Raw genomic sequence first — 56,878 nt, forward strand, 5'->3', positions numbered from 1 at the left:
GACCGAGCGGACGACGGATTTCATGGCTGCTTCCGCCACCGTCTGGCGGCTGGAGCGGCGACCGGTGCCGAGCACCGTACCGGCGAGCTCACCAAAGATGCCGCCGCCGCCTTCTTCCTCTTCCTTGGTCTTTTGCTGGGCCGCCGCTGCATTCTGCGCCTTGCGGGCCAGCATTTCGAAAGCGGAATCGCGGTCCACGGCCTGATCGTACTGTCCGGCGACCGGGCTTGCCGCGATGATCTTCGCGCGTTCTTCCGGCGTCAGCGGCCCGATGCGTGAAGAGGGCGGGCGGATGAGCGTGCGCTGCACGATGGAAGGCACGCCTTTTTCCTGCAAGGTGGAAACCAGCGCTTCACCCGTGGCAAGATTGGTGATCGCCTGAAACGTGTTGAAATCCGGGTTCGGGCGGAACGTGTCGGCTGCGGTCTTTACGGCATTGGTCTCGCGCGGCGTATAGGCGCGAAGCGCGTGCTGCACGCGATTGCCAAGCTGCGCCAGGACCGTTTCCGGCACGTCGAGCGGGTTCTGCGTCACGAAATAGACGCCGACGCCCTTGGAACGGATCAGGCGCACAACCTGCTCCACGCGATCGATCAGCGCCTTGGGCGCTTCGTCGAACAGAAGGTGGGCTTCATCGAAGAAGAAGACCAGCCTCGGCTTGTCGGGATCGCCGATTTCGGGCAACTCCTCGAACAGTTCCGACATCAGCCAGAGCAGGAAGGTGGAATAAAGCCGCGGGCTCATCATCAGCTTGTCGGCGGCGAGCACGCTCACCACGCCACGCCCGTCGGTGGTGGTGCGCATCAGGTCCGAAATCTTGAGCGCCGGTTCCCCGAAGAATTTCGAACCGCCCTGCTGGTCGAGAACCAGAAGCGAACGCTGGATCGCGCCGACCGAGGTCTTGTTCACATTGCCGTACTTTCCGGAAAGCTCTGCCGAGCGCTCCGCCATCTCTGCAAGGATCGCCTGCAGGTCCTTGAGGTCCAGAAGCAACAGGCCTTCTTCGTCCGCCAGACGGAAAGCGATGTTCAGCACGCCTTCCTGCGCGTCGGTCAGGTTCATCAGGCGAGACAGCAGCAGCGGTCCCATTTCGGAAATGGTTGCGCGGACAGGATGACCCTGTTCGCCGAAAATATCCCAGAAGATTACAGGGGCTGCGCGCATTTCATACGGGTCGAGCTTGATCTCCGCCGCACGCTTGAGGAGCCCGTCATTTTGAACGCCGACCGCGCCGATGCCGGAAAGGTCGCCCTTGATGTCAGCGCAGAAAACGGGAACGCCTGCCGCCGAAAAGCTTTCTGCCAGAACCTGCAGCGTGACCGTTTTGCCGGTGCCGGTAGCGCCGGTGACGAGACCGTGACGGTTGCCGTATTTCAGCGCTAGATATTCCGGCTGCTGGTAAGAGTCGTCTGGCTTGCGGCTCGCGCCAAGAAAAATAGCGTCTTCGGCAGTCATCAGGCGGCTTGCTCCCTCTGTTCAACTCACTTTAGAGCATAATCCGATCGGAGTGAAACGAGGATCGATAAGATTATGCTTTCAATAAAAGAGTTTAGAGTTCGTTTCGATCTGATTCAATCAGATCGAAACGAGCTCAAGCATATAAACACCGCTTGTCGTCACGACAAGGAAAAGCCCTGAACGAACTGACGGGCGCAGCTTGCAATTGGACCTCAGCGGGCCGGATAGCCGTTCGGATGCGCCGGAATGGCTTTCAGATAGGCGGCAATGGCATTGCGATCCGCCTCGGCGAGATGGGCCATGTTCGCAACCACATCGGTCATCGATCCGCCGAGCGAATCGAAATCCGGGGTGAAGCCGCTCTGCAGCGCATAGGCGATGTCTTTCTCGCTCCAGCCGCCAATGCCTGCTTCGCCCGGCGTGATGTTCGGCACAACGCCTCTTTTCCCGTCGCTGCCGGTCTCGGGCGATAATGCCCCTGCGAGCCACTGGCCCTTGTCCAGCCCTCCGATGACATTGCGCGGCGTGTGGCATTCACCACAATGGCCAAGGGCCTCGGTCAGATACTGGCCGCGCTTCACCTGATCGGAGGCATTTGCGATTTCCACCACGGGCTGGTCTGACAGGTAAAGCTGTTTCCAGAGGCCCAGCCCGCGCCGGATATTGAACGGGAAAGAAAGCCTGTGCGGCGCCGTTGCATTGTCGGACGGCGGCAGCGTTTTCATGAAGGCGAAGAGATCGGCCACGTCCTGCGGCTGCATTCTGGTATAGGATGTGTAGGGGAAGGACGGATAAAGATGTTCGTTCTGCTTGCCGACGCCTTTCAGCATCGCATTGGCGAAATCATGGATCGTCCAGGTGCCGATCCCCTGCTCGGACGGGGAGATATTGGGCGCGATGAACGTCCCGAAATCCGAAACCAGTTCGTGCCCGCCCGCCAGAACCTTGCGCGCATCGCCGGTTGCACCGGGGGCCGCGTGGCAGGAGGCGCAGCCGCCCGCCCAGAAAACCTGTTCGCCCTTGACCGGATCGCCCGGTTCCATCGCATCCAGAACGGTTTGGCTCACCTTCTGCGGCGTGGTCAGAATCCAGAAAGCTGCGGCTCCAAGGACGACCACGGCGCCTGCGACATATGCCAGTTTTCGGACCATTTCATCCGTTCCCGTCTGGCGGTTCCGACGATTGCGGACCGCTCTTATGGCTGTCATTCAGCACGCCAGCCTCAATGCGCGAAGGCGCCGGAGCAGCACCGCGCTCTGCTGGAAATGCTTTTGCGCACCGAATGTTTCCGTCCGGTGCGCGCGGTGTCAACCGTGAAGATCAGTTCTTCTTGACGCGATAGACCTGATGGCAGGAACCGCAATTGGCTGCAACCTGCTGGAAGGCGGACTTCAGCGCATCCAGATCCTGCGGCTTGGCAGCCAATGCAGCCGCGGCGTCGGTGCGGAATTTTTCAACGTGCTTGACGAAATCGTCCTTGTTTTCCCAGATTTTTGGTGAGGCTTCCGTGTCGCCCTGATCCGAACCCGCAGGGAAAAGCGTGTCCACGTCCATTTTCTTGGCGTCGGCGTCGATCTTTTCCAGCGCGGCAAGTGCGGCGGCGGCGTCGAAAGGCTTCTCGCCCTTGACCATGGGAGCAATCGAGCCGACAGAACGGCCAAGGTCCTTCATGATTGCCTGACGATCGGCTGTGACGTCAGCCTGAGCTACACCGGCGACCAATACAGCAGCAGAACTGACAGTCAGGAAAAACAAACGCATGCGATCCTCCGCGTTTAAAAATTGAACAGATTTCGTCCCTTGGTTCAAATATCCGATACAATCCGGGACATTGCAATCATCGCACCGGTTAAATCGCCAATGCGGCAAGTATCATCCAGAATTTAGTGGGATTATTACATGGGCTTCACGTTATCGTGAAAAACATGACTTAATTACTATTGTTTTGTATTGGCGTGTGGAGATTGTGGGACCTGCGGCGAAGGATGGTTCTGCCGGGAGTAATGATGCAAAAAGGCCCCGGAAACCGGGGCCTTTATCGAAAAATGCAAGGTTGGTCAGACGAACTGGCCGAGGCCCGGGATCGCGCCGATAACGGCATCGACGGGTTCGTCGCCGGCCTTTTCCTTGGCAAAGCGGATGGTCTCCTTGGCGACGCCGGAAATCTCGCCCATGCCGAGGCCAGCGCCCATGAGCTGCGAGCCCAGACCCATCACGCCGCCCATCAGACCGGACAGGAAGCCGCCGCCCTTGACCTGCGAAATCGCTTCTTCAGCGCCCGGAAATGCTGCGAGAAGCTTCTGGACTTCTGCCTCCGGACCTTCCTTCTGCAGGAAGGCGAGGATCATGCCGACTGCCTTTTCTGCCGTTGCCGCATCGATGCCAACTTTGGAGGTGATGCGTGCGATCAGTTCTTCCATGGAAACTCTCCCAAAAATCTTACGTTTACGTAATATGCATTCTCGGTTTCGCTTTGCAAGCCGGCGGGAGCGAAAATATTAGAACATGGTTCCGAAAAAGTGGGAGCGGCTTCGGACATGATCATATTCAGACAAAACCTGGGAGCGGGACGGCGGGACAACTTACAAACATCCCGCTCCTGGAGAATATGACTCCGGACACGACGGCATAATTACGCCGTTCTAATTTCCTGCAGTTCCAGTTCTTCTATCATGGCCTGTCGCATGACGAATTTCTGGATTTTGCCGGTCACGGTCATCGGAAACTGATCCACGAAGCGGATATGCGCCGGAACCTTGTAATGCGCGATCCGCTGCCGGCAATATTCGCTGAGGTCCTCTTCGGACAGTTGTGCGTCCTTGTGCAGCTTGACCCAGGCGCAGATGATTTCGCCGAACTTCCGGTCCGGAATGCCGAATATCTGGACGTCGCTGATCGCCGGATGGGCAAACAGGAACTCTTCGATCTCACGCGGGTAGATATTCTCGCCGCCGCGAATGATGAGGTCCTTTATGCGCCCAACGATGTTGCAATAACCTTCCTCGTCTATGGTCGCGAGGTCTCCCGTGTGCATCCAGCCCGCATCGTCAATGGCGCCGGCTGAACTTTCCGCGTCGTTCCAGTAGCCGCGCATGACACTGTAGCCGCGCGTCAGCAATTCGCCCTTTTCGCCGCGCGGCACGACCTTGCCATCCGCATCCACGATCTTCACCTCCAGATGCGGGTGAATGCGCCCGACCGTGGAAACGCGCCGCTCCAGCGGATCGGACGTCGAACTCTGGAAACTGACCGGGCTCGTCTCGGTCATGCCGTAGGCGATGGTGATTTCGCCTTGATGCATCTCGCTCACGACACGCCGCATGACTTCGATGGGGCAGGGCGACCCGGCCATGATGCCGGTGCGCAGGCTCGAAAGGTCGAAGCGGCTGAAGTCCGGATGATCCAGCATCGCGATGAACATGGTCGGCACGCCATGCAGGCCGGTGCATTGCTCCTCCTCGACGGTCTGCAGCGTCAGGAAAGGGTCGAAACTGTCATTCGGGATTACCATGCAGGAGCCGTGAGTGACGCAGGCAAGATTGCCGAGCACCATGCCGAAGCAATGGTAGAACGGCACCGGGATGCAGAGCCGGTCCTGTTCGGAAAGTTGCATCGCCTCCCCAACGAAAAAGCCGTTGTTGAGGATATTGTGATGCGAGAGCGTCGCGCCCTTCGGGCTGCCGGTCGTGCCGCTGGTGAACTGGATATTGATGGGATCGTCGAATTGCAGTTCGTCCGCAAGCTGCGCCAGTTCCTGCCTGGTGACTTCATCGCCGGATTGGGCCACATCGTCGAAATTCAACATGCCCGGCGTCTGTTCCGTACCAAGCCGGATCACGCAGCGCAGCGAGGGAAGCCGCCCGGACATCAGATGCCCCGGCCGGGCCTCATCGAGTTGGGGCACGATGCTGCGCAGGATATCGATATAGTTGCTGCTCTTTAGCGACGGCGCGAGGATGAGCGCCGCGCATTCGACTTTCCCCAGCACATATTCCAGTTCATGCGCCCGGTAGGCGGGGTTGATGTTGACGAGGATCAGGCCCGCCTTGGCGCTCGCGAACTGGGTGAGAATCCATTCGAGATTGTTCGGCGACCAGATGCCGAGACGCTCGCCGGGGCGCAGCCCTATGGCGAGGAAGCCTTCGGCAAGCTCATCGGTCCGCTGCCTGAGTTCGGAATAGGTCAGCCGGATATTCTGGTGGCGGATGACGACTGCGGGACGTTCAGGATATTTTTCCGCGATTTGGTCCAGATGCCGGCCGATCGTATTGCCGATGAGAAGCTTGTCGCTCGCGCCATGCACATAACTGGGAACAGAGCTGGCCTGCTGCATTTCCGATCCTCCCAAACCGAAGATGACGCCCGAAGGCGATGCATCAAGTGGTGAGAGGATGCCATCCGCAGCGCTTCATGAAAACCGCAGATTTTTAAGGCCGGGTTCAGCGTTTCATGCAGCGCACCAGCGTGGCGGCTCCGGCATTGGTGTATTTGCTCTGCATCGTATAGAGCCAGCCCTTGCATTCGGACATGCTGCTGAAGCAGCGGATACGGTCGATCGGAACCAGCCCGTCGCCGCCGGTGATGAAGGGTGAATCGTCCACGCCGCTGAACTGGCCGACGATGATGCCGCTGCCTCTTCTCGGCACGCTGCAGCGCTGGCCGGCAAATTCACCGACATCCTTGCGCACCTGAGCCTCAGCCGACATGGGCAGCGCAACAAGGCCGGAAACCGCAAGCGATGCGGAAGTGAGGCAGACAGCAATGACCTGACGCAGCATCGAACTCTCCTTCAAAAGAATAGTTACAGAACAATAGTATAAGGGAAATGGCGCGTTCTTCCAGAGCATGCCTCCCGAAAGCGGGACCGGTCGGGAAAAGGCATGCGTAAGAGGAAGGCATCGCGCCCTTGAAAACTGGACGCGATGCTATCTGGCGGGAGCCGGAACAGGGCGGCTCTGGATGAGGCTCCTAGAGCGTGCCGCCCGCCTTGCCTGTCACCTTGAGCGCGAAAGCGTAAGTGTAGGCGACTTCTTCCAGCCGCGAGAACCGACCCGAGGCCCCGGCATGGCCTGCATCCATGTTGATGCGGAACAGGACAGGGTGGTCATCGGTCTTCAGTTCACGCAGCCGGGCGACCCATTTGGCGGGTTCCCAATAAGTCACGCGCGGATCGGTAAGCCCCGCCACCGCCAGAATGGCGGGATAGCCCTGACGGCTGACATTATCGTAGGGCGAATAGCCGGCAATGATCCGGTAATCCGTTTCCGATGTGATCGGGTTGCCCCATTCCGGCCATTCCGGCGGGGTGAGTGGCAATGTGTCGTCCAGCATCGTGTTGAGCACGTCGACGAAGGGCACTTCGGCGATGATGCCGCCGAAGGCGTCGGGCGCCATATTGACAATCGCGCCCATCAGCATGCCGCCCGCCGAACCGCCATGGGCGACGATGCGGTCATGGCTGGTAAAACCTTCGGCAACAAGGTGCCGTGAGGCGGCGATGAAATCGGTGAAGGTGTTCACCTTTTTGTCGCGCTTGCCGTTTTCATACCAGGCAAAACCCTTGTCCTTGCCGCCGCGGATATGGGCGATGGCATAGACGAAGCCGCGATCCACGAGCGACAGCCGCGAGGTGCTGAAGCTGGCCGGAATGGTGATGCCATAGGAACCATAGCCATAGAGCAGGCAGGGCGCGGAGCCGTCGAGCCGGGTGTCCTTGTGATAGAGCAGGGAGACCGGCACCAGTTCGCCATCCGATGCCCTGGCGAACACGCGGCGCGTGACGTAGTCCTGCGCATTGTGGCCGGACGGAACTTCCTGCGTCTTCAACAGCTTGCGCTCGCGCGTCCGCATATTGTAGTCGAAAAGCTGTTCCGGCGTCGTCATGGACGAATAGGAGAAGCGGATTAAATCCGTATCATATTCGGCGCTGCCATGAAGGCCGAGCGAATAGGCTTCCTCGTCAAAGGCAATGGCATGTTCCTCGCCGGTTTCGCGGTCGCGGATCACGATGCGCGGCAGGCCGTTATCGCGTTCCATCCAGACAAGGTGATGCTTGTAGGCCGAATGCGACAGGATCAGCCGTCCCGGCTTTTCCGCCACCACCTCGACCCAGTTTTCCGGCTGCGGGGCGCTGGCGGGCGCCTGGCAGATCTTGAAATCCTTGGCGCCGTCGGCATTGGTCAGGATGTAGAACACATCGCCGCCCGGCGCGATGTCGTATTCCGTGCCGGTCTTGCGCTTCATGACGAGCTGCGGCTTGGCCGCCGGGTCGCTGGCGGGAAGGAGCCAGCATTCCGATGTTTCATGGTCATGAATATCGATGAAGATATAGTCGTCCAGCGCCGAACCGCCGACCCCGAGGAAAAAGCCGGGGTCTTTCTCCTCATAGATCAGCCGGTCATCCGACTGCGCCGTGCCGATCCTATGATAGAAGACCTTGGATGGCCGATGGTTTTCATCAAGGCGCGTATAGAAGAAGCCCTCGCTTTGTGCATCCCACGCGCCGCCGCCATTCGTGTCGGTGACGATGTCCTCAAGGTCCTTCATCGAAGACAGGTCGCGGACCTTGAGCTTGTAGAATTCCGATCCCTTGTCGTCATAGCCCCAGATCAAAAGCTTGTGATCCGGCGCGTGATCGGCGGAAGCGAGGCGGAAATATGCCTTGTCCTTGCCCTCCACGTCACCGTCGAGAAGGATGGTCTCAGCGCCGCCATCGCGCGGCGTGCGGATGAAATAGGGCTGTTCACCGCCGGTGCGATAGGACACGCCATAGGCATAGGGACCATCCTTGGAAGGAACGGACGAGTCGTCTTCCTTGATGCGCGCGCGCATTTCGGCAAACAGGCTTTTCTGCAGCGCTTCCGTGTCCTTCATCAGCGCTGCCTGATAAGCGTTTTCCGCCTCCAGATGCGCGCGGATTTCGGAGGAGAGAACCGAGGGGTCCTTGAATACATCCTGCCAGTTATCTGCGCGCAGCCAGGCATAATCGTCGGTGCGGGTGATCCCGTGACGGGTGTCATTAACCGGATGTTTGGTTGCGTGCGGCGGTTGAATTTGCAAGAAGCTCTGAGACATCCACAATTCCAATGAATACTGTTTCGATTTGCTGCAAGGCAGGTAAGTAGTGCCTTCTAGTGGATTGATTTTGAGGATGAATCCCGGCTGACATAGATGCTGTTTCGAACGTCAAATTCGAAAAATCCACCAGATACATATACTTCCTGACGGTCTTTTGAATACCAACATTTGCTCAGCGCTTGAACCAGGGGAGGCAAATGTTGGAATCAGACCAAGAGCGGGTGACGGTGATATTTATATAGTCGGCTGAAAAGGCGAAAGCGAGTTCAATCCGTGGAAATATATTTGAACAATGCCATTTTGAGGCCCGATTCTGCGCCCAAAAGCTACGTTACGGAAGGCAGTTAGTCTTGAGTCGCGTACAAGAAAACTTGAGGGAGAAAACTATTGCTAACGATAGCTCGGCAAATTAAAGGAAGCAACGCAGTGAACTGCGGCTCCACCCATATCCTGTAATAAATGACAGGGGCGGCAACGCCAACACATTGTGATTCAAAGTTTCCATATGTTGGCGCGGTTGCGATCCGAATTTTTGTATTTGACGATTCAAGAAGAAAGACTTGGTATTAATGTAATGTGGTTTGACAATTCTATTGCAAATGACATTATCAACTGATATTCGCAGTCGGGAATGGATGGGGCAGAGTTGGAATACGTAACGGCGATGGCAGGCGGGGATCTCCAGTCGTCGATTGCGCAACAATAAGAAGTAAAAAAGGAAATCTGATGGAAAATCTGGACACGCACGACGAGAGCGCAGAACTGCTTCTGAGCCTTACTGCAGATGTTGTAGCTGCATATGTCGGCAATAATTCGATTCGCGCTGGCGAGTTGCCGCTGCTGATCGCCGAAGTACATGCCGCGTTCAAGCGTCACGTCGAACGCGAAGAAGCGCCTGTCGTCGTTGAGAAGCCGAAGCCTGCCGTCAACCCGAAGAAGTCGGTTCATGACGACTACATCATCTGCCTCGAAGACGGCAAGAAGTTCAAGTCGCTGAAGCGTCACCTCATGACCCATTACAACATGACGCCGGAACAGTACCGCGAAAAGTGGGATCTCGACCCGAACTATCCGATGGTCGCCCCCAACTACGCTGCTGCCCGTTCGCGTCTTGCGAAGAAGATGGGCCTCGGCCGCAAGCCGAAGGAAGCTTGAGCGCTCTGACTTTCGAGCGCACTGCGCTTTGCCACATCTATTCTTGAGCGTTTGTTGAAATGGCCGTTATCGTAAAGCGCAAGCTCGACGATAGCGGCCATTTTGCTTGGGGTGCCATTTCCGAAATGCTGGCCCCGTCAGCCGATCCGGTCGAAAGCCTGTTTCAATGCGATGTGTCGGTTCAGGTCATAACTCCAGTGACCGCACATTCCTTTCAGGCGCTCCCTTTCCATAAGGCGCGTCAGGCGCCGCTTGGTCCGTTCCTTTTCTTCCTGCGGCGCCTTGAGAACTTCATCCAGATCGATCCCGGCGATGATCTGCAAGGCGATGCGTTGCATCGCCGTCAGTTGATTCTCTTTTTTTCGGGCAAGGAATAATTTGCGGGCGTGTCTGATATCCGCATCCATCGTCACAATCCTCATTTCTCGGTGTGAACGAGCATGAACCTCGTGAGATGCCGTTGGATAATATTCCTAGATTTTGGCGCAGTTTTCTGTAAAATAGCGAGTAGCCGCACCCCTTTGGGTCCCGTTAATTCCACGCTTACAAGGCCTTAGCCTATCTTAGAAGTGTCGAAATTAACCGCGAAACACAATCCATTCTACAAAACTTATCCACTCTTGCATTTTTCTCCGTATAAGAAGATATTCCTATTCTGGCGAGGGAAGATGAATGTCTTTGGAACTATCGGATGTCATTCACACGCGGGCGGAAGCTTTCGAAGCATTGAAGCTGCTGGCAGCAAGGCATGGTCGGAACCTGAGCCTCACAATGGAGGAGGGCTGCGCCGACCGGTTGCGGCAACGGCGGAATGTGGCGCTGTGCGACGCACTGATCGATTTGCTTGTGGCCATGTTCGGGGTTTCCGGCACCGAATTGCGGTCCCCATTGCGTTGCAGGCGGGAGGTCGCGCGGGTCCGGCAGATCGGCATGTATGTCGCGCACACGGCTTTCGGGCTGGCCATGCGGGATGTGGCCGCGGGCTTTGCACGGGACCGCACCACGGTAATGCATGCCTGCCATCTGGTGGAAGACATGCGCGACGATACCGAATTCGATGCAATCGTCTCGACCTTCGAGCGCATTGCGCACAGTGCTTTTGTGGAGTGGAGGATGGCGGCATGACCACCCAACTGTCAGTGTCCGAAGCGAGGATCATGCGCTTTCTGAAAGGCGGAGCCTGCGAGGTTCAGGATTCGGTCCGCGCGACGCATGTATTGCTGGCGGCGGATCGCGGAACCATCGCCGCTTCCCGCGCCGAACTGGAATCCATGCATCGGAAGGGGTTGCTGCGCTGGGAGGATGAACGGCTTGTTCTGGCGCCGCACGGTAACAGATGCCTGAAGCAGAGGGGCAAGCCGCTGCCTAGCCCGGCAAGAGCCACGCTGACCGTCGAGTATGAGCAGGGCGAGAAGGTTGAAATCAACCCTGAAGAGTCGCCGCTTGCCATGCTTTACCGGCGCAAAACCGCAAGCGGTTCTTCGTTTATTTCGCAGAACGAGTTTCTTGCAGGTGAAAGATTGCGCGCCGACTTCACGCGCGGCTCGCTGATGCCTTCCATCACGATGCGTTGGGACAAAAGCGTCAGAAGCAGGGCGAGTGGGTCGGGCGGGCCGGGCGGCATGGCCGAACTGACGGATATTGCGCTTGCCAGCCGCATCCGGGTCGAGCGGGCGCTGGAAGCGGTAGGGCCGGAATTGAACGGCGTTCTGGTCGACGTCTGCTGCTTCCTGAAAGGTCTTGAAACCGTGGAGCGCGAGCGGCAATGGCCCGCGCGTTCGGCCAAGATGCTGCTCAAGGTCGGCCTGGCCGCGCTCCACCGGCACTATAATCCGCAACTCGAAAAAGAACGCGGCGGCGGCGCTGTCCTGCATTGGGGAGCCGACGACTATCGTCCCCGGATGCAGCCGCTGAACAAGTGAAGCAATCTCCCGGATTGACACTCCACTGGGGCGGGTCTATCGCCTGTGTCCCAAACAAGCCTGACAGGCCTGATGGGGAAGTGGGAGAAATCACATGAATTCGGTACGGGATCGGCTGGAAAGCATCCTGTCGCGGCTGGAAGCGCGGGCAGGCAACGAGCGCGTTTTCAGCAAGATTTATGCACGGCAGGCGCGTGCCGAGGCGGATGCCGCCGATGCGCGTCTGCGCGACGGAGGCGCTGTCGGCCCCCTCGACGGGCGCATCGTTTCGATCAAGGATCTCTTCGACATTGCCGGAGAACCGACGCTGGCCGGTTCGGTCATTCGCCGTGACGCGGCGCCCGCGACCAGAGATGCCGCGATTGTTCGCCGTCTGCGCGAGGCGGGTGCGGTCATCGTCGGCAAGACCCATATGACGGAATTCGCCTTCACGCCGGTCGGTCTCAATCCGCATTATGGCGAGCCGGGCAACGCCATTGATCCCACGCGCATTCCGGGCGGTTCGTCATCGGGCGCTGCCGTTTCGGCGGCGGAAGGCACCAGCGAAATCGCCATCGGCTCGGACACGGGCGGGTCGGTGCGCATACCGGCGGCCCTGAACGGCCTTGTCGGCTTCAAGCCGACGGCGCGGCGCATTCCGCTCGACGGTGCTTTTCCGCTGGCGCCATCGCTCGATTCCGTTGGTCCGCTGACCAGAACCGTCGCCGACGCCATTCTGACCGACGCGATCATGGCGGGCGAAACGCCGGTCCTGCCTGAAGCCCTGTCGCTGAAGGGCCTGCGCATCGCGCTGCCCAAGGGCTATCTTCTGGCCGATATGGAGCCGGACGTGGTGAAGCACTTCGAGGCAACGGTCGCGCTTCTTGAAAAGGCGGGTGCTGTCATTGCCGATCTGGGGGTCGATGACCTGATCCAGCGTCTGCGTGAGGCAACCCGCGTCGGCTCCATTGCCGGGATCGAGGCAAGCCATGTCCACGCATCGACCTGGCTTGGCGATCCCGATGCCAATGTCGATCTTCGCGTGAAGCGTCCGCTCGCCGTGCGCGTCAAGGTGCCGATGGAAACCTATCGCGGCATTATGGAAACGCGCGCGGCGCTGGTGCGGGAAATGGACGAACGCCTGAGCGAGTTCGACATGTTCGTGACACCCGCCACGCCGATCGTTGCCCCGACGATTGCTTCGGTCAGCAATGATGAGGCCGAATATGACCGTGTGGAAGGGCTTCTGCTGCGTGATACGCAGGTTGGAAACCAGTTCGACCTGTGCAGCATCACCGTGCCGATGCCGGGCATGACCCTGCCGACCGGCTTCATGCTCACCGCACGCGGCGGCAACGACAAAAGACTGCTGGCGGCTGCCTTGTCGGTTGAGAAACTTTTACGCTGATTCTTTCGCCAGCTCTGCCTCACGCCGTATGCGCGCCACCATGGCGCGCAGGCCGTTGGAGCGTTGCGGCGTCAGATGTTCATCGAGGCCGAGCTTTTTCAGAATGGCTTCCGGCTCAATCGTCAGGATTTCCGACGCCTTGCGGCCCGAATAAAGCGCCAGCACGATGGCCACCAGACCGCGCACGATATGCGCATCGGAATCGCCCAGAAACTCCATGACCGGATCGTTGCCGCCTTGCGGCAGCGTCTTCAGCCAGACCTGGCTGACACAGCCCTGCACCTTGTGCACGGCATCGCGCGCATCGTCGGGATAGGGCGGCAGTTCCTTGCCGAGATCGATGACATAGCGATAGCGGTCTTCCCAATCGTCGAGAAATTCGAAATCGGACATGATGCTATCGATGGTCGTGGTCATGGTACTCGCCTGAAAAAATTTCTTGCCGCTTATATAGTGATGAAACGCCGCGAGGTCACGGAAAACCAGAGCATGAATCCGAAAAGTGGCAACCGGTTTTCGGATTCATGCTCCAATAAAAGCTTGAACCATGATGACGTTTCAACTTGAAAAAATCCCGCTCTAACGCCTAATCGCGCCGGTCGAGCGGCGATCCAGTGCGCGAAGGGCTTCTTCCCGCGGTGTCGGGATGGGAATGCCGGTTGCCCCCTGCACGGCTGGGGATGCCGCCGGTTCCGCTTTCGCCGGCGGTTGCGGCTTGGTGCCGAAGCGGTCGCTCAGGTATTCGAGCGCAACCCGGCTTCCTTCCAGAAGGCCGCTTCCGGCGCTGGACACAAGCGACGTTCCGTTCTGGCAGAAGGAAGGATTGTCGATGCAAAGCTTGCCCAGTTCCACGGCGGTTTTGCCGTTGGCGAGAAGCTGGTCGATGGAATCCGGCTCCCGCCTGGTGCCCGTCATGGCGGGCTTTTCCTGCGGGGTGTTCTGCTTATCCGCGGGGAAGATGCGTGGCATCACGAGGAATGCCAGCGTCAGCCAGAATGCGGATTTGATGAGAAAACGGATCATTGCCTTGCTTCGGTTGCGATGTGTCGCCGTCAATGTCCGATGAATTCGAAAAGATTCCGTAACCGTTCGGTCTGAACGTTAAAATTGCATCGGCCAGCAATGGCGTCTCGCCGATTGCTACTCTCTGTTTACCATAGACAGAAAAGCAGACCCGGCATGTCACTTATCCGCTTTGGGCGCTCCCGCTTTATCGTTTCTTTAAAGCCTCCGCTGCAATCTGTTGCTGGCTGGGAATGCGTCGCCACGGCGAAGGGTTTCCAGTTCGGATCATGCAAGAGTATTGAGTGAGTAGGGCACGTTGAACGCCATTCTTTTGAAAACAGCCGATACCGTCCGCACGAGCGTGCAGGCGATCAGCCGTTTTTACGAACGTTTCTGCTGCCGCTGGGTGTCCACACCCGACGCGGCCTCCATACGTGTCATCGGCTCGGTTCTCACCGTGCCGGTCCTGCTTTGTGCTGCGGTGCTCGGCTCCGGTGTAACGCCGGGCTTCACGGAATTTGCCATTCTCGCCGCCAGCTTTGCAGGCGTGGCCATGATCCTGTGCGCGCTGTCGCTGATGGGCGTTGCCGCGCCCGTTCTGGCGGGCCTGAATTTCGCCGCCTATGGCGCGGGTCTCGCTGCCATTGGCGCCTTCTCGCATGGCAATGCGGTTCTGTGGCTGATGGCGGCAGGCCTGCCGCTTGAAGTCTGGTTTGCGACCCGCCGACCGGGCGCTGCCGCAGCAGGCGCTGCGTTCGCCGCCATGATTCTGGCTTTCCTCGCGACCGCAAGCGGCGGCGCTGTTTCCGGCGGCAGCTATGCGTCTGTCGCGGTTCTTGTCCTTTATGCCGCAAGCCTTGTGGCGCGTGGCTTTGTGAACGCTGCCAAACCTGCCGAGATCAAGGTCGGCGCACCGCAGATCGCGGTTGCTGCCGGTGACGTGCAGTTCAGCCTCGACATGGAAGGCGTGGTGTCTTCGGTCGATGCAAATTCTGCCAAGCTTCTGGGCGTGCAGCCGAAAATGCTGGAAGGCACGGCCCTGATCGACCGCGTGCATGTGGCCGACCGCGTGGAATATCTTTCGCTTCTGGCCGATCTACGCGCCGGTGCCACGGTACGCAAGATCGACGTGCGCCTGCGCTCCATCGAAAATGGCGAGACCATCTTCCGTACCTATCGTCTCGAAGGAGCTGCAAGCGCCCACGCTATCACGCTGATCGGCCGTTCGCTGGAAGGCGAGCAGAAGCTTCTGGAAGAGATTGCCACGCTGAAAGCGGAGCTGGAATCGGAGCGCATCGGCAAGGGCCGTCTGCTTGCCGCCGTCAGCCACGAACTGCGCACGCCGCTCAATTCCATCATAGGCTTTTCCGACATGCTGTCGCATGAAATGGGCGGCAAGCTCGCCAGTGAAAAGCAGCGCGAATATGCGGGCCTCATTCACCAGTCCGGCCATTATTTGCTGGAGCTTGTTAACGCCGTTCTCGACAATTCGCGTCTGGAGACCGGCAATTACAGCATCGATCCGCAGACGCTCGCTTTCCGCGAAGCAGCCGAAATGTGCACCGCCGTCATGCTGCCGCTGGCTGAAAAGAAAGGCGTCGCCTTCTGCCATCGCGTCGGCAACGGTATTGGCGAACTGGTGGCCGACCGCCGCGCCGTCCAGCAGATCCTGCTCAACCTTGCCGGAAATGCGGTGAAGTTCACGCAAAGCGGCGGCTGCGTCACCATCGATGCAGCGCGCGTTATGGCCGAAGGCCGTGCTATGCTGGAATTCAGCGTGTCGGATACCGGCATCGGCATCGAGCCGGAAGACATGCAGCGCATCGGCACGCCATTCGTGCGCGCCAACAACAATTATGCGCGCGCGCAGGAAGGTAGCGGCCTCGGCCTTTCGGTGGTCAAGGGGCTGGTGGAACTGCATCAGGGAACGATGCAGCTGAAAAGCTGCCCCGGCGAAGGCACGGTCGTCACGGTCCGCCTTCCGGTGGCGGGTCCGCAATTTGTGATGGGAGAAGACGAATATCAGGAGCTTGGCCCAGAGCTTGGCATGGTGATCGACATGCACCGTCACCACGGAGAAAGGCGTCATGACTGGCAGAACGACGAAATCCGGGAGCAGAAAAATGCGCAAACCCGCAAAACGGCGTAGTCTCGGATCGCGGCTCCTCCATTTCTTCTTCACCTCGGCCTCCGCGCTGGCAATTGCCGCCGGAGAGTTCATCGCGCGCAACCCCGTCCTCACCGGCGGGGCAACCGCGTTTCTGGTGGTCATGAGTTTCGTTTCGGCCAATGCGCTCTGGTATCAGCCGGAGGCGCATAATGCCGTGTTCTTCCGCACAAGGCCGGATTTCGTGTTCAACCCAACGCCGCGCGCGGTCCTGCCGGGAACGGCGGCGGCGAGCGACAACGCTCCGAAACCGACCGAAAGCGCTTCCGCAGCGGAGGTGAACAACGAGCCAGCCCAACCGCTGGAACCCGCCAACCTGTCGGCTGACCGGCTGAATATGAACGCCTCGGTGGACGATATGCTGCCGGCGCTTGCGCCCAATGCCGATCTGGAAATCGCGCGGCTGCAGTATCGGCTTTCGACGCTTGGAATCTACAAGGGGCCGGTGGACGGTTTCACCGGGCCGCAGACCCGCGAAGCGGTGGAACGCTGGCGCGCCTTGCAGCAGAAGCTCGGCGTGCAGGAGGCCAACATCCCGCCGCAATTGCTGGCCGACACCCAAAACGGTAACCCGAACCGCACTCCGGCTCGGGACGATGTGGCAAAAGCCATCGAGGTCGCGGTTCCATCGCCGCGTCCGCAGCCCGCTGTCCTGAAATCGGAAACAGTTTCCAAACCGAAGCCGGATCTTGCTTCCTATGAAAAACCGGCGCCGAAAAAACAGGTCGCGGCAGCACCCGCCGGTCAGTCGGCGAAGGTGAGTTCGCAGGATATCATCCGCGTGCAGGCCGGGCTGAAGGCATTCGGCAACGACACGGTGCCGGTGAACGGACAGCCGGGCAAGTCGACACAGGAAGCGGTGCGCGAATTCCAGAAACTGTTCAGCCTGCCGGTGACGGGCGAAATCGATGGAACGCTCATCGCCAAGATGCGCGAGATCGGCCTGATCAGTTGATGGATTTGCGATGCGCCTGACATCCGATTTCTGGGTTTCAGCCTTGATCCGCAAGGTGCAGGGCGAGGGCGGCTTTGCCTATCTCGCCCGTCGCGGCTCGCCGGAAGCCGGCGCGATCTTCATCAAGGTAAGCTCGCGCTTCGGCACCTGCGATCTCTATTCGCCAGCGCCGCAAACCTCCTATGAAGAAGATCATGACGGGGAGCGCATGTTCCTGCGCATTCTTCATGACGCCGATGACATGGCGGCAAGTGACCGCATGGCGCGGGAAACCCGCTTCGACCCCGACCTGTGGCTGGTCGAACTGGAAGATATTGCCGATGCTTCGGCGCTGTTCTCGATTTCGCAGGACGGAGAGGCGTTCTGAATTTTTTGATGCGCTTATTTCGCCAGCCGCTGGCGGGAGGGATGATCGGAATTGGCCGCATCCACGAGCGGGGTATCGTCTTCGGCTTCCGCCATTTCGCGCAGTTTGCCGCGCAGCATGGCCGACATGTCTTCAGCCTTCCAGCGCCGCACGAGCGCCATCGCCTTTTCGCGGTCGATGGATCGGTAGATGTGGACGAACTCCCGCAGGCTGTCGCGATTGGTGTCGATCGGTCCCAGAATGGCTGTCATGGTGAGATAGCATTCCGCAGGCGACAATCCCAGCGCCTTGAGCGCAATCGGCAGATGTGAATCCGGCCACTGGCCGATGATCGCATCGGCCCGCTCGAACGAAATGTCGAGCGCATCGGCCAGCGCATTGCGAAAGAACTGGCTGTCGATCAGAAGCGCGGTATCGATGAGATGCTGCGCGCCGGTGGCCGCACCTGTCTCGTAGAAAGGCTGTTGCAGCGCGCGCGCCAGCCGCTCGGAACTGCCTTCCTTCATCAGCGGCGTTCTGGCGGCCGAAAGGTCGGGTACATCCGGCTTTTCCAGCGGTTCGGCTTCCATATTGGCGAGATTTTCCTGAAGCGCCAGCGTGCGGTCGATCACCGGATCGGCAAAACTGCGCAGCACGCCTTGCAGAAGCACATCGCCGGACTGACGCCGTGCAACAGCGCGCGCATGGGCAAGTCCGTTCCTGCCGATGATCTCGATCAGGTCGGACGGGCGCAGAAGGGGAGAGCGCAGGAGAATAGGCGCGGAGATTTCCACGGGCTGGTCGGCCAGCGCCAGAATGAGGCGGCGTGGCGCGTCTTCCAATTGCGCCAGTGCATTGGCTGCGTGGCGCTTGCCGCGGGTGGAAGCGCATTGCAGAAGGGGCATGGCAAGATCTTCGAGCTGCTGCATATCCTGCCGTCCGGGGCGCGTGATACCCGCGAATGCCGAAATGGCGGCCGCCAGAAGGTCGTCCGCCTTGCTGCTCCCCGCTTTTGAATTCGACGGGCTCCGGTGGCCTGAAATATCCTCCAGGGCGCGGAACTGATCATTTGTCACGCAGAATACTCCGGTAGGCACACAACTCACCCGCCCCAAATCGCAGATCACGCCTCCGGCAGCGGCCGGCTTGCGCGCAAATGCACCCCGCATGGGTCGGTGTTCCGGATAGTAGCGTTGAAGCGTTAGCAACTCATTAACCGTGCCAAAAAGAAACAGCATCGCTTCAGGCTTGGAGAGGTTCCAGTCGAACCGGGGTCGTCGGAAACGCATTAAGGCGGGACGCCGGGATGCCAACGCATCACGCGCTGAAAATGCCGGGCACGGGTATTAGAGACCCTCAAACGGCGCACAGCGCGCTTCGGTGAAGAAGCGCTGCACTTGCCTGTTCCACGTTCCATCGGGCACGAAAGCGCGCAGCACGGCGACGCCTTCGCCGATATTCTGCTCGATCAGGATCGAACGCGCATCAGCCTGCGAACCATCCGAGCGCAGACTTGCCATGCCGATGGGATCGGCAAGGATCAGGTCGAGCTTGCGTTCGTTGGAAACGCTGTCGTTGAGGCTGTAGAGATTGTCCCCGTTGGGCGCGTAGATCGAGAGCGACCAGTAAGGCACGTTTGCGCCTGTCGTGATGTGCACGGGGCCGTCGGCAAGATCAAAGCGGCAGGTGGCTTCCTGTATCAGCGGGTCGCTGTCGCTGACCGGACCGGTCTTTTGATCCAACCGCTGGAAGCGGTATGGCTCGCTTCCGGTTTCGATCCGCGACCAGGCATTCTTGTCGGAATAGAAGGGAACGAGGAAGAGAACCGCGATATGGACGATCGCCGCGCCGATGATGCCGAGAAGGACGAGGCGGAAAATTCTAGCCACGGCACGCTCCCGGATTTGCTCCCGCAATACGCACCAGCCCCGGCATGACCAGATCGGAAAGACCCGAGGATGATGCCGCAGGCGTGTCGTAGAGCGTCATGACGAGAACGAAATCGCCGCCGCCTTCGACGGGAAGCCAGTTGCCGGGCGCGGCATCCGGGCCGATGGTGATCGTGACGCTGCCGTCATCGCCATAAAGCACCTCGCGGGAATGCAGCGCTTCCAGCAATCCGTCGCGCGGCGTGATCGGCTCGAGATCGGGCGTGGCCGGATAGACCGTCCAGAAACGGGCGGGCGGGGTTAGGCCGCTGAGGCGATAAGTGCAGCCGCGCTGCAATGTGCGCCCGCCATTGTCGGTACGCGCATAGAAAGGCAGCCCTTCCGCCGTTCCAAGCGCGAGATAGGCTTTGCGGGCCGCACGGGCCTTGGAATAGGGATCGGCATCCGGCGTGCCAGCCGCCGGATAGGCGCTCCAGGCCCCGACGCGGAGTTCACCGAAACCCTCGAACCGGTCGAGCACCTTGTCGACGCTCCAGATGCCGCCGCCGAGCGCCAGCACAAGCACAATCGCCGTGTTGAATATCGTCTTGAACATCGCCCCTCAGAGTACCGATACTTTTGTGCGCCCGGCGATCTTAGGCAGAGGCGGTGCCGCAAGGAAGCGGTCATGCAGTTCCTTGATGACTTTTGTCGACATGGGCGAGAGCACGCGCGGCGGCGCGGCCATGACTTCTTCCGGCTTGGCGTTGGCCACTTGCGGCTCGCTCTTCTTGGGCGGCGCGGGGAAGGGCGGCGTCACGCCCGGTATGGGCTTCAGTTCGATGTTCTGATGCGCATAAGCCATCATCCGCTGCCAAGCCATGGCAGGCAGGACACCGCCGGTCATTTCCTTCATCGGGGTGAAATTGTCGTTGCCGAACCACACCGCCGCCGTGAAATTGCCGGTGAAACCGACAAACCATGCGTCGCGATAATTCTGCGTCGTGCCGGTCTTGCCGCCAACGCGCGTCGTCGGCAGTGCGGCGCGGCGTCCGGTGCCGCGTTCCGGCACCTGTACCAGCATGGAGTTCATCTCGAGCGCCGCTTTCTCCGACAACGCCCTGTGCGGCTTCGGTGCATCGCGACCGAAATCCCACAACACCTTGCCATCCGATGAAACGATCTGCGTGAAGGCGTGGCGGTTACCGGCCATGCCCGCATTTGGAAACACGTTGAAGCCGGTAGCCTGATCCATCACCGTCATTTCCGATGTGCCGAGCACCATGGTCTTGTGCGACGAGATCGGCGATTCCACGCCCATCGCCTTGGTCAGCGCAACGATGGGGGCCGTGGTCAGATAATCGCGCGCCAGCCGCACCGGCACGCTGTTCAGCGAACGGACAAGCGCGGTGGTCAGGTCGACGCGGCCCGCAAAGCTGCGGCCATAATTGCGGGGCGACCAGTTGCCCCAGCTGATTGGCGCGTCCGAGACTATGGTGCTGGGCGTCAGCCCCTTTTCCATCGCCGCCGCATAGACATAAGGTTTGAAGGACGAACCGGCCTGCCGCAATGCCTTGGTGGCGCGGTTGAACTGGCTTTCGCCATAGTCCCGCCCGCCGACCAGTGCGCGCACGGAGCCGTCATTGGCGATCACAACGGTCGCCGCTTCCGAGACATTATAATCCTTGCCGAACTGGCGCAGGTGATATTCCAGCGATTCCTCCGCCGCCTTTTGGATGTTGCGGTCCAGCGTCGTGCGCACGATCAGCGTGTGCTGAGGAATATTGGCGGCGACCTTCTTCACCTCCTCGAAAGCCCAGTCGAGAAAATAGTCGGGGCTCTCGTTCTTGGCGCGGTCGATGACGCTTGCCGGATGGCGGCGCGCAACGGCGACTTGCCCTTCGCTCAGGAAACCGCTTTCAACCATATTGGACAGCACGACATTGGCGCGTGCACGCGCCGCCGGCAGGTTGACATGCGGGGCGAATTTGGCAGGCGCCTTGAAAAGACCGGCCAGCATCGCGGCTTCCGCAAGCGAAATATCCTTCACGTTCTTGCCGAAATAGAATTCCGATGCGGCGGCAATACCGAAGGTTCCGCCGCCCATATAGGCGCGGTCGAGATAAAGCTGCAGGATTTCCTTCTTGCTGAGATTGCTTTCCAGCCAGAGCGCGAGAAAGGCTTCCTTGATCTTGCGCTCGATGGTGCGCTCGTTGGAGAGAAACAGGTTCTTGGCAAGCTGCTGGGTGATGGTCGAGCCGCCCTGGACAACGCCATTGGCGCGCATGTTCTGGCTGAAAGCGCGGGTCAGGCCCCAGAAGTCGATGCCGTAATGATCGAAAAAGCGCCTGTCCTCGGTGCCGAGCACGGCCTTGATGACATGGTCCGGCAATTCATCGATGGGCACGGCCTGACGATGCAGGATGCCGCGCTGGCCGATCTCATTGCCGTAGCGATCAAGGAAGGTGACGGCATAATCGTCCTGCGCGCGCCAGTCCTTCTTGGTCTCCTCGAAGGCGGGCAAGGCCAGCACCAGCATCAGCACCGCTCCGGTAACCCCGAGCGTAAATCCCTCGTCGAGAACCTCGACGACGAAACGCCGGAACCCGCGCACGCGAAAACGCCGGGAGAAGATGGTGATGTTTTCCCACCACTCGCCGAGACTGTAGCGCAGGCTGTAGAGGGTGGAATCGATCCACGCGTCGAGCCCGATCAGGCGCGAAACCCTGAACGGTTTACGCTTCTCGCTTCCCGGTTCTTTTTCTGCCGTCTTACGCATTCACTAACTTCGGCACGGTTGGTTGTCGCAGACAGATGGAGTGTCTATCATAGCAGATAAATAAGCCACAGCTCATGTGAAATGGTTAAGGCCCTGGCAACTTTATATGGATAGGAACAAAATCAAATTATAGGAAAATAGTCCTTGACGGCGTAACGGTGCTTTGCTAGGTTTTATCTACGGTCGACAAAGTGTGACTGTCGCCGGTCCCTGCTATATACCCGGCAGATACCGGTGTGCATAACCCTGAGAGGCTATAGCGGCTTTTCAGGGTTATGTCTTTTAGACAATTGTAAAAATTGTGATGGTACACCCTAAAATTGTGGATAAGTTAGCACGTGGCGAAGCACGCCTTCGTCTGACGCACCAATTGCAGGTTGCACACGGCATCGACCCCGCGGATATCGCGCTATTGCTGTCTGTTCCGGTAAGCCAGTATCTCAACCGTCTCAATCGCCTCAATCTGGACTGTTCATCCGCTGCGGCTGATTCGCAGGTGAAGACGCGCGATGCAATCCTGGCGCGTGCAAAAATTCGGGCGTGGGGGATCCTGGACGGCAGGCCTGACGCCGCAGCAAGTGGAAGCAGCGGAGGAGGAATGGCTGTTTCAGGCGCGTGATGCGCAATTGTCCCCTATGGTTACCTGGCGCACCTGAAGGAAACCTGGGGCATGCTGCAATTCGACTTGCGTCTGCGCGCTTCTCCAAGACAGGTCGTGACAATGACACCGCGAGCGGTTCCGCTGCTGAAAGCGTTGGTCCGCGACGCCTCGGTTTCGATGACGCCCATGCGCACGGACGAAAACTCCGCGAATCTGGCGCAAGGCTCATGCAGACGATCAGCGACCGCTATGGCGAGATGCCTCTGGGACGGCGGGAACTCGACGGCGCGCATTTTCGATGCCTCATTTCTCAGCGACGAAGAAGAAACGCGATGCGGTGGGCTACCAACCGCATTCAGCCAGGAGGTCATCATGACGAACTTCACCGATGCAGTATTTACCTCGGAGACGACGTGGATATGGTTCGCCAAGATGGTGGGCGCGATGGCAGGTTCTGCCGTATCGCTCGCCTATATGCTGCCGCATGGAAAGCGTGAAGCGGCCATTCGTTTCGCCGTCGGCATCATTTGCGGCATGGTTTTCGGAGGAGCGGCTGGCGTCAAGATTACCGATACCCTTGCTCTCAGCGGATTGCTTGGCCGGGCCGAGCTGATGCTGATGGGATCGGCTGCAGTAAGCATTACCGCCTGGTCGGCGCTTGGCATCTTCAAGCGCTTTTCTGAACGGCTGAAAAAGGCGCCGATCCCTGGAATCCTGACTGAGGAAAGGGAAAGCAATGGCGATGCTTGATATGCGGCCCGAAACGATGCAGCCCGCTCTCGCCATCGAGGATGTGGAGCTGGCCGGTAGCCTTTCCGGCTATGCCAGTGTCTTCGGCCTGTCCGATCTGCACAACGACGTCGTCGAACGGGGGGCGATCGCCCGCTCGCCCGCCAAGGCCGCGTGTCGGACGTGCGGATGCTCTGGCAAGCATGATGCGGCGGAGCCAATCGGCATGTGGACGGCAATCTGCGAGGATGCGCGCGGCCTTTATGTAGAGGGCAGGCTGGCGCGGGTGCGCGATGCGCTGGAACTGATGCGCGGCGGCGGCTGGAAGGCTTGTCCATCGGCTTTCGCACCGTCAAGGCGCGCACGGATGCCCGCACTGGCCCGCGCCACATCATCAAAGCCGATCTTTGGGAGATCTCGGTCGTCACCTTTCCGATGCGGCCGCAGGCGTGTGAGCAGCGGCAAGGCGGGGACTGCCGACGATCCGTGAATTCGAACGCTGGCTCACGCGGAATACGGGGCTGAGCCGAACTGCCGCGAATACCCAATTTGCCACGGGCTTTGCGGCGTTCGCCGGTGAGGGAGAGGGACAGGGGCGGGACGCTCGCCTGTCGTGGCGGGAAACAAGCCTCGCCGAGAGCTGGTTCGACGTTGGCATGGTCTGGTGGCAATCACGATGCCGAGGTGACCTTCGAGATCGCACTGGAATCGGCAAGCCAGGCGCTCCAACGGGAAGGGTGGTGGAGGGGCAATCGGTTGAGGTCGCACTTCATTCCGACGAGATGCAATCGCGGCCAAGGGCGCAGATATTGAATGGCGCCAATACAGGCCTGCTGCTCGCCCAATGGAGAAGGGAGGGTGCTCCTGTTTTGGATGAGGAGGAAATCGGTCTAAATCGCTGGAAACTCACGCGCGCCTCACGCGGGCATTTTGAAACAGAGCAGGCCGCGTCGGTCGTGAAGAATGCCGAGACACCTTTCATATGGCTGGACGGTGCGGTTGTGGCTGTCTGCAAGCGTCGGAAGTCGGATTTGAACTCAATTGGCGTGTCGGCAACTGACAGGAAAAAATATGAACGCAGATAAATCATGGTATCTTTCGCGCACGGTCTGGGCTGGTCTGGTTGCGCTTTTTCTATCGCTTGCGGGCGTTTTCGGCGTGGCGACGGATCTCTTCGACCAGGGCGCGCTAACGGATGTGTTGCTGCAACTGGCGACCGCAATTGCCGGAATTGTTACGATTATCGGGCGCATCGGGGCAACATCACGCATTTCATAATTACACAAACCGTGATAGTCAGATGCTGATTTTTCCTTTGGGCCCGCAAGAAGTTTGGTTGTTCATGCATCATTCAGCTGTTGGGCGCTATATAAGGCGGCATGATGAAACAGAACCCTGCACTCAAAGTTTTCGCGCTTCTCGCCGTTAGTATTGGCTTGCTGCCGGTCAGTGCCGGTGCCTTGCCGATAACCGCGCCGCAGAAGTCCAATCTCATTGTCGCTGCCGCTGGTGATTGCGCCGCGGTCGGCGAACAGGTGGCCGCCCAGCAGGGTGGCCAACTGGCCAAGGCAACTGCCACGACGCAGAATGGCCGCCCCATGTGTGTGGTCGTCGTGCTGGTGCCGGGCCGTGATGGCGAACGTCCGCGCCGCGTTGAAGTGGCTGTTCCCGCTCAATAGGGCGGTTTCGTCAGACTGAATCGTCGAAACCGCTCTGCCAGTTTGTCTTGACGCGCATCTTCCTCCGAAAACCGCTTCGCTTTTTCGGGATGCGCTCAATGACAACGGCTTTCACCGCCATTCGGTAATGGATTGAGGGAGAATGTCCGCTTGCGTATCCTGATCGTTGAAGACGACAAGGACCTGAATCGGCAGCTTGCGGAAGCAATGGCTGCTGCCGGTTATGTGGTCGACCGCGCCTATGACGGCGAAGAAGGCCATCATTTGGGCGACACCGAGCCTTATGACGCGGTCGTGCTCGATATCGGCCTGCCGCGCATGGACGGCATCAGCGTCGTGGAGCGCTGGCGGCGCAGTGGCCGCGCCATGCCCGTTCTCATGCTCACCGCCCGTGATCGCTGGAGCGACAAGGTTGCCGGCATCGACGCGGGCGCCGATGACTATGTTGCCAAGCCTTTCCATATCGAGGAAGTGCTGGCGCGGCTGCGCGCGTTGATCCGCCGTGCGGCTGGCCATGCGTCGTCTGAGCTTGTCTGCGGGCCGCTTTATCTCGATACGAAAACATCGAAGGCCAGCATCAACGGCGTCGCGCTCAAGCTGACCTCGCATGAATACCGGCTTCTGTCCTATCTTATGCACCATATGGATGAAGTGGTGTCACGCACCGAACTGGTGGAACACCTTTACGATCAGGATTTCGACCGCGATTCCAACACGATCGAAGTCTTTGTCGGTCGCCTGCGCAAGAAGATGGGCGTGGACCTGATCGAGACCGTGCGCGGCATGGGCTACCGCATCCGTTCGGAAGGCGGGGGCGAAACGAAAGGCAACGACAGCTGAAGCTTCTTCGCGTCTTTCCTCCGCTGCGTTCGCTCGCGGTCCGCGTCGTCACCCTCTCAACGATCTGGGTTATCTTGGCCCTTGTGGTGGTCGCGACCTTTATCGGCTCCCTGTACGGCGAAGCTGCGCGCAGCAACTTCGAGCGGCTTTTGACCGCCCATCTGTTCAGCCTTGTCGGCGCCGTCAGTACGTCGGGCGAAGGCTTCTTGCAGGGGCGGCCTGAACTGGGAGAACTGCGCTATTCCAGCCCGCTCTCTGGCTGGTACTGGTCTGTCGACCCCGTCACGCCGAATCTGTCCGGAAAACTGCAGTCACCTTCGCTGCTTGGTCGCATCGTGCCGGAAATGCCGGTCTCGCAGGCCCCGTTCGACAGTTCCTTCATGCGCAGCTACACCTTGCCCGGTCTCCATGGCGAGGAACTTTTCATCGTTGAAACCGAAGTGGTTCTGGACGCCGCCAATCGGGTTGCGCGTTTTCGCGTGATGGGCAATCTCAGCGAAGTCCTCAAGGAAATATCCGATTTCAGAACCAGCCTCGCGACCTATCTGGCGATCTTCGGCATCGGAAGCATTCTCATCAACGCGGCCGTAATCCTGTTCGGACTGCGCCCGCTCGACAAGGTGCGTCAGTCTCTGGCCGACATTCGCGAGGGGCGTTCGTCAAAGCTCGACACGTCGCTGCCTGTCGAGATCGCGCCACTCGCCAGCGAAATGAATGCGCTGATCGAAAACAATCGCCGCATCATGGAACGGTCGCGAACACAGGTCGGCAATCTCGCCCACTCTCTCAAGACACCGCTTTCGGTGCTGGTCAATGAAGCACGAAGCATGGGCGGCGAACATGGGCGCATCGTCCAGGAACAAAGCGAGGCGATGCAGGTGCAGATACAGCATTATCTGCAACGCGCACGAATCGCCGCGCAGCGCGACAGCGTTGTTTTCCGCACGCCTGTGACCCCGGTTCTCGAGCGCATGCAGCGGGTGACGGCCAAGCTCAACCCGGCTTTCAAGGTCATGTTCCGCAACGATTTGCCTGACGCGGTCTTCGCGGGGGAACGGGAGGATTTGGAAGAAATCGTCGGCAACCTGCTGGAGAATGCGGGCAAATGGGGCCGCAAACGCATCAATATCGGGCTTTCCCCCGTTTCCGGCGAGCAACGCCAGTTCGAAATCCTGATCGAAGACGACGGGCCGGGGCTGGCATCGGACAAGATCGAGGCGGCGCTGAAACGTGGCAGCCGCGTCGACGAAACGAAACCGGGAACCGGGCTGGGACTGGCGATCGTGCAGGATACCGTCCGCGAATATGGCGGCGGCTTGCATCTGGGCAAGAGTTCGTTCGGCGGACTGGGAGTCCGTGTCCTGTTGCCCCTGACAGAAGATTGACGGTTGTTTTTGGCTGAAAGCGAACTAGAAGATAAATTGAAAAGCCGCATGCCGTTATAGTATGCGTGCTAATTGTTCATGAAGGCTGGTTGTTATGGTAATGGTATCCAGGTTGTCTTCTCACCCGGTTTCAGTTGCTTCGACGATGTTTGCCGTGGCGCTTGCATTGTCAGCTTGTGGCACGACCACCGGCAAGGGGATCGGGCTTGGCTCGCTAGGCGGCGGCTCTGCGGCGCAGAAGCCGGAAACCAGCCTGTTGACGCCGCTCGGCAATGGTCTTCTCGGCAGTTCGGCAAATCAGCTGAATGCAGCCGACCGAAAGAAGGCGCTTGAGGCCGAATATCGCGCGCTCGAATATTCGCCCGCGGGCAAGGTCGTATCCTGGAGCGGCAGCGGATCGAATTCCGGCGATGTGACTGCGGCGCAGCCTTATCAGGTCGGCTCCCAGAATTGCCGCCAGTATTCGCACAGCTTCACCATCGGCGGATCGCAGCAGACTTCGCGCGGAACGGCCTGTCGCAATCCGGATGGCAGCTGGACGCCATTGACCTGACATCCTTTGCGGCGAATTGCCCTAGGCAGCAACTTACTGCAGGTAGTGGTTGGTTTTTCCCTTGGCTGCGCTTAAGTCGTAGCCATGGGATTCTGGCTTATTGCAGCATTACTGACATTGGCAGCCACTCTGGTTGTTTTGTTGCCTCTCACGCGGCGCAAGCAGGCGTTTTTGCCCGCTGAAAAGAACGACCTTGAGGTCTATCGGGACCAATTGCGCGAGGTCGAAGCCGACGCTGCCCGAGGCATGATCGACCCGCAAAGCGCCGAACAGGCGCGCATCGAAATTTCACGTCGCATTTTGAACGCCGAAAAGTCAGCGAGGGAAGCTGCCGAAGCCGCAGGCAAGACGACACCGGGCCGGTTGCTCGCTTTTCTGGCGGTGCTTGCAGTGCCGCTGGTCGCCTGGGGCGTCTACCCGCTGTTCGGAAAGCCGGACATGCCGTCCATGCCGCTCGCCGAGCGGCTTTCGGCAAGCGCGGATCGTGGCTCTGTCGATGAGCTGGTAGCGCGTGCCGAAGCGCATCTGGCACAAAATCCCGACGATGTGCGTGGATGGGATGTGCTGGCGCCGATTTACTTGCGGCTTGGCCGCGCTGCCGATGCCGTCAATGCATATCGCAGCTCCATTCGTATCGCGGGTGAGAATTTCCCGCGCGTTCTGGGGTTGGGTGAAGCACTGGCAACCGCTTCAGGCGGTACTGTTACCGCCGAGGCCGAAGGTTTCTTCAGGAAGGCTGCCGATCTCGAACCGAATGATGTGCGCCCGCAATTCTATCTCGCGCAGGGTGAGATGCAGGATGGTCGCATGGATCTGGCGGCCAACCGCCTGCAGGCGTTCCTCGACAAAGCCCCCGCCGACGCGCCGTGGCGCGGCCAGATTGAACAGGCCATCGCCCGGCTTCGCGATCCTGCTGCTGTTCAGCAGCAGCCGAAGGGGCCAACGGCTGACGATGTCGATGCCGCTTCGTCGATGAGCCCCGAAGACCGGCAGGCGATGATCGAAGGCATGGTTCAACGTCTCGATGAAAGTCTTCGCCAGAATAGCGGGGATGTCGAAGGCTGGAAGCGCCTTGTGCGCTCCTATATGATCCTCAACCGCCGCGATGCAGCGCTCGACGCTCTCAATCGCGGAATGACAGCCCTTGAAGGCGAAAGCCGGTCGAACCTTGAGAGTTTCGCAGCCGGTCTTGGACTAGATCTAAAGGCAGGGAACGCACAAAAATGAGCGCGACCGCAGACGACAACGCACGCAAAAGCAAACCAGCGGCCAATTTCGCCCGTACCGTAAGCCAGAGAAAGCGCAAGCGCCTGTTCCTGATCGGCGGCGCGCTGGCAGTTCTGGCTGTGGCGGTCGGGCTGATGCTGATGGCTTTCAGTCAGGACATTCGCTTTTTCCGCACGCCAGCCGACCTGACGGAACAGGACATGGCCTCAGGCGCGCGGTTCCGTCTCGGCGGTCTCGTCGAGGAAGGGTCGGTCAGCCGCCAGGGCAGCGAACTGCGTTTCACGGTGACCGATACGATCAAGACCGTGAAGGTCGTGTTCGAGGGCATTCCGCCTGATCTCTTCCGCGAAGGGCAGGGCGTCGTCGCCGAAGGGCGTTTCGGTGATGGCGGGGTTTTCCGCGCCGACAACGTGCTGGCGAAGCACGACGAAAATTACATTCCCAAGGACCTTGCCGACAGCCTAAAGGAAAAGGGCGTCTGGGAAGGCAAGTAACAGTTGGGGCACTCCAACCGGCGATGTCCGGTTGCGTGCCTGATGGAGACTGCAGATGAGCGTCGAGATAGGCCATTTTGCTCTGGTTCTGGCACTGGCACTGTCGATTGTCCAATCGATCGTGCCGGTGGTCGGCGCGCATCGTCGCGACCCACAGCTCATGTCAGTCGCCGCCCCGACTGCAATTGCAGTCTTTGCGCTGATCTGCCTTGCATCCGCCGTGCTTGTCCATGCCTATGTCGTGTCGGATTTCTCGGTCCTGAATGTGGTCGAGAATTCTCACTCGCAAAAGCCGCTTCTCTACAAGATCACCGGCGTCTGGGGTAATCACGAAGGCTCAATGCTGCTGTGGGTGTTTATTCTCACCTTCTTCAGTGCGCTGGTCGCGGCTTTTTCCGGCAACCTGCCTGAAACGCTGCGCGCCAATGTCCTCGCCGTGCAAGGCTGGATCGGGGTGGCTTTTCTGGCGTTCATCGTCTTCACCTCCAATCCTTTTACCCGTATTTTTCCGGCTCCGATGGAGGGCGGCGATCTCAACCCGATCCTTCAGGATATCGGCCTCGCGATCCACCCGCCGCTGCTCTATCTCGGCTATGTCGGGTTTTCGGTTTGTTTCTCCTTTGCCGTGGCGGCCCTGTTGGAGGGGCGCCTTGATGCTGCATGGGCGCGCTGGGTGCGCCCATGGGCGCTTGTCGCATGGATGTTCCTGACCGGCGGCATCGCCATGGGTTCCTACTGGGCCTATTACGAGCTTGGCTGGGGCGGCTGGTGGTTCTGGGACCCGGTTGAAAATGCATCCTTCATGCCTTGGCTGGTCGGCACCGCACTGCTCCATTCAGCACTCGTCATGGAAAAGCGCTCGGCGCTGAAAATCTGGACCGTGCTGCTGGCGATCCTCACCTTTTCGCTGTCGCTGCTCGGCACCTTCCTTGTCCGCTCCGGCGTTCTGACTTCGGTTCACAGCTTCGCCACCGATCCGGGGCGCGGCCTCTTCATTCTGGCCATCCTTGCAATCTTCATTGGCGGTTCGCTCTCGCTTTTCGCGCTCCGGGTGCAGTGCCTGACGGCAGGCGGCATCTTCCATCCGATTTCGCGCGAAGGTGCACTGGTCTTCAACAATCTGTTTTTGACGACCGCCGCTGCGACCGTGCTGATCGGCACGCTTTATCCGCTGCTGCTGGAAGTGATGACCGGCGACAAGATTTCCGTTGGCGCACCGTTCTTCAACATGACGTTCGGCCCCCTGATGATCCCGCTTCTGTTCGCGGTGCCCTTCGGCCCGCTGCTCGCCTGGAAACGCGGCGATCTTTACGGCGTCTCGCAGCGGCTGATGACGGCTTTCGCGCTCTCGCTCGTGGCTGCGGCAATCGTCCTGTGGAGCACATCGGCGAAATCGGTTCTCGCCGCCTGCGGGATCGGGCTTGCGGCATGGCTGATTTTCGGCAGCCTGACGGACCTCGTGCTCAAGGCTGGCATAGGCAAGGTCTCCGCGAGCAAGGCGTTTGCGCGCTTCAAGGGTTTGCCGCGCTCGGTTTTCGGTACCGCACTTGCCCATATCGGGCTCGGCGTGACACTGCTGGGCATCGTGAGCGTCACCACTTTCGGCACGGAAAATGTGCTGATCATGCGTCCGGGCGATACCGCCAGGGTACAGGATTACACGCTGCGCTTTGAAGGCCTGCGCCCGCTCACTGGCTCCAACTTCACCGAAAATCGCGGTACTTTCACGCTGCTCGATTCCAGCTCGCGCAGTCTTGGACAAATCGAACCGTCCAAGCGGTTTTTCCCGGCTCGCCAGATGCCGACAACTGAATCAGGCATCAAGACGCTATGGTTCAGCCAGGTCTATGTTGCGCTTGGCGACGAACCGGGGGACGGATCGGTCGTCGTCCGTATCTGGTGGAAGCCCGATGTGACACTGATATGGTACGGGGCTCTCGTCATGATGGTGGGTGCACTGTTTTCTCTGGCTGACCGGCGCCTGCGGGTGGGTGCGCCTTCGCGCAGCCGCAAATCGGCTCGCCAAGAGGCGGAGGCCGCGGCATGAAAACGCGCTCGGCATTTGCGGCACTTCTGCTTGGCGCAGCCCTGGCCTTTCAGGGAACTGCAGCGCTCGCCGTCAATCCGGACGAGGTTCTCTCCGATCCAGTGCTTGAAAAGCGCGCCCGCACCATTTCCGGCGAACTGCGCTGCATGGTTTGCCAGAATGAATCCATCGACGATTCCAATGCCGAGCTTGCCCGCGATCTCCGCATTCTTGTCCGTGACCGGCTGAAAGAAGGCGACAGTGACGAACAGGTGATGGACTTCATCGTCGACCGTTACGGAGAGTTCGTGCTTTTGAAGCCGCGTCTCAACGCGCGCACCGTACTCCTGTGGGGATTTCCGGTCGTCATATTGCTGATCGGTGCTGTAGCGCTGGTTTTCGCCTTTCGCGGACGCAAGCGGGTGGGGGAGGCGCCCCAGCCGCTTACCGAAAGCGAAAAGGCGGAATTATCACGCCTGCTCGACGGAAAATAGGCGCCGGTCGCCGGTATTTGTTATTCGTAACCTTACGAAACTTTCATGTGGTGGAAACGGAGCGGTAAGGTAGCCCTGACTATCTTACGCTCTATAAAGGTTTCACAGGTCCACGTTTCCTGAATGATCAGGACCGCGGCCGGATTACTGCTCGTAAGGAGAAATACATGTCCAGAGCCAGGATTTCCAACTATCGCAAGAGCGTTGCCGCGATCGCATTGTCGGCCGTTCTCGCCGGTGGTTTTGTCGCGACCGGTCCTATCGGTGCGCTCAATGACGCCCGTGCGGATGCCGTGCAGGTAACGCCGCCGCCGCAGGCTGCGGGTTTTGCCGATCTCGTTGAGAAGGTTCGTCCGGCTGTCGTCAGCGTCCGTGTCAAGAAGGACGTGCAGCAAACCGCTGATCGTGGGGGTGGCCAGTTCTCCGGCCCTCAGGGCTTCTATCAGCTTCCGGACGACCATCCGCTCAAGCGCTTCTTCCGTGATTTTGGCATGGACCCGCGCGGCGATGCACGTCCCGATGCGCGCCCTGATCGCCGCGGCCCCGGCAAGCGCGGTCCTCGTCCCGGCCACGAACGTCCGGTTGCCCAAGGTTCCGGCTTCTTCATCTCTGAAGACGGTTATGTCGTAACCAACAACCACGTTGTTTCCGACGGCGATGCCTATAGTGTGGTCATGGACGATGGCACGGAACTCGACGCCAAGCTGATCGGCACCGACCCGCGCACCGATCTGGCCGTGCTGAAGGTCAACGATCCGAAGCAGAAGTTCACCTATGTCGCATTCGGCGACGATAACAAGATCCGCGTCGGTGACTGGGTCGTGGCTGTCGGTAATCCGTTCGGTCTCGGCGGTACGGTGACCTCCGGTATCGTGTCGGCCCGTGGCCGTGATATCGGCGCTGGTCCTTACGACGACTTCATCCAGATCGACGCGGCCGTGAACAAGGGCAACTCCGGTGGTCCCGCCTTCAACCTGTCGGGTCAGGTCATCGGTATCAACACCGCCATCTTCTCGCCTTCGGGCGGCAGCGTGGGCATTGCCTTTGCAATCCCGGCCTCGACCGCAAAGCAGGTCGTTGACCAGCTCATCAAGAAGGGCTCGGTGGAACGTGGCTGGATTGGCGTACAGATCCAGCCGGTGACGAAGGATATCGCGGCTTCGCTCGGCCTTGCCGAAGAGAAGGGCGCACTCGTCGCTTCGCCGCAGAAGGATGGACCGGCTGCCAAGGCTGGCATCCAGTCCGGCGACGTGATCACGGCAGTCAACGGCGAAACCGTGCAGGACACTCGTGATCTGGCACGCAAGGTGGCGGGCGTTGCTCCCGGTGAAAAGGCGGCTCTGACCGTCTGGCGCAAGAATAAGGCCGAGGAAATCAGCGTCACCATCGAAGCTATGCCTGGCGATTTGGGCAAGTCGGCCAGCCCTTCGACCGACAATGGCGGCGGCCAGAACGAGACCCTCGACTCCTATGGCCTCACCGTGACCCCGTCCGAAGACGGTAACGGCGTGGTGGTGACCGATGTCGATCCCGACAGCGACGCCTCCGACCGCGGTATCCGTTCCGGCGACATCATCGTCAGTGTCAACAACCAGACGGTGAAGAGCGCCAAGGACATCAACAACGCCATCAGCGAAGCCGAAAAGTCGGGTCGCAAGGCGGTGCTGCTGCAATTGCAGAGCAACGACCAGAGCCGCTTCGTGGCCCTGCCGATCGATCAGGGATGATGACCGGCTGCTCAAGGCTCTGAGAAATTCGATGCCAGGCGGTGCACCGCCTGGCATCGCCTTATCCTCAAACACTATTATAGTAGCGCCATGAAGATTCTCGTTATCGAAGATGACCGCGAAGCGGCCCGCTATCTGGAGAAGGCCTTCACCGAGGCCGGACATTCCGCCGATATCGCCGGTGACGGCGAGACCGGCTATGCGCTGGCCGAAAATGGAAGCTACGATGTTCTCGTAGTCGACCGCATGCTGCCAAAGCGCGACGGCCTGTCCGTGGTGGCAGGTTTGCGCGCCAAGGGCATGGAAACGCCAGTCCTGATTCTTTCCGCGCTGGGCGAAGTGGATGACCGCGTTACGGGCCTGCGCGCCGGCGGCGACGACTATCTGACCAAACCTTATGCATTTTCGGAACTGCTGGCCCGCGTCGAGGTTTTGCAGCGCCGTTCCAGCCCGCGTGAGGCGGATACGATCTACCGTGTCGGCGATCTGGAGCTTGACCGGCTTGCGCACACTGCGCGCCGTCAGGATGTGGACATCACCCTCCAGCCCCGCGAATTCCGCCTGCTCGAATATCTGATGCGCCACGCCGGACAGGTCGTGACGCGCACCATGCTGCTCGAAAATGTCTGGGATTACCACTTCGACCCGCAGACCAATGTGATCGATGTGCATATCTCGCGTTTGCGTTCGAAGATCGAGAAGGGCTTTGACGTTCCGTTGCTTCACACGGTGCGCGGCGCCGGTTACATGCTGAAGGCTGGCAAGTCGAAACAGTCCACAGGCACCAAGGTGGATTGAGCATGTCTCCCAAAAGTGGCAACCGGTTTTGGGATAAAGACATGCGTAAAAACAAAAGGATAGAGCGTGTCCTATGATTCAGTTTAAACAAGAAATGCTCTAATGGGCCGCTTTTCCGCGCTCATGCGCACCACCGCCGTTCGATTGTCGACGCTTTATCTGCTGCTCTTCATTGTGGGTGCGGTGGCGCTGGTCTTCTATATGACCAATCTGTCCGCCTCCATGCTGGCTGCACAGACCCAGCAGTCGCTCGGCGAGGAAATAGGCAGCATCGGCAAGAGCTATGCGCGAGGCGGCATTCCGCAGCTTGTGCGGACCATCGACTATCGCTCGCGACAGCCGGGCGCCTACCTCTATCTGGTCGCTGATCCGACGGGCCGCATCCTTGCGGGCAATGTCGAGAGCGTGGAACCCGGTGTTCTGGACACGAATGGCGTTATCGAACGTGATTTTAAATATCGGCGCTACGGCGAGCAGGGCGCCGAGACGGAACACCGCGCCATTGCGGTCGTGATCGCCTTGCCGAACGGCATGCGGCTGCTGGTTGGCCGTGATCTTGGCGAACCGGAACGGTTCCGCGATGTGGTCCGCCGGTCGCTCATGCTGGCGCTGGGCATCATGGGAATCGGGGCGCTGCTGATATGGCTGTTCGTGGGGCGGCGCGCCTTGAAGCGCATCGATGAAGTATCGAAGGCCTCACAGCGCATCATGGATGGCGACCTGACGGGCAGGCTTCCGGTCAACGGTTCCGGCGATGAATTCGACCGCCTGTCGGGCAATCTCAATGTCATGCTCGGCAAGATTCTCGAACTGAACGAAGGGCTGAAACAGGTCTCCGACAATATCGCCCACGATCTCAAGACACCGCTTACGCGCCTGCGCAACCGTGCGGAAGAAGCCCTTTCCGGTAAGAAGGCTGGCCCGGAATATCGTGAGGCTCTGGAAGACATCATTGGCGAGTCGGATCAACTGATCCGTACCTTCAACGCAATCCTCATGATCTCGCGGCTTGAAGCGGGCTATTCATCGGAGAGTCTCGAAAACATGCCGGTGGCGCCCATTCTTCGGGACGTGGCCGAAATGTACGAACCGGTCGCCGAAGATGCGGGCGTGAATCTCACGCTTGGCGATCTTGATGAAGTTGCGCTTCACATCAACCGCGAACTGGTCGGGCAGACGATTTCGAATCTCGTTGATAATGCGATCAAATATGCGGGCGGTGATGAGCGGACCGCGACCGTCAGTCTTTCGATGGAACGTGATCCGAACTGGGTCCGCATCATCGTTGCCGATAACGGCCCCGGCATTCCGGAGGAAAAACGCGAACAGGCGACGGAACGTTTTGTTCGCCTTGAGGAAAGCCGCACACAACCCGGCTCTGGACTCGGTTTAAGCCTTGCCAAGGCTGTGATGAAATTGCACGGTGGCGCACTTCGACTTGAAGGCAACGATCCGGGCCTGCGCGCCGTTCTGGAGTTCCCGTTGCCGTCGGAGAAGGTGGAATAACGTGACGTAAGAGGGGATCATGGCGGCAGAAAACGCAAAGGCACAATTTTTCGGCAGAGATATTCGTGCTTTGACGCCGCTTGATCCCGCAAGGGCGGAAGGTTTTTTAGCCGACCTTGCAGCACGCGCCGGAGAAGAGGAGCTTACGGGCGTCGTTGCCTTGCTGCGAAAGGCGGAAGCCGCCCGTTTCCTTTCGGCTGTTCTCGATCTCTCACCGTTCATTCGCGAAGCTCTGACCCGCCATCCGCGCATTCTCGACCGCATCGTCGCAAAAACGCCCGAGGCGGCGTTGAAGGATATTCTGTCGGAAATATCGGCCAGCGCTGCAAGCGACGCCGTGACGGAAGCCTCGCTCATGACGAGCTTGCGCGTTTTGAAACGCGAAGCACATGTCCTGATCGCCCTCTGCGATCTCGCCGGTATCTGCGACACGCAGGCAACGACTGGTTGGCTCACCGATCTGGCGGAGGCCTGCACGGGCGCTGCCGTTCACTTCCTGCTGCTCGATGCGGATAGCGCGGGCAAGATCAAACTTCCTGACCGCAACCATCCCGACAAGGACAGTGGCTGGATCGTGCTCGGCATGGGCAAGTTCGGTGCGCGTGAACTCAACTACTCGTCCGATATTGATCTTATCGTCTTCATTGATGAAACCCGACCGGCTATCGGCGATCCTTATGAATGCGTCGAGACTTTTTCACGGCTGACGCGCCGCCTTGTCCGCATCCTGCAGGACCGGACGGGTGACGGCTATGTCTTCCGTGTCGATCTTCGCCTGCGCCCCGATCCCGGTTCCACGCCGCTGGCCATTCCTGTCGGCGCGGCACTTCACTATTACGAAGGGCGCGGCCAGAACTGGGAACGTGCTGCCATGATCAAGGCGCGGCCGGTTGCCGGTGATCGCGAATCCGGAAAGCAGGTGCTCGCGGAGCTTTCCCCCTACGTGTGGCGCAAATATCTCGACTATGCGGCCATTGCCGATGTGCACTCGATTAAGCGGCAGATTCACGCCCATAAGGGCCATGGGGATATTGCCGTGCGCGGCCACAATGTGAAGCTTGGACGCGGCGGCATCCGTGAAATCGAATTCTTCGTCCAGACGCAGCAGCTGATCGCTGGCGGGCGCTTTCCTGAACTGCGCGGCAACCAGACGGTGCCGATGCTGGCAAGACTGGCGGAGCGGGGCTGGATCACCGATAAGGCCCGCGATGCTCTGGCGAAGGAGTATTATTTCCTGCGCGATGTGGAGCATCGCATCCAGATGATTGCCGACGAACAGACGCACATACTGCCGGAAGACGATGAAGGCTTTGCGCGTGTCGCCCATATGATGGGCTATACTGATCCGGCAGTCTTCGCCGATGCATTTCTCGACGCGCTCAGGGTTGTTGAAAAGCACTACGCGGCGCTGTTCGAACAGGCTCCCGAACTTGGAAGCTCATCCGGCAATCTGGTCTTTACCGGCGATGTGGACGATCCGGGTACGCTGGAGACACTCGCCGCAATGGGCTATGAGCGTCCGAGCGATATATGCCGCGTGATCCGTACATGGCACTTCGGGCGTTATCGCGCGACCCAATCTGCCGAAGCGCGTGAGCGTCTGACCGAACTTACGCCGGCCCTGCTCAAGGCTTTTGCCGAGACCAAACGTGCCGACGAGGCGTTGCTGCGTTTCGATGGCTTTCTGAAAGGCCTGCCGGCGGGCATCCAGCTTTTCAGCCTGCTGCAATCCAATCCCCGCCTCCTGAACCTCCTCGTGATGATCATGAGCGCCGCACCCCGGCTTGCTGAAATCATCACGCGAAATCCGCATGTTTTCGACGGTTTGCTTGATCCGGCGATCTTTTCCGAAATGCCCACGCGTGCCTATCTGGAAGAGCGCCTTCGCGTGTTTCTGGGGGCTGCGACCGACTATGAGGAAGTTCTGGACCGACTGCGCATCTTTGCCGCCGAGCATCGCTTCCTGATCGGTATTCGCTTGCTCACAAGCGCCATTGACGGCGTGCGGGCTGGCCGCGCTTTTTCCGATCTGGCCGAACTGATGATCGGCAAGGCTTTCGAGGTTGTCGAGGCTGAACTGGAACGGCGACACGGCAGGGTGAAGGGCGCAAAAGTCGCCCTTCTGGCGATGGGCAAGCTTGGCAGTCGTGAGCTTACCGCTGGTTCTGATGTCGATCTGATCCTGCTTTACGATCACGACAAGGATACGGATGAATCCGACGGCGAAAAGCCGCTGGCTCCGTCACAATATTATATCCGCCTGACGCAGCGGCTCATTGCAGCACTTTCCGCGCCAACGGCGGAAGGGGTGCTTTACGAAGTCGATATGCGGCTGCGCCCTTCCGGCAACAAGGGACCGGTTGCGACCCATATCGAGTCCTTTGGCAAATATCAGCGCAGCGAAGCATGGACATGGGAGCATATGGCCCTGACCCGCGCGCGCCCGATCCACGGCGACGCGGCCTTTATGGAGCACATCAGGAGCGAGATAGACGAGGTCCTTTCAACGCAGCGTGATGTAAAGAAGATCGCCAAGGATGTGCGTGAGATGCGCGATCTCATCTATCAGGAAAAACCGCCTGCCGACGATTGGGATTTCAAGCTCAAGCCCGGTGGCATTGTCGATCTGGAGTTCATTGCCCAATTTGCCGTGCTGGCGAACAAGCTTGACCGGAAGCCGCGCCCCCTGGGTACAGAAGAAATCCTTTCAGCGCTCGACCCGTCCTTTGCCGATCCGGCGCTTGCCGACAATCTGGTGAGTGCACACCGCCTCTATACCAATCTGAGCCAGACGATCCGCCTGTGCCTTGGAAGCGACGCCAAGCGCGAGGAGTTCATTCCGGGCATGATCGATCTGTTATGCCGTGCGGCAGACATGCCCGATATAAAGCGTGTCGAGCATCATCTGGCGGAAGTTGCCACTGACGTACGGACAGGTTTCGAGAAGCTCTTGAATATCTGATCAAGCCGCGTGAGTTTCTGCGCCATTTCCAACGAGACCGCGCTTGCGGTCAGGAATGCAGACAGAAACCACGGTGCCGACGCCTTCGGTCGAGCGAATGCGAAGCCAGCCGCCGTGAAGTTCGGCGAGAGAGCGGGTGATGGCAAGCCCCAGACCGGAACCGGTGTGGGTCTTGGTGAACTGGTTCTCCACCTGCTCGAAGGGCTGTCCGATCTTCTTGATCGCCGATTTCGGAATGCCGACGCCGGTATCCTGAATGGTCATGAACAGGGCCGAGCCGGTCTTGCGTGCCCGCACCGTGATCTGCCCGCCATAGGACGTGAATTTCACCGCATTGGAAAGAAGATTGATCAGCACCTGCTTGATCGCACGCCGGTCGGCATAAAGCTGCATCGCGTCTTCAATGCGCGTATTGACCGCAATATTCTTCTCATCCGCCTGTAGCGAGATCATGCGCACTGTCTCGTTGATGAGCGGGCAGAGATCGATCTCCTCGCGGTCCAGCGAGAAATGTCCGGCCTCGATCTTCGACATGTCGAGAATGTCATTGATGACGTTGAGCAGGAAGTTGCCGCTCGTATGGATGTCGTTGATATATTCTTCGTAGCGATCGGAGCCGAGCGGGCCGAATGTACCCGCCTGGATCATTTCCGAGAAACCGATGATCGCGTTGAGCGGCGTGCGCAATTCGTGGGACATATTGGCGAGGAATTCGGACTTGGCGCGGTTGGCAGCCTCGGCGCGTTCCTTTTCCTGACCATATTTGCGCGCTAGCTCGGACAGCTCGCGCACACGGTCGCGCTCGCCCTTTCGCGCAATCGACAGGTCGTGAATGGTCGCCATCAGGCGGCGTTCGCTATCGACCAGACGTTCCTGATGCAGCTTGAGCTGGGTAATATCCGTGCCGATGGAGACAAGGCCGCCATCCTGCGTGCGCCGTTCGTTGACCTGAAGCCAGCGTCCATCGCTCAACTGCCGTTCAAATGTCTGGCCACCGGCGCGGTTATGCTCATTGGCCATGCGGCGCTCGAAGGTGAATGGGCGCGTATGGGCGTCGACTTCGTTGCGTGGCACGCCGGGTTTCAGCGTCCAGACCGGAAGGCCTGCATATTCGCTGAATTTGGAGTTCGCCATGACGAGGCGATTGTTGGAATCCCACAGGATGAAGGCTTCCGAAATGTTCTCGATGGCTTCGCGGATGCGCATGTCGGCTTCCGCCGTCTGCTGTGCAAAACGGTGCTGTTCGCTGACGTCGAAGGCAATGCCGACCAGATGGAGGTCGCCTTCGCTCGCAATTTCTGCGCGGACACGCATCCACACCCATGAACCATCGGCATGACGCATGCGGAACACACGATCAACATGCGAAATATCGCCCGCAGCTGCCTGTTCGGCGATGGAATAGAGGTCGCCGTCTTCCGTATTGATGATTGCAGCCACATCGCCGAATGGCAGCACTGCGTCCTGCGCTTCATAGCCCAGCATTTCATACATCGAGCGCGACCAGTAGATACGGCCCCGCGCCATGTCCCAATCCCACAGCCCGCAACGGCCGCGCGCCAGCGCCAGATCGATACGCCGCTGGATCTGGCCGGAAAGATCGTCGGCCTCGCGAGCGCGCGCCGCCTGGCTGAAATAGGCGTAGAGAATGGCGAACATGACGCCCGTCGTACCGGCAAAGAGTGTCACATTGAGCGACACGGCCCGGCGCCATTCCGCAAAGATCGTGCTTTCCGGTTCCACGGCGATAATGGAATAGGGCAGGGACAGCGGCTTCGACAGGGCGCCGAATGCCGGTTCGGCCTGCAGCGTGACTTTCAGCACACCTGCACGCTCTGCAAACAGGAACAGCGGCTGCGCATCCGACAGGATTGTGTCGAGTGGTTTGCCGGAAATATCAGGGCCCGGACCCGATGCCGCCACCACGGATGATTGCCCGTCAATGACTGCAAGCGTCATGCCCGGGGATGACAGCCCGCGAGAGCGAAACTCCGCCATCGTGTCCTGAATGTCCTTCGCGGATAACTGCGCACCGGCATCGGTGCCATTGGCGGCGCGTTCGATCATCTGTGCAAGATTGGCCGTTGCAGCCGACAGAAATGCCTTGTGCTGCTGCTCGATATCGTCGCGCCACGCCAGCATCGAAAAGACGCGCGCAACGCCGAGAATAATCAGGAAAATGATGATGAGTGCAGGTACGAGACGTCGCAGGATAGGCTCGATCGAGACGAATTTGCCATAGGCCGGACCAGCAAGAAGACTGACATGGCCCGAAAGCTTGCCCTTTCTTCTTTTCCGACCGGATTCGCAACGCGTCCCCGCCGGCGCGCCATACGCGTCGGTGCTCGCCATATAATGGTCCCTCGTGAATTCCCTGCGAGTGAAGTGATTCGGAATACGCCACCTCCGAATGATATCAATGAATCAAAAGTGATTCGCGCTGTCCAGCGAATTCGTTAACGAGGCGTAAAAATCGGAAATTCACCGGCCAATTTATTCATGAATCTCAAGCTGTTAAGTGGAATCTGCGTGGCATTTGATTCGGCTAAACGCATGAAAAGACTCATGAAAGCTGACTGCCTCGCCACCTTTGCCCTGGCCCGCATGAAAAGCTCCGTTCCGGTAGCATATCAGCAACCGGAACGGGCGAATCATCACGATGGCAGGATGGAACGCGAATCAGGCGAGAGTGCGGTCCACGATGTCGCGCAGGTCGGTCGACAATTTGCCCGCGCCGGAAATGCGCGCCAGCGCTGCCCTGGCATGTTCACGGCGGGTATCTTCGAGCGAGCGCCAGGAACGGAGCGCAGTCAGAAGCCGCGCCGCCAGTTGTGGGTTCTCCGGGTCGATGGACAGGATCGTGTCGGCAAAAAACTCGTAAGCCGCACCATCCTTGCGGTTGAAGCCGGTCGGGTTGGACGCGGAGAACGAACCGATCAATGAACGGACGCGGTTCGGATTGTCGAGCGAGAAGAGGGCGTGTTTCGTAAGGTCGCGCACGGCCTGCAAGGCTACTTCGCCGGGACGGCTCGCCTGCACGTTGAACCATTTGTCCATCACGAGCCCATCCTTGCCGAACTGCTGTTCGAAGCTTGCCAGTGCGTCCTTTGCTTCGCGCGTATCGCCAAAGCGATGCACCAGCACGGTCAGCGCCGCGAAGCGGTCGGTCATGTTATCGGCAAGGGCGAACTGGTCGGCGGCGCGTTGCTGGCTTTTTTCATGACGGCTCAGATAGTCGAGCAGCGCGTTTCGCAAGGCGCGCTTGCCCGCTGCATCGGCATCCGGCGAGAAGGCGCCATCCTGTTTGAGGGCATCGTAGAGCTTCGCAAATTCATCGGCATAGCGGGCGGCGATGGCATCGATGAAATGGTTCCGGCTGGCAAGGATCGCGTCCGGATCGACATTGCTGCCCATTTCGCGCGCGATATCGCTTTCGGTAGGCAGCGTCAGGCAGAGCGCGCGGAAGGCCGGATCAAGCGTCTCATCGGACGCCACCTTGCCCGCAAGTTCCACATTTCTCTCATCAATCGCCGGTGCATGATCGCCGCGAACGCGCTTGGCTCCTTCAAGCAGGACCTGGCTGAAAATTCCGGTCAATGCCTGCCAGCGTGCGACCGGGTCGCTGTCGTTCAGGGCAAGGAATGCGCGGTCATCATCCGATAACGGCGCCGTCAGGTTAACGGGAGCCGAGAACCCGCGCAGCAGCGATGGCACGGGGCGTTCCTTGATGCCATGAAAGACAATGGTTTCCGATGCGCGATGCAGATGGATGACATCGCCGCGCACATCACCGCCTTCAATGGAAGCTGGAGCCATGTCCTTGCCGTCTGGCCCGACAAGGCCGAAGGCGATCGGAATATGCATCGGCTTCTTGACCGATTGCCCCGGCGTGGCTCCAAGCGACTGCGAAAGTTCAATCGTGTAGGTTTCCTTTGCCGCATCATAGGCGAAGGCGGCTTCTACCTTCGGCGTTCCCGCCTGATCGTACCAGAGCGCGAACTGTGAAAAGTCCTGGCCGGAAACATCAGCGAAAACCTTGACGAAATCCTCGATGGTTGCAGCGTCTCCGTCATGACGCTCGAAATAGAGGTCCATGCCTTTGCGGAAGAGATCGGGTCCGATGATCGTGCGGATCATGCGCACCACTTCCGAGCCTTTTTCATAGACGGTCGCCGTATAGAAGTTGTTGATCTCACGATATTCACGCGGGCGCACCGGATGGGCGAGCGGCCCCGCATCTTCGGGAAATTGCTGCGCTTTCAGAATCTTCACTTCGGTAATGCGCTTGACCGGGCGCGAACGCTCGTCAGCGGAAAATTCGTGATCACGATAGACCGTCAGGCCTTCCTTGAGGCACAGCTGGAACCAGTCTCGGCAGGTGATGCGGTTTCCGGTCCAGTTATGGAAATATTCGTGCGCGATGACCGCCTCGATACCTGCATAGTCGATGTCGGTTGCTGTCTCTGGATCGGCCAGCACATATTTGTCATTGAAGACGTTGAGCCCTTTGTTCTCCATCGCGCCCATGTTGAAATCGGACACGGCAACGATGTTGAAGACATCGAGATCATATTCGCGACCGAACTTCTCCTCATCCCAGCGCATGGAGCGTTTCAATGCATCCATCGCATAGACTGCGCGGCTTTCCTTGCCATGTTCGACATAGATCGCCAGATCGACCGGTTTTCCCGACTGCGTGGTGAAGTGATCCTTCACGACGCCAAGCGATCCGGCAACGAGCGCGAAAAGATAGGAAGGTTTCGGGTGCGGATCTTGCCAGACGGCGAAATGCCTGTCGGGCTTGCCTTCGACCGATCCGCCATCGACCGGATTGCCGTTGGACAGAAGGATTGGAGCGGCTTGCCTGTCAGCGTCGATGTGGACCGTATAGACTGACAGTACGTCCGGGCGGTCGTAATAATAGGTGATGCGGCGGAAGCCTTCGGCTTCGCACTGGGTGCAATAGACACCGCTTGAGCGATAAAGGCCGGACAGCTGGCGGTTTGTCGTCGGATTGATTTCCGTCACGATTTCAAGCGTGAAGCGCTTTCCCTCCGGCAGGTCGCTGATTTCCAGCTGGTCGGGCGTTGCGACATAGCTGTTATCGGCGAGCGGCTTGCCATCAATGGCGATGCTGACGAGTTTCAGTTCGTCGCCATCCAGCACCAGAGGCGTACCGGCGGGGGTGCCATCGCGGCGTTCGATAGTGAGGGTCGCACGGACGATGGTTTTTTCCGGTTCCAGTGAGAAATCCAGTTTCGTCTCGGGTATGGCGTAAGGGGTCGGACGGTAATCTTCGAGACGAAATGTCTGGCCGGTTTCAGTACGCATAGTGGAAACTCTCTCCCTGAACTCACGTTGAACTCACGATGCTGGATTCGTACCCGGAATTGCTGCCGAGGGAAACTTAATTCCAGAACAACCAGCCCGGCTTTGCAGCAGGATGGATGTTTTACCAAATATTTTTCGACTTGACCTTTGAGCTACTGGTGCTGTGTCACAAACAGGAATAAGAAAGACGGGCACGCGAATATTTCGGGTGTAGCTGCGCATCATATTTTAAGGAATTGCGTTGTGAACGCTCATGCGAGCGCGCCTGTCGAGGCTGCCCATCTTGAAACGAACCCGATGCTTGGCATCGGTCTCAAAATCGCTTCCGTTGCTGTTTTCGTCGCCATGTCCACCTTGCTGAAGGCGACTGATGGCGTGCCGGTCGGGCAGTTGATCTTCTTCCGATCTTTCTTCGCAATCTTCGCGATATTGCTCTATCTGGCGTGGCGCGGGCAACTTTCGGGCGTATTCCGCACGCAGAACGGTTTCAGCCATTTCTGGCGCGGATTGGTCGGCGTCTGTTCCATGTCGATGAGCTTTTTCGCTCTGACCAAGTTGCCGTTGCCGGAAGCAATCGCCATCAATTACGCTTCGCCGCTGATCAGTGTCATTCTTGGCGCGGTCGTCCTGCACGAAGTGGTGCGGCTTTATCGCTGGAGCGCGGTGCTCATCGGGCTCGGCGGGGTAACGTTCATCTTATGGCCGCGGCTGACGGTGTTCTCTGGTGGCGATATAGGGTTTGAAGAGGCCGTAGGTGCCCTTGCCGCCCTCGGTGGAGCGGTCATGTCCGCAGTGGCCATGATGCTAGTGCGCCATCTCGTGCAGACGGAACGCACATCGACCATCGTGATCTATTTTTCCATATCCGCGAGCGTCATCTCCCTGGCGAGCTTTCCATTCGGCTGGATCGTACCAAGCTGGCCGCAGCTTGCCATGCTGATAGGGGCCGGCTTTGCCGGTGGGGTCGGGCAGATCCTTCTGACCGAATGTTATCGCCACGCGCCCATGTCGACCATTGCCCCTTTCGAATACACATCGATGCTGCTGGGGCTTGCCATCGGGTTCCTGCTGTTCGGCGATATCCCGACACTGGAAATGCTGGCAGGCAGCGCCATCGTCATGGCGGCTGGCGGTTTCATCATCTATCGCGAGCACAAGCTTTCCATAGCGCCGCACAAGGTGAATGCGCCGCAAACGCAGTAATCAACTCTGGCCAGGTGCGCCTTCTGCGCGAGGGTCGAGTTGCATGGTCTCCGGCGTGGACTGGCCGTCCGGCGTATGGAACTTGTATTCGGTCTTCTGGTCGCTGATGGCCGGACGCTCGAAGCGGCGGATGCGCCAGAACGCGTGCAGGCCATATAGGGCATAAGCGATAGCCATGGTCACGAAGAAGCCCGAAGCGCCGATCAGATCCATCAACGGGCCGGAAAGCGCGGGGCCGATGACACTGCCCACGCCGTAGATGATCAGCAATCCACCGGAAACCTTCACGAATTCGCTGGCGTCTGCATAGTCGTTGGCATGGGCGACGTTGAGGCTGTAGATCGGATAAATCACCGAACCGAACAGAAACATCATGATGTAGAGCGCTGTGGGCGAAGTGGGATGGAACAGCACCATCACCAACGACAGGACAAAGCCGATGATCCCGGCTATCACCATCACATAGCGACGGTCCACGAAGTCTGATCCCCGGCCAAGCGGATACTGGAAGATCGCACCGCCGATCATGGCGCAGGCAAGCATGGTCGCAATGCCGAAGGTGGAAAGGCCATTCATCTCGCCGTAGATGGCGGCGAGGAAATTCCACGTGCCCGCAACGATACCGGCGATCAGCGAGCCGACCGCCGCAGCCGGCGACCGCCGGTAAAGCCCCTTGAGGTCAAGCGAAACCTGCGTCAGCGGATTGGGCGATTGCGCGCTTGAAAGGGCTGTTGGAAGCAGCGCGCTGGCATAGATGATGGCGCAGATGATGAAGAGCGTCTGGGTTCCTGCGTCGCCGAACGGCAGGATATACTGTCCGCAGAGCAGGCCGAGCATGGTGATGATCATATAGATCGAGAAGATGCGGCCGCGCGATTCATTGGTGACGCGCTCGTTCAGCCAGCTTTCGATAATCATGTAGCTGCCAGCGAGTGAAAAGCCGGCGACGCCGCGAAAGATCATCCATGCGACGGGGTTGACGAGCAGTGCATGCAAGAGAAGCGCCATCGAAAGCAGTGTCAGCAGCGCGGAGAAAACCCGAACATGCCCCACGCGCCGCACCAGATGCGGCACCACGATGCAGCCAATCGTGAAAGCGAAGGAGTAGCTCGTGCCCATCCAGCCGATGGTCGTGGTCGACCAGCCTTCAATGCCGCCGCGCAAAGGCAGAAGAATGCCCGCAAGACCGCCTGCAAGCAGCATGAGGAAGGTGCTTGCAAGCAAAGCGGCTATGGGCAGGAGCTGGCCAGCCATGAAAAACTCCACTCGAGCATTTCCAGCAAAAGTGCGAAGCGGCTTTGCGTCGGACAATGCATAAAACAAACAGATAGAGCGCTTTCCGCTCTATGAACCAGAATTTAGGGCTACATGTCGCCGATAGGCGCTTTGGCAAGCGGCGGAATAGACCATGTTTGCGGCATGTTGGTGACAATGCCGCCCGGGTCCTTGTCGATGCCACTGAAATATCCGGTTATCAACTCGTCAATTCGGCCAATTTCAGCTTCACGGCCAGAAAATCACGCCAGGCGAAACGTTTCTGCGCCGGAGTGCGCAGAAGATAGGCCGGATGCAGCGTCGGCATGACGGGGATTTCGATGCCGGATGGTGTCCGATGAATCTTCCAGTTGCCGCGCAGCCGCAGGATGCCTTCCGTCGCACCGGTGAGCGCCTTGCCCGCCGGTCCGCCCAGCGCAACCAGAACCTTGGGTGCGGCAAGCTCGATCTGCCTTTCAATGAAAGGCCGGCAAAGCTCTGTTTCAAGCGGCGTCGGTGTACGATTGCCCGGCGGACGCCACGGGATCGTGTTGGCGATATAGACGCTTTCCCGCTTCAGACCGATGGATTCGATCATACGATTGAGAAGCTGGCCGGATTTTCCGACGAACGGCAACCCTTCCATATCCTCATCCCGTCCGGGCGCTTCGCCGATGAACATGATGTCGGAGGATGGATCGCCGTCGGCAAAGCAAAGGTTCTTCGCCGTGAATTTCAGATTGCAGCCATCGAATGCGGCAAGCTTTTCCCGCAGTTCGTCCAGCGTTGAAGCCTGCGCCGCCGCTTCGCGCGCAAGCGCAATCTGGGCCGTATCGGGAAGATCGGCCGCAGCTTGAACAGGTCTGCTGGTGGGGGCAGGCGCTGGTGCGGGGCGAGGCTGCTGCCGGGGGCGTTCAGGCGGGCTTTGCGTCTGCATGGCGGGCTGGGCCGGGGCAGGGCGCTGCGGCTCGGCAAACCGATCTATCGGCGTTTCGGAAAGCGGCATGTCGACGCCCGCTTCTGCATAGAAGCGTAGCAAACCTTCAATATCCAGCGTTTCGCGATTTTCAGCCATTATCTACCTCACCTTTGAGGTGGCGAATTTTGCAGGTGAATGCAATAGCCGTGTTCAGATTTCGGGGGTGTTTGGCCCATTAGTTCCGGTTCGTACCCTGTTTCCTGCGCCGGCTTGATCAGAACCCTCAATATGACATGAAGTTATGCTTCCCTACCGTTCGGACAAATGCTCATCGCAGCTTCTTGAATGGAGTAGATTTGACGTTTACGTTAAGGTAAAGATAATTGAGGACGTAAGACGCCCGTTTTGGACAATTGGACGCATTTGCGACAGTCTCCAACTCTGCGACAGGGTAAGGCGGAATACGGGGAAACGGCAGGTCTTTCGTGTGCCGCCAGTGCTGACGGGCAGTCGGTTCATGGATATTCGCGATCAGATCATGCACAAAAACAATTGGATGTGTCGTCTGGGCTATCTTAGTGAGAAGACGATATTACACCGGACGGAGGGATGAATGTCTGAAGCCCCAGAATATGCAAATCAGGAGCTTCCCGAACGCGAGAGCATGGAGTTCGACGTTGTGATCGTCGGCGCAGGCCCGGCGGGCCTTGCTGCGGCAATCCGTTTGAAACAGGCGAATCCGGAGCTTTCCGTCGTTGTCCTCGAAAAGGGCGGGGAAGTCGGCGCGCATATTCTTTCCGGCGCTGTCGTCGATCCCGTGGGTATCGACCAGCTTCTGCCGGGCTGGCGCGAGGAGGAGGGACATCCGTTCAAGACGCCGGTGACGGCTGATCATTTCCTTGTTCTGGGGCCTGCTGGATCGGTGCGCCTGCCAAATTTTGCCATGCCGCCTTTGATGAACAATCACGGCAATTACATCGTGTCGCTCGGCAATGTCTGCCGCTGGCTTGGCACGAAGGCCGAAGAACTGGGCGTGGAAATCTATCCGGGCTTTGCGGCAACCGAAGTGCTTTATAATGATGAAGGCGCGGTCATCGGCGTCGCCACGGGCGATATGGGCGTTGAACGCGACGGAACGCACGGGCCGAACTATACGCGCGGCATGGCGCTGCTCGGCAAATATACGCTGGTCGGCGAGGGCGCACGCGGTTCGCTTGCCAAGCAGCTGATCTCGAAGTTCAAGCTTGATGAAGGTCGCGAACCGGCCAAATACGGTATCGGCCTCAAGGAATTGTGGCAGGTTGATCCTTCCAGGCACAAGCCGGGTCTGGTCCAACACTCATTCGGCTGGCCGCTCGACATGAAGACCGGCGGCGGCTCGTTCCTTTATCATCTGGAAGACAATATGGTTGCGGTCGGCTTCGTGCTGCACCTCAACTACAAAAACCCGTATCTGTCGCCATTTGAGGAATTCCAGCGCTTCAAGACGCATCCGGCTATTCGCGACGTATTCGAGGGCGGCAAACGTCTTTCCTACGGTGCACGTGCGATTACCGAAGGCGGTTTCCAGTCGGTGCCGAAGCTTTCGTTCCCGGGCGGTGCGCTCATCGGCTGCTCGGCTGGTCTGGTCAACGTGCCGCGCATCAAGGGCAGCCACAATGCAGTTCTGTCGGGCATTCTCGCCGCCGACAAGATCGCAGAAGCAATTGCAGCGGGCCGCGCCAATGACGAGCCGGTGGAGATCGAAAACAACTGGCGTTCGAGCCTGATCGGCAAGGATCTGAAGCGCGTGCGCAACGTCAAGCCGTTGTGGTCGAAGTTCGGCACGATTGTCGGCGTGGCGCTCGGCGGCCTCGACATGTGGACCAACCAGCTGTTCGGCTTCTCCATCTTCGGGACGCTGAAACACGGCAAGACCGATGCGCAGTCGCTGGAACCGGCCGCAAAGCACACGAAGATCGACTATCCGAAACCGGACGGTGTTCTGACGTTCGACCGGCTGTCGTCGGTGTTCCTGTCGAACACGAACCATGATGAGAACGAGCCCGTGCATCTCCAGGTCGCTGACATGAAACTGCAGCAGACTTCCGAGCACGATGTTTTTGCAGGTCCGTCGACACGCTACTGCCCTGCGGGCGTCTATGAGTGGGTGGATGCGGACGGTAACGCCGCTGCCGATCCGCAGGCAAAGGACGTGCGGTTCGTCATCAACGCGCAGAACTGCGTGCACTGTAAGACATGCGACATCAAGGACCCGAACCAGAACATCAACTGGGTACCGCCACAAGGCGGCGAAGGACCTGTTTACGTAAACATGTGATGTTTGCGGAAACGGCGTCCGTCTCGTCCGCCGGCCGGGCATTTCCAGCAAAAGTGGGTACCGGTTTTGCGTTTCGGAAATGCGTTTAAGGGAGTGTCGGCGAAGGACCGGTTTACGTGAACATGTAAAAGAAAAAGGCGGTCCCGGGCCACCTTTTTTATTGCAGCATCACGGATTGCGTTTCCGGTTCTTCTTCATCGGGGCGGACAGGCGGCGGAACGGAAAAATCGAGCCGCACCGGCAGGTGATCGGAGCCGGCGTCCTCGCGGGACGAAACCCTCGCCCCTCCGATTTCGGGGCTTACAAGTATCTGATCAATGGGTAAGCCAATATAAGGCGACAGCGAAACCGGCAGCAGGTGCGTCATCCAGGTGCCGCCGATACCGGTCAAGTGGCGGGTTCCGGAGGCGTACTCCACCCGGCGAACGGCATTGCTCCACGGAGCCGCATTGAAATCGCCGGCAATGATCATTGGACCGTTCAGCTTCTGCAATTCCGGTTCAATATAGCGGAGCTGATGCGGCTGCCAGCGCGGCCATGGCCATGAAAAGTGAATGGCGGCCACGTGCACGGTGGTTCCGCCGAAGTTGATCGGCGCGATTGCCAGCAAGCCGTCGCCGACGCAGGCCGTCTGCGCCTCTTCGCTGAAAGGTCGCTTGGATAGGATACCCACGCCCCAGGTATTGGGGTCGTCAGCGCAATTAAGATGATAGGGATAAGAACCCTGGAGGATGGTGAGCCATTTCGACCATTGGTCGCTCGCTTCCTCATAGGTGATGACGTCGGGCTTCTCCCGCGCGATCATCTGGAGAATGCGTTTCGGCTCAGGATTGTCTTCGCGCAGATTGATCTGGACGAGGCTATAGCGTGCGCCAGCCTGTTCGTCTGCCTGTGCGCCGGTGGACCCGCTGAGGAAATCGCGTGCGGCACCGATAGTCGTGCTGAGAGCCATGACCGCAAAAAGCAGGAGCATAGCCGCTTCACGCCGCATCCTGGTGAAAAGCAAGGGCAAGGTCAGCACTGCCAGCAGGACGGCGATATGGGCTCTGAAGTGCGAGAAGGAATCGAGAGCCGGATGCACTGCCCCCAGAAATCCAAGCACGAGCGGGACAGACAGCGCAACGGCAGCCAGCAGCAACAGGAATGAAAGGTTTTCACGGCTTTTCGACATGAAAATTCCCATAGGTGTCGATTGCGGCGTGATGATGAAGGCAAAGGGAAGGGAATAGGGGAATAGGGGAATAGGGGAATAGGGTGCTAAACGGATGTGGGCTAGGCAAGAAAATATTTGCCATGCACGACAATAATGATCCTCTTCCCTTACTCCCTTACTCCCTTACTCCCTTACTCCCTTACTCGCCGGCCTCACTGGAAAGCCGTCTCATAGAAGCTGCGGAGCTTGCGGGAATGCAGCCGCTCATCCGGCATGGCCGCAATCTTTTCCATCGCCCGGATGCCGATGCGCAGATGCTGCGCCACTTGCCGCTTGTAGAATTCGGTCGCCATGCCCGGCAGTTTCAATTCGCCATGCAATGGCTTGTCGGAAACACAAAGCAAGGTGCCGTAAGGCACGCGGAAGCGGAACCCGTTCGCGGCAATCGTGGCAGACTCCATATCGAGTGCGACCGCGCGCGCTTGCGAAAGGCGCTGCACCGGGCCGCGCTGGTCGCGCAGTTCCCAGTTGCGATTGTCGATGGTCGCGACCGTGCCGGTGCGCATGATCTGTTTGAGGTCATAGCCTTGCAGGCCGGTGATTTCCTCTACGGCTTCTTCAAGTGCGACCTGAATTTCCGCAAGCGCCGGCAAAGGCACCCAGACCGGGAGGTCATCGTCCAGTACATGGTCTTCACGCATGTAGGCATGCGCCAGAACATAGTCGCCGAGTTGCTGGCTGTTGCGCAGTCCCGCGCAGTGACCAAGCATCAGCCACGCATGCGGGCGAAGCACCGCGATATGGTCGGTAATGGTTTTGGCATTGGACGGGCCGACACCGATATTGACCATTGTGATACCCGAATGGTCTGCCCGCTGCAGGTGATAAGCGGGCATCTGGGGCAGGCGCTGGAGCGGATTGCCGTTGCTGGGCGCGGTTTCTCCCGCCAGCGTGACGATGTTGCCCGGCTCCACGAAGCGTTCATAACCCCCGCCGCCCTCTGCCATCAATTCGCGGGCATAGGCGCAGAACTCGTCCATATAGAACTGGTAGTTGGTGAACAGCACGAAGTTCTGGAAATGCGCGGGGCTTGTCGCCGTATAATGCGCCAGCCGATGCAGCGAATAATCGACGCGCTGGGCGGTGAATGGCGCAAGCGGCATCGGTTCGCCCGGTGCGGGCTCGAAGTCTGCATTGACGATCTTGTCATCCGTTGCAGCCAGATCGGGTACGTCAAACAGATCACGCAGCGGATGCGTGAAGGCGCTCGCGACAGAAGCCTCGACATAGGTGCCTTCCTTGAAGGCGAAATGGATCGGGATTGGCGTCGAAGATTCCTTCACCGTCACGGTCACACCATGATTGCGCATCAGAAGGCGAATCTGTTCGTTCAGGTAATGATCGAACAGATCGGGGCGCGTGATGTTTGCGGAATAATCGCCCGGCGTCGAGACGTGCCCATAAGCCAGGCGCGAGTCCACATGCGCGAAGCTGGACGTCGACAGACATATTTCCGGATAATAGGCGCGGTAACGCTGCGCCGGGACCTCGCCGCGCGCAACCTTCTCGAACGCATCGCGCAGGAAGGCCGTGTTGCGATCATAGAGTTTTTGCAGGGCGGCAACCGCCGCACCGGCATCGGTGAAAACCTCCGGGTCAACCGTCGGCGGTGTTTTGATCTCGGTCAGAAATGGATGTTCGATTCGCTGTGTCATGGCCTGGTGTCGTGATCTCGAAGTTCGCCTGTGTTTCGATATCGTCGTCGCAACCGAACTTCGAGATCGAAACGACACTAGGAAACCACGCTGCTAGTGTCCCTTTGCTTCTGAAATTTGCATCCCGCTGGATATATCAGCCCAATGCAAATTTCAGAATCAGGATGCCAGTATAGCAAAGTCTGTGACCATGACATGACCCAGTTTATGCGGCGCGCTGCAGGCTAACGTAAAGTACGAGGCCGATGCCGCTCATCTGAGAATGTTGACCGATCTGCGTATAGGCGAAGGTGGCTGCCGGACCCGTGAAAATGGCCGTGAAAAGGAAAACACGAAGCGCGATTGCGGCGATGGCCCGGGTTCGCCTCATGGCCGTTCTCCGGCGTGCTTCTGGGTGAATGCGGCGACAGGCCCGATCACCGGCTGGTCCCGATACACATTGTATCGCTGGTCGACGAAAATGCTGGCGACAGCCGCAAAACCAGCGATCATCAGGCAGACAATTGTTAAACGACGAAGCATACCACTGACCCCAAAGCCGTTCTGATTTCCGTTCTCCCTTGCCAATTTAGCGACCACGCCTGAACCGCCCCTGAGAGCGTCGTTCATGCGGCGTTCAAAAATATTGATGTTCCGTTTATTGCGGCACGGCGCTCTTGTGCCTGTTCGAAAGGGTCTTATGTTTCCCATCATTGGAATGCGGGACCGTGTCCCGCGCAACTTCAGGATCAGCGGGAGAGAGCCCATGGCCCAACAGACCAAGCCCATCGAATTGTACTACTGGCCCACGCCGAATGGCTTCAAGATCAGCATCATGCTGGAAGAATTGGGCGTTCCCTATGAGGTTAAATATGTCAACATCGGCAAGGGTGATCAGTTTCAGCCCGACTTTTTGAAGATTGCTCCGAACAATCGCATGCCCGCCATCATCGACCCTGAAGGTCCGGGCGGCGAACCGATTTCGGTTTTCGAGTCCGGTGCAATCCTGCAATATCTCGGGCGCAAATTCGGCAAGTTCTATCCCACTGACGAGCGCAAGCGCGTGGCCGTCGATGAATGGCTGATGTGGCAGATGGGCGGCCTTGGCCCGATGTCGGGGCAGGCGGGGCATTTCCGTATCTACGCGCCGGAAAAGGTTCAGTACGGGATCGACCGCTATACCAACGAAGTCAATCGCCTCTATGGTGTGTTGAACAGGCAGCTGGAAGGCAAGGAATATATCGCGGGCGAATATTCGATTGCCGACATGGCCTCGATAGGCTGGATCAACGCCTATAAGAACTATGACCAGAACCTTGATGATTTCCCGAACCTGAAGCGCTGGCATGAGACGATGAACGCTCGTCCGGCAGTGCAGCGCGGCCTGCTTGTGGGAAAAGAGGAGCGGGAGAAATCCAATCTGGCAACCGACAAGGAAGCCCAGAAAATTCTCTTCGGCCAGAAGGCACGCTGAGGCGAACATAGAAAGGGCGGCCCCGGGCCGCCCTTTTCGATTCCGATGCCGCCATTACTGGCGCGTGAGGCTCTCGCTCTTGCAGATCAGCCCGCCCATCACGCAGCCGGAAAGTGAGAGCGTGTTGCCTTTGACACTGGCCTTGCCGGTATAGGTCTTGCCTTCGTCGAGCTTGTTGACTTCACCCTTGTAGCTGCCCCCGGTGCCGGACATCGTGCCGATGGACTTGCCCTTGTACTCGCCCGTCTGCACCGTACCGCAAAACTTGTTGGCGCCGCAGGATGCATAGCTGATGATCGTACCGTTGGGGCGCTTCCACGTGCCGACAATTCCCTCCTCGGCAAGGGCAGGAGCGGCAAAAGTAGCTGCAAGCGTCATTCCAAGAATAAATGTGCGGATCATTCGTTCCTCCCAAGTCGCCGCTGGCCCGGCATTGCCGGTTGCAGCGGTGAAACCGCTGTTCTGCGCTCTGAGGTTTGAAACAGAAGCCTCCTCGACCACCTGCCAAACTTACGCAAACGTAAACGTAATATAGTTTTAGACCGAGCGGAAGAGGATAGTTGCACCTGCAAATCATCCGTGAAACAGCCTGCTTCTATACGGATGGCTGCGTTTGAATGTTGTCTATAGTTAGCAACTGGTTTCGTTCGACGAAGAGCATTTGAATCGAATTTTTGCAAAAATCCAGCAATCGGCGGCACTTGCATGTTTAACAAAATCCCAAGTTTACCCCTTGTTCGGATTTTGTTGGTCGCTCGTTAAGCATCCGATTTAACGTGCATTTCAACCCTTTCCCGTAGATTTGAAAGCATGAACGGAACGACAGAGACGGCAGTTTCAAAGCAATGAAATCAAGCTTTGAAAATAAAGACCGGACGGTTCTCGGGATTTAACAGGGACAAAGAAAATGGCACAGTTTCAGAGCTTTACGAATAAGAACAGCGCAGTTGCACAGGATCGCATTCTTCTGGAAATGGGCATGAAATACGCTATCGGCCGTGATTGCGAGATCGACGTTGTGGAAGCCCACAAGTGGCTGAATATCGCCGCCATCCGCGGTAGCGAAAAGGCCGCCCGCATGCGCAATCAGGTAGCGGCCACGATGAGCAAGGGCGAACTGGCTGCAGCCCTGCGTGGCGCGCGCGAGTGGATGACCACCCACTGACGAGTTATCTTTCGTGACAAAAGCCGCCTTTCGGGCGGCTTTTTGTTGTTCAGCTTATGCCGAGATATCTACCGGGCTTGTGGTTGATCGCGATGATGAGGTTCATCGCAATGGCGCCGATCAGCGAAAGCAACATATTTTCCCACGGAATAAAGAACAGCGATGCCAGCATGATCACGCCATCGAGGCCGAGCTGAAACCAGCCTGCTCTTATCCCATAAGTATCCTGCAGATAGAGCGCGAGAATGTTGACGCCGCCGACGCCGGAACGATGCCGGAAAAGCGCCAGCACGCCCATGCCAATAAGCGTGCCGCCCATGAGTGCCGCGAAAAGCGGATGGACGCTTGAGAAATCGACGCTGAGCGGCATCAACCGGGCAAAGCCAGACATCATCGCCACCGCGACGAAAGTTCTGATGGTGAACGCCCAGCCCATCCGCCGCACGGCGAAATAATAAAACGGCAGATTGATCAGGAAATAAAGCAATCCGAATTCTGCGCCCGTCGCATACTGGATGAGCAATGCAATGCCGGCGGTGCTGCCGGTCATCAGCGTGGCCTGGCTGTAAAGTGTAATGCCGAGCGCGATGAAGGATGTGCCGATCAGCATCGCCATCGCATCTTCATAGAGACGGTGACGATCGGGCGCGGCGGATTTTGACGCATCGATGAGCGGGGCGGCGTTATCAGCGATATCGGCCACGGGTAAACTCCAGAACAGCGAAAAGCCGGCAGGCCGGCAAAAAGATTACGAGGCCGGAAAGAAATCCGGTGTGGCATGCATTCGCGCTGTGCAGATGGCGAGGCCGTGGCACGCAGCGTAAAGTCTTGGGAGACGGCCAAATATAACAGTCGCCTCGGCCCTTCGCACCGCTTGAAAAATTGTTATTTCGCGGTCGACTTTGTGGATTTGTCGCTATCGGAGGGGGCGTTTGTTTTATTTTATTTCGCGCTTCACCAGCGACAGAAAGCGTTCCACTTCACGCGGGCTGCGCAAATGGTGCTTGACGAGGTGTGGGGGCGCCTTGTCTAGAAAGGCGAGCGCACGAATGCGACCGTTCTTGCGATAGCCCGCCACCCATTTCAGGAAGTCCCAGTCGAAACGCTCCACGCAGCCTCGCGCCATATCCGGACGGGAGCGGCCATAATGCTTCAGCGTCCTTTTCACCACCCGCCACAGCCGCCGCCCGGTCGATATATCGAGAAAAATGAGCATATCCGCTCG

The 56,878-nt window shown here is 58.8% G+C and carries 52 protein-coding genes and 2 pseudogenes (2 of these 54 only partly in view); 29 read left to right on the forward strand and 25 right to left on the reverse strand.

All coding sequences use genetic code 11. The annotated features are described in order from the left end of the window. The 7 genes from ACOWVS_RS03175 to ACOWVS_RS03205 form a co-directional block, all read right to left on the reverse strand. Nucleotides 1–1,455, reverse strand: the 5' portion of a protein-coding gene (locus tag ACOWVS_RS03175; protein WP_075041617.1) for a helicase HerA-like C-terminal domain-containing protein. 57 nt of this gene lie to the left of the window's left edge; the window shows 1,455 of its 1,512 coding nt (coding positions 1–1,455); its start codon is at nucleotides 1,453–1,455; its stop codon lies beyond the left edge, outside the window. A 215-nt stretch (nucleotides 1,456–1,670) separates the two neighbouring features. Beyond that, complete coding sequence (locus ACOWVS_RS03180; RefSeq protein WP_039852408.1) at nucleotides 1,671–2,609, reverse strand: cytochrome c; 939 nt, start codon at nucleotides 2,607–2,609, stop codon at nucleotides 1,671–1,673. 169 nt (nucleotides 2,610–2,778) lie between these two features. Continuing rightward, on the reverse strand, nucleotides 2,779–3,219 hold the full coding sequence (locus ACOWVS_RS03185) for a c-type cytochrome (RefSeq protein ID WP_021587924.1): 441 nt from the start codon (nucleotides 3,217–3,219) through the stop codon (nucleotides 2,779–2,781). Between the two features lie 296 nt (nucleotides 3,220–3,515). Beyond that, nucleotides 3,516–3,878, reverse strand: a complete 363-nt coding sequence (locus ACOWVS_RS03190) for a DUF2267 domain-containing protein (RefSeq protein ID WP_006466320.1) — start codon at nucleotides 3,876–3,878, stop codon at nucleotides 3,516–3,518. A 212-nt stretch (nucleotides 3,879–4,090) separates the two neighbouring features. Beyond that, nucleotides 4,091–5,791: an AMP-binding protein gene (locus ACOWVS_RS03195; protein WP_039852415.1), complete on the reverse strand. Its 1,701-nt coding sequence runs from the start codon at nucleotides 5,789–5,791 to the stop codon at nucleotides 4,091–4,093. A gap of 106 nt (nucleotides 5,792–5,897) precedes the next feature. Further along, nucleotides 5,898–6,236, reverse strand: a complete 339-nt coding sequence (locus tag ACOWVS_RS03200) for a hypothetical protein (protein ID WP_039852416.1) — start codon at nucleotides 6,234–6,236, stop codon at nucleotides 5,898–5,900. A 190-nt stretch (nucleotides 6,237–6,426) separates the two neighbouring features. Next, nucleotides 6,427–8,532 carry a S9 family peptidase gene (locus ACOWVS_RS03205; RefSeq protein ID WP_039852417.1) on the reverse strand — a complete coding sequence of 702 codons (2,106 nt, stop codon included), beginning with the start codon at nucleotides 8,530–8,532 and terminating at the stop codon, nucleotides 6,427–6,429. A 729-nt stretch (nucleotides 8,533–9,261) separates the two neighbouring features. Between ACOWVS_RS03205 and ACOWVS_RS03210 the strand changes: the two genes are divergently transcribed. Then, the gene (locus ACOWVS_RS03210) at nucleotides 9,262–9,690 is read left to right on the forward strand and encodes a MucR family transcriptional regulator (RefSeq protein WP_006466324.1); all 429 of its coding nucleotides are present in this window, start codon (nucleotides 9,262–9,264) and stop codon (nucleotides 9,688–9,690) included. 137 nt (nucleotides 9,691–9,827) lie between these two features. On the opposite strand, the gene ACOWVS_RS03215 is transcribed toward ACOWVS_RS03210, so the two are convergent. Then, nucleotides 9,828–10,097 carry a hypothetical protein gene (locus tag ACOWVS_RS03215; protein ID WP_022570218.1) on the reverse strand — a complete coding sequence of 90 codons (270 nt, stop codon included), beginning with the start codon at nucleotides 10,095–10,097 and terminating at the stop codon, nucleotides 9,828–9,830. A 271-nt stretch (nucleotides 10,098–10,368) separates the two neighbouring features. Here ACOWVS_RS03215 and ACOWVS_RS03220 point away from each other — a divergent pair, with 271 nt between their 5' ends. The 3 genes from ACOWVS_RS03220 (at nucleotide 10,369) to ACOWVS_RS03230 (ending at nucleotide 12,999) form a co-directional block, all read left to right on the forward strand. Then, a complete protein-coding gene (locus ACOWVS_RS03220) occupies nucleotides 10,369–10,815 on the forward strand; it encodes a helix-turn-helix domain-containing protein (protein ID WP_039852890.1) in 447 nt (148 codons plus the stop codon). Beyond that, entirely contained in the window at nucleotides 10,812–11,612 is an 801-nt protein-coding gene (locus ACOWVS_RS03225) for a DUF6456 domain-containing protein (protein ID WP_039852420.1), read from the forward strand. The genes ACOWVS_RS03220 and ACOWVS_RS03225 overlap by 4 nt, the downstream gene beginning before the upstream one ends. Before the next feature lie 94 nt (nucleotides 11,613–11,706). Continuing rightward, the gene (locus ACOWVS_RS03230) at nucleotides 11,707–12,999 is read left to right on the forward strand and encodes an amidase (RefSeq protein WP_006466327.1); all 1,293 of its coding nucleotides are present in this window, start codon (nucleotides 11,707–11,709) and stop codon (nucleotides 12,997–12,999) included. Here ACOWVS_RS03230 and ACOWVS_RS03235 read toward each other — a convergent pair. After that, complete coding sequence (locus tag ACOWVS_RS03235; RefSeq protein ID WP_006466328.1) at nucleotides 12,991–13,416, reverse strand: SufE family protein; 426 nt, start codon at nucleotides 13,414–13,416, stop codon at nucleotides 12,991–12,993. The two genes, ACOWVS_RS03230 and ACOWVS_RS03235, sit on opposite strands and share 9 nt — an antisense overlap. Nucleotides 13,417–13,578: 162 nt before the next feature. Further along, a complete protein-coding gene (locus ACOWVS_RS03240; protein WP_039852422.1) occupies nucleotides 13,579–14,022 on the reverse strand; it encodes a hypothetical protein in 444 nt (147 codons plus the stop codon). Nucleotides 14,023–14,320: 298 nt separating this feature from the next. Here ACOWVS_RS03240 and ACOWVS_RS03245 point away from each other — a divergent pair, with 298 nt between their 5' ends. From ACOWVS_RS03245 to ACOWVS_RS03255, 3 genes are all read left to right on the forward strand, one after another. After that, nucleotides 14,321–16,153, forward strand: coding sequence for a sensor histidine kinase (locus ACOWVS_RS03245; protein ID WP_006466330.1), 1,833 nt, complete (start codon nucleotides 14,321–14,323; stop codon nucleotides 16,151–16,153). A 121-nt stretch (nucleotides 16,154–16,274) separates the two neighbouring features. Then, on the forward strand, nucleotides 16,275–17,126 hold the full coding sequence (locus ACOWVS_RS03250) for a peptidoglycan-binding protein (RefSeq protein WP_420703583.1): 852 nt from the start codon (nucleotides 16,275–16,277) through the stop codon (nucleotides 17,124–17,126). Nucleotides 17,127–17,136: 10 nt separating this feature from the next. Next, complete coding sequence (locus tag ACOWVS_RS03255) at nucleotides 17,137–17,493, forward strand: DUF1491 family protein (RefSeq protein ID WP_006466333.1); 357 nt, start codon at nucleotides 17,137–17,139, stop codon at nucleotides 17,491–17,493. 14 nt (nucleotides 17,494–17,507) lie between these two features. On the opposite strand, the gene ACOWVS_RS03260 is transcribed toward ACOWVS_RS03255, so the two are convergent. The 4 genes from ACOWVS_RS03260 to ACOWVS_RS03275 form a co-directional block, all read right to left on the reverse strand. Continuing rightward, nucleotides 17,508–18,548 (reverse strand): DUF2336 domain-containing protein, encoded by a 1,041-nt coding sequence (locus ACOWVS_RS03260; protein ID WP_039852892.1) that lies wholly within the window; start codon nucleotides 18,546–18,548, stop codon nucleotides 17,508–17,510. Nucleotides 18,549–18,818: 270 nt separating this feature from the next. Then, the gene (locus tag ACOWVS_RS03265; protein ID WP_039852424.1) at nucleotides 18,819–19,361 is read right to left on the reverse strand and encodes a DUF1254 domain-containing protein; all 543 of its coding nucleotides are present in this window, start codon (nucleotides 19,359–19,361) and stop codon (nucleotides 18,819–18,821) included. Beyond that, nucleotides 19,354–19,956, reverse strand: a complete 603-nt coding sequence (locus tag ACOWVS_RS03270; RefSeq protein WP_006466336.1) for a DUF1214 domain-containing protein — start codon at nucleotides 19,954–19,956, stop codon at nucleotides 19,354–19,356. The genes ACOWVS_RS03265 and ACOWVS_RS03270 overlap by 8 nt, the downstream gene beginning before the upstream one ends. A gap of 6 nt (nucleotides 19,957–19,962) precedes the next feature. Next, nucleotides 19,963–22,119, reverse strand: a complete 2,157-nt coding sequence (locus ACOWVS_RS03275) for a penicillin-binding protein 1A (RefSeq protein ID WP_075041619.1) — start codon at nucleotides 22,117–22,119, stop codon at nucleotides 19,963–19,965. A gap of 304 nt (nucleotides 22,120–22,423) precedes the next feature. On the opposite strand from ACOWVS_RS03275, the gene ACOWVS_RS03280 reads away from it, so the two are divergent. From ACOWVS_RS03280 to ACOWVS_RS03365, 18 genes and pseudogenes are all read left to right on the forward strand, one after another. After that, nucleotides 22,424–22,738, forward strand: a complete 315-nt coding sequence (locus ACOWVS_RS03280; protein WP_139309251.1) for a hypothetical protein — start codon at nucleotides 22,424–22,426, stop codon at nucleotides 22,736–22,738. A gap of 36 nt (nucleotides 22,739–22,774) precedes the next feature. Then, nucleotides 22,775–23,079 (forward strand): annotated as a pseudogene (locus ACOWVS_RS03285) (ATP-binding protein); the annotation flags it as partial. 13 nt (nucleotides 23,080–23,092) lie between these two features. After that, nucleotides 23,093–23,470: a DUF6107 family protein gene (locus ACOWVS_RS03290; protein WP_039852893.1), complete on the forward strand. Its 378-nt coding sequence runs from the start codon at nucleotides 23,093–23,095 to the stop codon at nucleotides 23,468–23,470. Between the two features lie 16 nt (nucleotides 23,471–23,486). Further along, nucleotides 23,487–23,974, forward strand: a pseudogene (locus ACOWVS_RS03295) (HK97 family phage prohead protease). A gap of 215 nt (nucleotides 23,975–24,189) precedes the next feature. Next, nucleotides 24,190–24,534, forward strand: a complete 345-nt coding sequence (locus ACOWVS_RS03300; protein WP_075041621.1) for a phage tail baseplate protein — start codon at nucleotides 24,190–24,192, stop codon at nucleotides 24,532–24,534. Continuing rightward, nucleotides 24,521–24,727 (forward strand): hypothetical protein, encoded by a 207-nt coding sequence (locus tag ACOWVS_RS03305; protein WP_022568935.1) that lies wholly within the window; start codon nucleotides 24,521–24,523, stop codon nucleotides 24,725–24,727. The genes ACOWVS_RS03300 and ACOWVS_RS03305 overlap by 14 nt, the downstream gene beginning before the upstream one ends. A gap of 104 nt (nucleotides 24,728–24,831) precedes the next feature. After that, complete coding sequence (locus ACOWVS_RS03310) at nucleotides 24,832–25,128, forward strand: hypothetical protein (RefSeq protein WP_006472696.1); 297 nt, start codon at nucleotides 24,832–24,834, stop codon at nucleotides 25,126–25,128. Between the two features lie 150 nt (nucleotides 25,129–25,278). After that, entirely contained in the window at nucleotides 25,279–25,968 is a 690-nt protein-coding gene (locus ACOWVS_RS03315; protein WP_025091278.1) for a response regulator transcription factor, read from the forward strand. 74 nt (nucleotides 25,969–26,042) lie between these two features. Continuing rightward, the gene (locus ACOWVS_RS03320; protein WP_075041622.1) at nucleotides 26,043–27,353 is read left to right on the forward strand and encodes an ATP-binding protein; all 1,311 of its coding nucleotides are present in this window, start codon (nucleotides 26,043–26,045) and stop codon (nucleotides 27,351–27,353) included. Nucleotides 27,354–27,447: 94 nt separating this feature from the next. Beyond that, on the forward strand, nucleotides 27,448–27,906 hold the full coding sequence (locus ACOWVS_RS03325; RefSeq protein ID WP_006466343.1) for a hypothetical protein: 459 nt from the start codon (nucleotides 27,448–27,450) through the stop codon (nucleotides 27,904–27,906). Between the two features lie 84 nt (nucleotides 27,907–27,990). Next, nucleotides 27,991–29,133, forward strand: a complete 1,143-nt coding sequence (ccmI, locus tag ACOWVS_RS03330) for a c-type cytochrome biogenesis protein CcmI (RefSeq protein WP_075041623.1) — start codon at nucleotides 27,991–27,993, stop codon at nucleotides 29,131–29,133. After that, nucleotides 29,130–29,627, forward strand: a complete 498-nt coding sequence (gene ccmE, locus ACOWVS_RS03335) for a cytochrome c maturation protein CcmE (protein ID WP_006466345.1) — start codon at nucleotides 29,130–29,132, stop codon at nucleotides 29,625–29,627. The genes ccmI and ccmE overlap by 4 nt, the downstream gene beginning before the upstream one ends. A gap of 55 nt (nucleotides 29,628–29,682) precedes the next feature. After that, the gene (locus ACOWVS_RS03340) at nucleotides 29,683–31,674 is read left to right on the forward strand and encodes a heme lyase CcmF/NrfE family subunit (RefSeq protein ID WP_075041624.1); all 1,992 of its coding nucleotides are present in this window, start codon (nucleotides 29,683–29,685) and stop codon (nucleotides 31,672–31,674) included. Continuing rightward, nucleotides 31,671–32,147 carry a cytochrome c-type biogenesis protein gene (locus ACOWVS_RS03345; protein WP_006466347.1) on the forward strand — a complete coding sequence of 159 codons (477 nt, stop codon included), beginning with the start codon at nucleotides 31,671–31,673 and terminating at the stop codon, nucleotides 32,145–32,147. Before ACOWVS_RS03340 ends, ACOWVS_RS03345 begins: the two co-directional genes overlap by 4 nt. A gap of 167 nt (nucleotides 32,148–32,314) precedes the next feature. Continuing rightward, the gene (locus ACOWVS_RS03350; RefSeq protein WP_006466348.1) at nucleotides 32,315–33,874 is read left to right on the forward strand and encodes a Do family serine endopeptidase; all 1,560 of its coding nucleotides are present in this window, start codon (nucleotides 32,315–32,317) and stop codon (nucleotides 33,872–33,874) included. Nucleotides 33,875–33,964: 90 nt separating this feature from the next. Further along, entirely contained in the window at nucleotides 33,965–34,672 is a 708-nt protein-coding gene (locus ACOWVS_RS03355; protein ID WP_075041625.1) for a response regulator transcription factor, read from the forward strand. 102 nt (nucleotides 34,673–34,774) lie between these two features. Then, nucleotides 34,775–36,178 carry a sensor histidine kinase gene (locus ACOWVS_RS03360; protein ID WP_075041626.1) on the forward strand — a complete coding sequence of 468 codons (1,404 nt, stop codon included), beginning with the start codon at nucleotides 34,775–34,777 and terminating at the stop codon, nucleotides 36,176–36,178. 19 nt (nucleotides 36,179–36,197) lie between these two features. Further along, entirely contained in the window at nucleotides 36,198–39,140 is a 2,943-nt protein-coding gene (locus ACOWVS_RS03365) for a bifunctional [glutamine synthetase] adenylyltransferase/[glutamine synthetase]-adenylyl-L-tyrosine phosphorylase (RefSeq protein WP_006466350.1), read from the forward strand. Here ACOWVS_RS03365 and ACOWVS_RS03370 read toward each other — a convergent pair whose 3' ends face one another. Next, nucleotides 39,141–41,492: a PAS domain-containing sensor histidine kinase gene (locus ACOWVS_RS03370; protein WP_006466351.1), complete on the reverse strand. Its 2,352-nt coding sequence runs from the start codon at nucleotides 41,490–41,492 to the stop codon at nucleotides 39,141–39,143. Nucleotides 41,493–41,819: 327 nt separating this feature from the next. After that, nucleotides 41,820–44,471 carry an aminopeptidase N gene (pepN, locus tag ACOWVS_RS03375; protein ID WP_006466352.1) on the reverse strand — a complete coding sequence of 884 codons (2,652 nt, stop codon included), beginning with the start codon at nucleotides 44,469–44,471 and terminating at the stop codon, nucleotides 41,820–41,822. A 243-nt stretch (nucleotides 44,472–44,714) separates the two neighbouring features. Here pepN and ACOWVS_RS03380 point away from each other — a divergent pair, with 243 nt between their 5' ends. Next, nucleotides 44,715–45,674: a DMT family transporter gene (locus tag ACOWVS_RS03380; RefSeq protein ID WP_006472682.1), complete on the forward strand. Its 960-nt coding sequence runs from the start codon at nucleotides 44,715–44,717 to the stop codon at nucleotides 45,672–45,674. On the opposite strand, the gene ACOWVS_RS03385 is transcribed toward ACOWVS_RS03380, so the two are convergent. Together ACOWVS_RS03385 and ACOWVS_RS03390 are read right to left on the reverse strand one after the other, a co-directional pair. Continuing rightward, nucleotides 45,675–46,928, reverse strand: a complete 1,254-nt coding sequence (locus ACOWVS_RS03385) for an MFS transporter (protein WP_006472681.1) — start codon at nucleotides 46,926–46,928, stop codon at nucleotides 45,675–45,677. It abuts the gene before it with no gap. Nucleotides 46,929–47,148: 220 nt separating this feature from the next. Next, complete coding sequence (locus tag ACOWVS_RS03390; protein WP_006466355.1) at nucleotides 47,149–48,003, reverse strand: uracil-DNA glycosylase; 855 nt, start codon at nucleotides 48,001–48,003, stop codon at nucleotides 47,149–47,151. Nucleotides 48,004–48,460: 457 nt separating this feature from the next. Here ACOWVS_RS03390 and ACOWVS_RS03395 point away from each other — a divergent pair, with 457 nt between their 5' ends. Then, a complete protein-coding gene (locus tag ACOWVS_RS03395; protein ID WP_006466356.1) occupies nucleotides 48,461–50,167 on the forward strand; it encodes an electron transfer flavoprotein-ubiquinone oxidoreductase in 1,707 nt (568 codons plus the stop codon). A gap of 157 nt (nucleotides 50,168–50,324) precedes the next feature. On the opposite strand, the gene ACOWVS_RS03400 is transcribed toward ACOWVS_RS03395, so the two are convergent. The 4 genes from ACOWVS_RS03400 to ACOWVS_RS03415 form a co-directional block, all read right to left on the reverse strand. Next, nucleotides 50,325–51,338, reverse strand: coding sequence for an endonuclease/exonuclease/phosphatase family protein (locus tag ACOWVS_RS03400; RefSeq protein WP_235691655.1), 1,014 nt, complete (start codon nucleotides 51,336–51,338; stop codon nucleotides 50,325–50,327). Between the two features lie 194 nt (nucleotides 51,339–51,532). After that, the gene (locus ACOWVS_RS03405) at nucleotides 51,533–53,035 is read right to left on the reverse strand and encodes an AMP nucleosidase (protein ID WP_039852436.1); all 1,503 of its coding nucleotides are present in this window, start codon (nucleotides 53,033–53,035) and stop codon (nucleotides 51,533–51,535) included. A gap of 205 nt (nucleotides 53,036–53,240) precedes the next feature. Continuing rightward, nucleotides 53,241–53,405 (reverse strand): hypothetical protein, encoded by a 165-nt coding sequence (locus ACOWVS_RS03410; RefSeq protein WP_006466359.1) that lies wholly within the window; start codon nucleotides 53,403–53,405, stop codon nucleotides 53,241–53,243. Beyond that, nucleotides 53,402–53,644, reverse strand: coding sequence for a hypothetical protein (locus ACOWVS_RS03415; RefSeq protein ID WP_039852438.1), 243 nt, complete (start codon nucleotides 53,642–53,644; stop codon nucleotides 53,402–53,404). Before ACOWVS_RS03415 ends, ACOWVS_RS03410 begins: the two co-directional genes overlap by 4 nt. A 136-nt stretch (nucleotides 53,645–53,780) precedes the next feature. Here ACOWVS_RS03415 and ACOWVS_RS03420 point away from each other — a divergent pair, with 136 nt between their 5' ends. Then, nucleotides 53,781–54,488: a glutathione binding-like protein gene (locus tag ACOWVS_RS03420; protein ID WP_021587888.1), complete on the forward strand. Its 708-nt coding sequence runs from the start codon at nucleotides 53,781–53,783 to the stop codon at nucleotides 54,486–54,488. Between the two features lie 54 nt (nucleotides 54,489–54,542). Here ACOWVS_RS03420 and ACOWVS_RS03425 read toward each other — a convergent pair whose 3' ends face one another. Further along, a complete protein-coding gene (locus ACOWVS_RS03425) occupies nucleotides 54,543–54,890 on the reverse strand; it encodes a DUF2147 domain-containing protein (RefSeq protein ID WP_006472674.1) in 348 nt (115 codons plus the stop codon). Nucleotides 54,891–55,395: 505 nt separating this feature from the next. Between ACOWVS_RS03425 and ACOWVS_RS03430 the strand changes: the two genes are divergently transcribed. Further along, on the forward strand, nucleotides 55,396–55,653 hold the full coding sequence (locus ACOWVS_RS03430) for a sel1 repeat family protein (RefSeq protein ID WP_006466362.1): 258 nt from the start codon (nucleotides 55,396–55,398) through the stop codon (nucleotides 55,651–55,653). A gap of 49 nt (nucleotides 55,654–55,702) precedes the next feature. Here the strand turns inward: ACOWVS_RS03430 and ACOWVS_RS03435 are convergent, their stop codons facing one another. Further along, nucleotides 55,703–56,356 carry a YitT family protein gene (locus ACOWVS_RS03435; protein WP_006466363.1) on the reverse strand — a complete coding sequence of 218 codons (654 nt, stop codon included), beginning with the start codon at nucleotides 56,354–56,356 and terminating at the stop codon, nucleotides 55,703–55,705. Between the two features lie 234 nt (nucleotides 56,357–56,590). Next, a protein-coding gene (locus ACOWVS_RS03440; protein WP_039852442.1) for a DNA topology modulation protein FlaR crosses the window boundary here: on the reverse strand, nucleotides 56,591–56,878 show its 3' portion. The gene runs 231 nt beyond the window's last position; the window shows 288 of its 519 coding nt (coding positions 232–519); its start codon lies beyond the right edge, outside the window; it ends in the stop codon at nucleotides 56,591–56,593.

Source organism: Brucella sp. IR068 (assembly GCF_049065885.1).
GTDB lineage: Bacteria > Pseudomonadota > Alphaproteobacteria > Rhizobiales > Rhizobiaceae > Brucella > Brucella intermedia.

Bases quoted from the DNA above. Each gene is read 5' to 3' on its own strand.
- ACOWVS_RS03180 (WP_039852408.1), bottom strand. From the start codon at position 2,609: ATGGTCCGAAAACTGGCATATGTCGCAGGCGCCGTGGTCGTCCTTGGA.
- ACOWVS_RS03185 (WP_021587924.1), bottom strand. From the start codon at position 3,219: ATGCGTTTGTTTTTCCTGACTGTCAGTTCTGCTGCTGTATTGGTCGCC.
- ACOWVS_RS03190 (WP_006466320.1), bottom strand. From the start codon at position 3,878: ATGGAAGAACTGATCGCACGCATCACCTCCAAAGTTGGCATCGATGCG.
- ACOWVS_RS03195 (WP_039852415.1), bottom strand. From the start codon at position 5,791: ATGCAGCAGGCCAGCTCTGTTCCCAGTTATGTGCATGGCGCGAGCGAC.
- ACOWVS_RS03200 (WP_039852416.1), bottom strand. From the start codon at position 6,236: ATGCTGCGTCAGGTCATTGCTGTCTGCCTCACTTCCGCATCGCTTGCG.
- ACOWVS_RS03205 (WP_039852417.1), bottom strand. From the start codon at position 8,532: ATGTCTCAGAGCTTCTTGCAAATTCAACCGCCGCACGCAACCAAACAT.
- ACOWVS_RS03210 (WP_006466324.1), top strand. From the start codon at position 9,262: ATGGAAAATCTGGACACGCACGACGAGAGCGCAGAACTGCTTCTGAGC.
- ACOWVS_RS03215 (WP_022570218.1), bottom strand. From the start codon at position 10,097: ATGGATGCGGATATCAGACACGCCCGCAAATTATTCCTTGCCCGAAAA.
- ACOWVS_RS03225 (WP_039852420.1), top strand. From the start codon at position 10,812: ATGACCACCCAACTGTCAGTGTCCGAAGCGAGGATCATGCGCTTTCTG.
- ACOWVS_RS03230 (WP_006466327.1), top strand. From the start codon at position 11,707: ATGAATTCGGTACGGGATCGGCTGGAAAGCATCCTGTCGCGGCTGGAA.
- ACOWVS_RS03235 (WP_006466328.1), bottom strand. From the start codon at position 13,416: ATGACCACGACCATCGATAGCATCATGTCCGATTTCGAATTTCTCGAC.
- ACOWVS_RS03240 (WP_039852422.1), bottom strand. From the start codon at position 14,022: ATGATCCGTTTTCTCATCAAATCCGCATTCTGGCTGACGCTGGCATTC.
- ACOWVS_RS03250 (WP_420703583.1), top strand. From the start codon at position 16,275: ATGAGTTTCGTTTCGGCCAATGCGCTCTGGTATCAGCCGGAGGCGCAT.
- ACOWVS_RS03255 (WP_006466333.1), top strand. From the start codon at position 17,137: ATGCGCCTGACATCCGATTTCTGGGTTTCAGCCTTGATCCGCAAGGTG.
- ACOWVS_RS03270 (WP_006466336.1), bottom strand. From the start codon at position 19,956: ATGTTCAAGACGATATTCAACACGGCGATTGTGCTTGTGCTGGCGCTC.
- ACOWVS_RS03275 (WP_075041619.1), bottom strand. From the start codon at position 22,119: ATGCGTAAGACGGCAGAAAAAGAACCGGGAAGCGAGAAGCGTAAACCG.
- ACOWVS_RS03280 (WP_139309251.1), top strand. From the start codon at position 22,424: ATGGTACACCCTAAAATTGTGGATAAGTTAGCACGTGGCGAAGCACGC.
- ACOWVS_RS03290 (WP_039852893.1), top strand. From the start codon at position 23,093: ATGACGAACTTCACCGATGCAGTATTTACCTCGGAGACGACGTGGATA.
- ACOWVS_RS03305 (WP_022568935.1), top strand. From the start codon at position 24,521: ATGAACGCAGATAAATCATGGTATCTTTCGCGCACGGTCTGGGCTGGT.
- ACOWVS_RS03310 (WP_006472696.1), top strand. From the start codon at position 24,832: ATGAAACAGAACCCTGCACTCAAAGTTTTCGCGCTTCTCGCCGTTAGT.
- ACOWVS_RS03325 (WP_006466343.1), top strand. From the start codon at position 27,448: ATGGTAATGGTATCCAGGTTGTCTTCTCACCCGGTTTCAGTTGCTTCG.
- ccmI (WP_075041623.1), top strand. From the start codon at position 27,991: ATGGGATTCTGGCTTATTGCAGCATTACTGACATTGGCAGCCACTCTG.
- ccmE (WP_006466345.1), top strand. From the start codon at position 29,130: ATGAGCGCGACCGCAGACGACAACGCACGCAAAAGCAAACCAGCGGCC.
- ACOWVS_RS03340 (WP_075041624.1), top strand. From the start codon at position 29,683: ATGAGCGTCGAGATAGGCCATTTTGCTCTGGTTCTGGCACTGGCACTG.
- ACOWVS_RS03345 (WP_006466347.1), top strand. From the start codon at position 31,671: ATGAAAACGCGCTCGGCATTTGCGGCACTTCTGCTTGGCGCAGCCCTG.
- ACOWVS_RS03350 (WP_006466348.1), top strand. From the start codon at position 32,315: ATGTCCAGAGCCAGGATTTCCAACTATCGCAAGAGCGTTGCCGCGATC.
- ACOWVS_RS03355 (WP_075041625.1), top strand. From the start codon at position 33,965: ATGAAGATTCTCGTTATCGAAGATGACCGCGAAGCGGCCCGCTATCTG.
- ACOWVS_RS03360 (WP_075041626.1), top strand. From the start codon at position 34,775: ATGGGCCGCTTTTCCGCGCTCATGCGCACCACCGCCGTTCGATTGTCG.
- ACOWVS_RS03365 (WP_006466350.1), top strand. From the start codon at position 36,198: ATGGCGGCAGAAAACGCAAAGGCACAATTTTTCGGCAGAGATATTCGT.
- ACOWVS_RS03370 (WP_006466351.1), bottom strand. From the start codon at position 41,492: ATGGCGAGCACCGACGCGTATGGCGCGCCGGCGGGGACGCGTTGCGAA.
- pepN (WP_006466352.1), bottom strand. From the start codon at position 44,471: ATGCGTACTGAAACCGGCCAGACATTTCGTCTCGAAGATTACCGTCCG.
- ACOWVS_RS03385 (WP_006472681.1), bottom strand. From the start codon at position 46,928: ATGGCTGGCCAGCTCCTGCCCATAGCCGCTTTGCTTGCAAGCACCTTC.
- ACOWVS_RS03390 (WP_006466355.1), bottom strand. From the start codon at position 48,003: ATGGCTGAAAATCGCGAAACGCTGGATATTGAAGGTTTGCTACGCTTC.
- ACOWVS_RS03395 (WP_006466356.1), top strand. From the start codon at position 48,461: ATGTCTGAAGCCCCAGAATATGCAAATCAGGAGCTTCCCGAACGCGAG.
- ACOWVS_RS03400 (WP_235691655.1), bottom strand. From the start codon at position 51,338: ATGTCGAAAAGCCGTGAAAACCTTTCATTCCTGTTGCTGCTGGCTGCC.
- ACOWVS_RS03405 (WP_039852436.1), bottom strand. From the start codon at position 53,035: ATGACACAGCGAATCGAACATCCATTTCTGACCGAGATCAAAACACCG.
- ACOWVS_RS03410 (WP_006466359.1), bottom strand. From the start codon at position 53,405: ATGAGGCGAACCCGGGCCATCGCCGCAATCGCGCTTCGTGTTTTCCTT.
- ACOWVS_RS03415 (WP_039852438.1), bottom strand. From the start codon at position 53,644: ATGAACGACGCTCTCAGGGGCGGTTCAGGCGTGGTCGCTAAATTGGCA.
- ACOWVS_RS03420 (WP_021587888.1), top strand. From the start codon at position 53,781: ATGGCCCAACAGACCAAGCCCATCGAATTGTACTACTGGCCCACGCCG.
- ACOWVS_RS03425 (WP_006472674.1), bottom strand. From the start codon at position 54,890: ATGATCCGCACATTTATTCTTGGAATGACGCTTGCAGCTACTTTTGCC.
- ACOWVS_RS03430 (WP_006466362.1), top strand. From the start codon at position 55,396: ATGGCACAGTTTCAGAGCTTTACGAATAAGAACAGCGCAGTTGCACAG.